At 66.9% G+C, this 57322-nt stretch carries 52 protein-coding genes (1 of these 52 running past the window's edge); 27 read left to right on the plus strand and 25 right to left on the minus strand.

What is annotated here, in order from left to right:
- From N1F91_RS10205 to N1F91_RS10225, 5 genes are all read left to right on the plus strand, one after another.
- Positions 1-371, plus strand: the 3' portion of a protein-coding gene (locus N1F91_RS10205; protein WP_289991868.1) for a hypothetical protein. It extends 151 nt beyond the left edge of the window; the window shows 371 of its 522 coding nt (coding positions 152-522); its start codon lies off the left edge, out of view; its stop codon occupies positions 369-371.
- Positions 372-401: 30 nt separating this feature from the next.
- Positions 402-752 (plus strand): hypothetical protein, encoded by a 351-nt coding sequence (locus N1F91_RS10210; protein WP_289991869.1) that lies wholly within the window; start codon positions 402-404, stop codon positions 750-752.
- A gap of 256 nt (positions 753-1008) precedes the next feature.
- Complete coding sequence (locus N1F91_RS10215; RefSeq protein WP_289991870.1) at positions 1009-1953, plus strand: AraC family transcriptional regulator; 945 nt, start codon at positions 1009-1011, stop codon at positions 1951-1953.
- A gap of 154 nt (positions 1954-2107) precedes the next feature.
- Positions 2108-3340, plus strand: coding sequence for a hypothetical protein (locus N1F91_RS10220; protein WP_289991871.1), 1233 nt, complete (start codon positions 2108-2110; stop codon positions 3338-3340).
- A gap of 72 nt (positions 3341-3412) precedes the next feature.
- Positions 3413-3862, plus strand: coding sequence for a hypothetical protein (locus N1F91_RS10225; RefSeq protein ID WP_289991872.1), 450 nt, complete (start codon positions 3413-3415; stop codon positions 3860-3862).
- Positions 3863-4017: 155 nt separating this feature from the next.
- Here N1F91_RS10225 and N1F91_RS10230 read toward each other — a convergent pair whose 3' ends face one another.
- From N1F91_RS10230 to N1F91_RS10240, 3 genes are all read right to left on the minus strand, one after another.
- The gene (locus tag N1F91_RS10230; protein ID WP_289991873.1) at positions 4018-4929 is read right to left on the minus strand and encodes an AraC family transcriptional regulator; all 912 of its coding nucleotides are present in this window, start codon (positions 4927-4929) and stop codon (positions 4018-4020) included.
- 284 nt (positions 4930-5213) lie between these two features.
- Positions 5214-7256 carry a VWA domain-containing protein gene (locus tag N1F91_RS10235; RefSeq protein ID WP_289991875.1) on the minus strand — a complete coding sequence of 681 codons (2043 nt, stop codon included), beginning with the start codon at positions 7254-7256 and terminating at the stop codon, positions 5214-5216.
- A gap of 2 nt (positions 7257-7258) precedes the next feature.
- Positions 7259-7822, minus strand: a complete 564-nt coding sequence (locus N1F91_RS10240; protein WP_289991876.1) for an RNA polymerase sigma factor — start codon at positions 7820-7822, stop codon at positions 7259-7261.
- A gap of 1094 nt (positions 7823-8916) precedes the next feature.
- On the opposite strand from N1F91_RS10240, the gene N1F91_RS10245 reads away from it, so the two are divergent.
- Positions 8917-10710 (plus strand): adenylate/guanylate cyclase domain-containing protein, encoded by a 1794-nt coding sequence (locus N1F91_RS10245; RefSeq protein ID WP_289991878.1) that lies wholly within the window; start codon positions 8917-8919, stop codon positions 10708-10710.
- 66 nt (positions 10711-10776) lie between these two features.
- Here N1F91_RS10245 and N1F91_RS10250 read toward each other — a convergent pair whose 3' ends face one another.
- Together N1F91_RS10250 and N1F91_RS10255 are read right to left on the minus strand one after the other, a co-directional pair.
- The gene (locus tag N1F91_RS10250) at positions 10777-11184 is read right to left on the minus strand and encodes a PIN domain-containing protein (protein WP_354670538.1); all 408 of its coding nucleotides are present in this window, start codon (positions 11182-11184) and stop codon (positions 10777-10779) included.
- A gap of 41 nt (positions 11185-11225) precedes the next feature.
- Entirely contained in the window at positions 11226-11471 is a 246-nt protein-coding gene (locus tag N1F91_RS10255) for a type II toxin-antitoxin system prevent-host-death family antitoxin (RefSeq protein WP_289991880.1), read from the minus strand.
- Positions 11472-11717: 246 nt separating this feature from the next.
- Here N1F91_RS10255 and N1F91_RS10260 point away from each other — a divergent pair, with 246 nt between their 5' ends.
- The gene (locus N1F91_RS10260) at positions 11718-12914 is read left to right on the plus strand and encodes a glycosyltransferase family A protein (protein ID WP_289991881.1); all 1197 of its coding nucleotides are present in this window, start codon (positions 11718-11720) and stop codon (positions 12912-12914) included.
- Positions 12915-13005: 91 nt separating this feature from the next.
- Here N1F91_RS10260 and N1F91_RS10265 read toward each other — a convergent pair whose 3' ends face one another.
- From N1F91_RS10265 to N1F91_RS10285, 5 genes are all read right to left on the minus strand, one after another.
- Complete coding sequence (locus N1F91_RS10265) at positions 13006-13188, minus strand: hypothetical protein (RefSeq protein ID WP_289991882.1); 183 nt, start codon at positions 13186-13188, stop codon at positions 13006-13008.
- A gap of 254 nt (positions 13189-13442) precedes the next feature.
- Entirely contained in the window at positions 13443-14135 is a 693-nt protein-coding gene (locus N1F91_RS10270; protein WP_289991883.1) for a hypothetical protein, read from the minus strand.
- A 44-nt stretch (positions 14136-14179) separates the two neighbouring features.
- Positions 14180-14914, minus strand: a complete 735-nt coding sequence (locus tag N1F91_RS10275) for a dienelactone hydrolase family protein (protein ID WP_289991884.1) — start codon at positions 14912-14914, stop codon at positions 14180-14182.
- A gap of 93 nt (positions 14915-15007) precedes the next feature.
- Positions 15008-15541, minus strand: coding sequence for a cytochrome b/b6 domain-containing protein (locus N1F91_RS10280; protein ID WP_289991885.1), 534 nt, complete (start codon positions 15539-15541; stop codon positions 15008-15010).
- Positions 15542-15830: 289 nt separating this feature from the next.
- Positions 15831-17405 carry a trimethylamine methyltransferase family protein gene (locus N1F91_RS10285; protein ID WP_289991886.1) on the minus strand — a complete coding sequence of 525 codons (1575 nt, stop codon included), beginning with the start codon at positions 17403-17405 and terminating at the stop codon, positions 15831-15833.
- A gap of 252 nt (positions 17406-17657) precedes the next feature.
- On the opposite strand from N1F91_RS10285, the gene N1F91_RS10290 reads away from it, so the two are divergent.
- Positions 17658-18356 (plus strand): B12-binding domain-containing protein, encoded by a 699-nt coding sequence (locus tag N1F91_RS10290; RefSeq protein ID WP_289991887.1) that lies wholly within the window; start codon positions 17658-17660, stop codon positions 18354-18356.
- A gap of 20 nt (positions 18357-18376) precedes the next feature.
- Here N1F91_RS10290 and N1F91_RS10295 read toward each other — a convergent pair whose 3' ends face one another.
- Positions 18377-18535, minus strand: a complete 159-nt coding sequence (locus tag N1F91_RS10295) for an entericidin (protein WP_289991888.1) — start codon at positions 18533-18535, stop codon at positions 18377-18379.
- Here N1F91_RS10295 and N1F91_RS10300 point away from each other — a divergent pair.
- The 7 genes from N1F91_RS10300 to N1F91_RS10330 all read left to right on the plus strand — a co-directional run bounded on the left by N1F91_RS10300 (position 18534) and on the right by N1F91_RS10330 (position 25963).
- Entirely contained in the window at positions 18534-19199 is a 666-nt protein-coding gene (locus N1F91_RS10300; protein WP_289991889.1) for a DUF1638 domain-containing protein, read from the plus strand. The two genes, N1F91_RS10295 and N1F91_RS10300, sit on opposite strands and share 2 nt — an antisense overlap.
- A 206-nt stretch (positions 19200-19405) precedes the next feature.
- On the plus strand, positions 19406-20068 hold the full coding sequence (locus N1F91_RS10305) for an exopolysaccharide biosynthesis protein (protein WP_289991890.1): 663 nt from the start codon (positions 19406-19408) through the stop codon (positions 20066-20068).
- 135 nt (positions 20069-20203) lie between these two features.
- Positions 20204-20506 carry a virulence factor gene (locus N1F91_RS10310; protein ID WP_289991891.1) on the plus strand — a complete coding sequence of 101 codons (303 nt, stop codon included), beginning with the start codon at positions 20204-20206 and terminating at the stop codon, positions 20504-20506.
- A gap of 97 nt (positions 20507-20603) precedes the next feature.
- A complete protein-coding gene (locus tag N1F91_RS10315; protein ID WP_289991892.1) occupies positions 20604-21572 on the plus strand; it encodes a methyltetrahydrofolate cobalamin methyltransferase in 969 nt (322 codons plus the stop codon).
- A gap of 230 nt (positions 21573-21802) precedes the next feature.
- Complete coding sequence (locus tag N1F91_RS10320) at positions 21803-23860, plus strand: ASKHA domain-containing protein (RefSeq protein ID WP_289991895.1); 2058 nt, start codon at positions 21803-21805, stop codon at positions 23858-23860.
- 114 nt (positions 23861-23974) lie between these two features.
- A complete protein-coding gene (locus tag N1F91_RS10325; protein WP_289991896.1) occupies positions 23975-24949 on the plus strand; it encodes an alpha/beta hydrolase in 975 nt (324 codons plus the stop codon).
- 72 nt (positions 24950-25021) lie between these two features.
- On the plus strand, positions 25022-25963 hold the full coding sequence (locus N1F91_RS10330) for an alpha/beta hydrolase (RefSeq protein WP_289991898.1): 942 nt from the start codon (positions 25022-25024) through the stop codon (positions 25961-25963).
- Positions 25964-25978: 15 nt separating this feature from the next.
- Here N1F91_RS10330 and N1F91_RS10335 read toward each other — a convergent pair whose 3' ends face one another.
- Positions 25979-26878 (minus strand): LysR family transcriptional regulator, encoded by a 900-nt coding sequence (locus N1F91_RS10335; protein ID WP_289991899.1) that lies wholly within the window; start codon positions 26876-26878, stop codon positions 25979-25981.
- Between the two features lie 118 nt (positions 26879-26996).
- Here N1F91_RS10335 and N1F91_RS10340 point away from each other — a divergent pair, with 118 nt between their 5' ends.
- The 4 genes from N1F91_RS10340 (at position 26997) to N1F91_RS10355 (ending at position 29465) form a co-directional block, all read left to right on the plus strand.
- Positions 26997-27176, plus strand: a complete 180-nt coding sequence (locus tag N1F91_RS10340) for a hypothetical protein (protein ID WP_289991900.1) — start codon at positions 26997-26999, stop codon at positions 27174-27176.
- 302 nt (positions 27177-27478) lie between these two features.
- On the plus strand, positions 27479-27616 hold the full coding sequence (locus N1F91_RS10345) for a hypothetical protein (protein WP_289991902.1): 138 nt from the start codon (positions 27479-27481) through the stop codon (positions 27614-27616).
- Between the two features lie 218 nt (positions 27617-27834).
- Complete coding sequence (locus tag N1F91_RS10350; RefSeq protein WP_289991903.1) at positions 27835-28833, plus strand: GlxA family transcriptional regulator; 999 nt, start codon at positions 27835-27837, stop codon at positions 28831-28833.
- Positions 28834-28961: 128 nt separating this feature from the next.
- Entirely contained in the window at positions 28962-29465 is a 504-nt protein-coding gene (locus N1F91_RS10355) for a DUF4405 domain-containing protein (protein ID WP_289991906.1), read from the plus strand.
- A gap of 33 nt (positions 29466-29498) precedes the next feature.
- Here N1F91_RS10355 and N1F91_RS10360 read toward each other — a convergent pair whose 3' ends face one another.
- Complete coding sequence (locus tag N1F91_RS10360; RefSeq protein ID WP_289991966.1) at positions 29499-30296, minus strand: DUF1194 domain-containing protein; 798 nt, start codon at positions 30294-30296, stop codon at positions 29499-29501.
- Between the two features lie 275 nt (positions 30297-30571).
- On the opposite strand from N1F91_RS10360, the gene N1F91_RS10365 reads away from it, so the two are divergent.
- The gene (locus tag N1F91_RS10365; RefSeq protein WP_289991908.1) at positions 30572-31648 is read left to right on the plus strand and encodes a hypothetical protein; all 1077 of its coding nucleotides are present in this window, start codon (positions 30572-30574) and stop codon (positions 31646-31648) included.
- 60 nt (positions 31649-31708) lie between these two features.
- Here the strand turns inward: N1F91_RS10365 and N1F91_RS10370 are convergent, their stop codons facing one another.
- The 12 genes from N1F91_RS10370 to N1F91_RS10425 all read right to left on the minus strand — a co-directional run bounded on the left by N1F91_RS10370 (position 31709) and on the right by N1F91_RS10425 (position 46854).
- A complete protein-coding gene (locus N1F91_RS10370; RefSeq protein ID WP_289991910.1) occupies positions 31709-34270 on the minus strand; it encodes an FAD-dependent oxidoreductase in 2562 nt (853 codons plus the stop codon).
- 144 nt (positions 34271-34414) lie between these two features.
- Entirely contained in the window at positions 34415-35182 is a 768-nt protein-coding gene (locus N1F91_RS10375) for an FkbM family methyltransferase (protein WP_289991911.1), read from the minus strand.
- Positions 35179-36378 (minus strand): glycosyltransferase family 87 protein, encoded by a 1200-nt coding sequence (locus N1F91_RS10380; protein WP_289991913.1) that lies wholly within the window; start codon positions 36376-36378, stop codon positions 35179-35181. The genes N1F91_RS10375 and N1F91_RS10380 overlap by 4 nt, the downstream gene beginning before the upstream one ends.
- 37 nt (positions 36379-36415) lie before the next feature.
- Entirely contained in the window at positions 36416-37888 is a 1473-nt protein-coding gene (locus tag N1F91_RS10385; RefSeq protein ID WP_289991914.1) for an aspartate aminotransferase family protein, read from the minus strand.
- 13 nt (positions 37889-37901) lie between these two features.
- Positions 37902-38912 carry an NAD(P)-dependent oxidoreductase gene (locus N1F91_RS10390; RefSeq protein ID WP_289991916.1) on the minus strand — a complete coding sequence of 337 codons (1011 nt, stop codon included), beginning with the start codon at positions 38910-38912 and terminating at the stop codon, positions 37902-37904.
- Positions 38909-39343 (minus strand): EamA family transporter, encoded by a 435-nt coding sequence (locus N1F91_RS10395; protein ID WP_289991917.1) that lies wholly within the window; start codon positions 39341-39343, stop codon positions 38909-38911. Before N1F91_RS10395 ends, N1F91_RS10390 begins: the two co-directional genes overlap by 4 nt.
- Positions 39344-39459: 116 nt before the next feature.
- On the minus strand, positions 39460-40809 hold the full coding sequence (locus N1F91_RS10400) for an FAD-binding oxidoreductase (RefSeq protein ID WP_289991918.1): 1350 nt from the start codon (positions 40807-40809) through the stop codon (positions 39460-39462).
- Positions 40806-42248 carry a UbiA family prenyltransferase gene (locus N1F91_RS10405; protein WP_289991920.1) on the minus strand — a complete coding sequence of 481 codons (1443 nt, stop codon included), beginning with the start codon at positions 42246-42248 and terminating at the stop codon, positions 40806-40808. The genes N1F91_RS10400 and N1F91_RS10405 overlap by 4 nt, the downstream gene beginning before the upstream one ends.
- Before the next feature lie 377 nt (positions 42249-42625).
- The gene (locus N1F91_RS10410; protein WP_289991922.1) at positions 42626-43300 is read right to left on the minus strand and encodes a PIN domain-containing protein; all 675 of its coding nucleotides are present in this window, start codon (positions 43298-43300) and stop codon (positions 42626-42628) included.
- A complete protein-coding gene (locus N1F91_RS10415; protein WP_289991923.1) occupies positions 43278-43712 on the minus strand; it encodes a DNA-binding protein in 435 nt (144 codons plus the stop codon). Before N1F91_RS10415 ends, N1F91_RS10410 begins: the two co-directional genes overlap by 23 nt.
- Positions 43713-43878: 166 nt before the next feature.
- Positions 43879-44142 carry a hypothetical protein gene (locus tag N1F91_RS10420; protein ID WP_289991924.1) on the minus strand — a complete coding sequence of 88 codons (264 nt, stop codon included), beginning with the start codon at positions 44140-44142 and terminating at the stop codon, positions 43879-43881.
- A 108-nt stretch (positions 44143-44250) separates the two neighbouring features.
- Positions 44251-46854, minus strand: coding sequence for a mechanosensitive ion channel domain-containing protein (locus tag N1F91_RS10425; protein WP_289991926.1), 2604 nt, complete (start codon positions 46852-46854; stop codon positions 44251-44253).
- A gap of 156 nt (positions 46855-47010) precedes the next feature.
- Between N1F91_RS10425 and N1F91_RS10430 the strand changes: the two genes are divergently transcribed.
- The 7 genes from N1F91_RS10430 to N1F91_RS10460 all read left to right on the plus strand — a co-directional run bounded on the left by N1F91_RS10430 (position 47011) and on the right by N1F91_RS10460 (position 57051).
- Entirely contained in the window at positions 47011-48270 is a 1260-nt protein-coding gene (locus tag N1F91_RS10430) for a sarcosine oxidase subunit beta family protein (protein WP_289991928.1), read from the plus strand.
- 10 nt (positions 48271-48280) lie between these two features.
- Positions 48281-48574, plus strand: a complete 294-nt coding sequence (locus N1F91_RS10435) for a sarcosine oxidase subunit delta (protein ID WP_289991929.1) — start codon at positions 48281-48283, stop codon at positions 48572-48574.
- On the plus strand, positions 48571-51573 hold the full coding sequence (locus N1F91_RS10440; RefSeq protein WP_289991930.1) for a sarcosine oxidase subunit alpha family protein: 3003 nt from the start codon (positions 48571-48573) through the stop codon (positions 51571-51573). The genes N1F91_RS10435 and N1F91_RS10440 overlap by 4 nt, the downstream gene beginning before the upstream one ends.
- On the plus strand, positions 51566-52153 hold the full coding sequence (soxG, locus tag N1F91_RS10445; protein ID WP_289991932.1) for a sarcosine oxidase subunit gamma family protein: 588 nt from the start codon (positions 51566-51568) through the stop codon (positions 52151-52153). The genes N1F91_RS10440 and soxG overlap by 8 nt, the downstream gene beginning before the upstream one ends.
- A gap of 304 nt (positions 52154-52457) precedes the next feature.
- Positions 52458-53216: a TIGR02391 family protein gene (locus N1F91_RS10450; protein WP_289991934.1), complete on the plus strand. Its 759-nt coding sequence runs from the start codon at positions 52458-52460 to the stop codon at positions 53214-53216.
- 358 nt (positions 53217-53574) lie between these two features.
- Entirely contained in the window at positions 53575-54576 is a 1002-nt protein-coding gene (locus tag N1F91_RS10455; RefSeq protein WP_289991937.1) for an ATP-binding protein, read from the plus strand.
- 3 nt (positions 54577-54579) lie between these two features.
- Positions 54580-57051, plus strand: coding sequence for a S8 family peptidase (locus N1F91_RS10460; protein ID WP_289991939.1), 2472 nt, complete (start codon positions 54580-54582; stop codon positions 57049-57051).
- Positions 57052-57322 lie beyond the last annotated feature (271 nt).

Below are 57322 nucleotides of genomic sequence, written 5' to 3' on the forward strand. Positions count from 1 at the left end.
CGCTCTTGAAGTTCGCCGCGACGACGCAGAACTTCCTGTGGGCTATCGACGCGGCGGGTAACGTTCTGGTGGCGGTTGAAGAGATCGGCGAGTTCGGCGACACGCCGAGCATGCGCGGCTACCCCAGACGTCGCGGGCTTCGCCATCCTGCGGAAGACCGGAAGCTGGGACATCCCACCCTTGTGAAGGGCGGGAGAGTCCGGATTGCCGGCGAACTGGCGCTGGACGAAGACGGCGACGGCGTGCACTGGGTCCTGAACGCCAATTCCGGACGTTACTGCAAGCAGAAGCCTCCCCAAAAGGCACAAGTCGATGCGGTTGCCAGGCTCTTCAGCGAGATCGGACTTGACGTGTCCGTGGACTATCTGTGATCAACATGCCGGACAAGATGGAGCAGAGCCGTGTCGAAAGGCCAGTCGCTCGAGAAAGAGCTTCAGCAGAGGCTAGCAAACTTCCGCCCGAGTGACCGCGATCGACTGAAACGGGCGCTCACCGGCGAGACCGATGCCACTGTGGCCGAGTCAGCCATCCGCGCTTTCGTCATAGGCTGGGAAGACAAGTCATGGGTCGAAGCCTATTCGATCGAAAGAATGGGCAAATGGCTTGCGGTGAACGCACCTGAAGCAACCGTGGGTCGTTTCGACCAATGGGCCCGCGAGCGTCAGACGATTGCGAGGAAGGCATTACGCGCCGGACTGAGGAAAGGCCGTGGCCTCTCGCTGGAAGACAGACAGTTGCTGATCTCGTCCTGACACGGTCCATCATCGCCTTGGCCGAGGGGTCAACCTTGTATTGCCGCTGACCGGCTCCGCAGGCGAGACTTTTGCTCCGGATCGTCGGATCGCGCGTTTCCCGTTCGTGCGCCAGCCCGTCCGCCTGCCGTCGATAGCGACCTGGGTCGCAAGATCGTGGAAGCGATCCTCGCCTCCGCCACGCCATCCTGCCAGCGCTGAAACCCGCCCCGCCGCAAGCGGGAACCGGGTTCGCGCAAAGGCGGAGAGGAGAGCCGTGCACCAGGAGCGAACGGGTTTCCGGCCGACAACGGGCCTGCAAAGCTACGACACCGCCATCTGGTATGCCGACCGTCCGAGGAACCTCTGGACGGTTCCCGAGCGCAACGGCGTCTCGGCGGTGCACAAGGTCAACGACAACGTCACCGAGATCGAGGGCCCCGACACCTTCCACGACATCCTGCTGTTTGCGACCGACGTGGCGCCCGACGTCCGCTTCCACACCTTCCGGCTCAGCGGCACCGACAGGCGCCAGGCGCCGCGCCCGCGCCAGGTCATGCTCCTGCCGCAGGGCATCTCCACCAACGTGCAGGCGCAGGGGCGCTATGAACTGCTTCAGGTGCATTTCCGGCGCGCCCGCCTTTGCGAACTGGTCGAGGACGCGGCCGGCGGGGCCTTTTCGCTCGACCAGGTCGACTGGTCGAACGATCCGGCGCTGGCGACACTGGCCGAACATCTCTGCCGCGAGCAGGCCGAACCAGGCCTCGCCAACCGCAGCCTCGTCGACGCGCTGCTGATCGAGATCGGCGTCGGCCTGGTCCGGCGCCATTCCAACCTCTCGCGATCGCCCAAATACGGTGCTGCGGTGCTGTCGGAAGAGCGCTACCGGCGCGTCGCCGATTTCGTCGAGGCCGAGCTCGCGACCGACCTGTCGATCGACGACATGGCCGCGGTCGCCTGCCTGTCGCCCTTCCACTTCACCCGCGCCTTCCGGACGCGGGTCGGGGAGACGCCGCACCGCTGGCTGATGCGCCGCCGCGCGGCCCGCGCGCGCGACATGCTTCTCAACGGCACCCTGCCCATCGCGCAAGTCGCAACCGGCTGCGGCTTCTCATCGCAGAGCCACATGAACGACGTGTTCCGCCGGCTCGACCTCGCCACGCCCGGCAGCCTGCGCACGAACCGCGCCGCGACGACGGACCAGGCGGCCGGGGACGCCTGAGGCATCGCGCTATCCCGAACGGACGCCGTCGCCGCAAGAGCGCAGGAATCACGAAAACCAGCGCAGGGCAGCGGAAGAAGGCCGGGCGCCCTCCGGCGAAGAATGGTCCTGCGAGCCGATGACGCGTTCGCATCATTCCGACGGAGACCGACCCATGCTTTCGACGTCCCATACTGTCCGGCGCGCCACTTCTGCGCTGCTTGCCCTCTCCACCAGCCTGCTGGCGCTCGCCCTGTCTGCTCCGGCCTCGGCCGAGGTGATCGTGCGCGGCACCGAGGGCGCCCCGCTGCACGAGGCGCGCCCGGCGCCCGGCGCCATCTTCCCGGACGAGCATATCGTCGTTGCCCAGCCCTCCCCGTCAGAGGTCGACCCGAGCTTCCTCGGCCCGGTCCTGCTCATGAAGTCTGCCCATATCGACCTCGAGAAAGGCACGATGACGGTGCCGCTGCGCAAGGGCAGGCTGGAATCGGGCGAGCTGGTCTGGTCGGTGCTGACCGACGTGACCGACGAGAACCTCGCCAACCTGCACGGCATCAACTATTCCGCCAAGCTGGCCTACGGCCTGATCGGCAAGGCCACCCGCAGCGCCCGGATCGAGAAGGACGGTACCTTCGTCTTCGCCTCCGGCAAGGTGGATTTCAAGCCGGAGCACGCGGTGACGCCGGGCGACGCGCCGAACTTCTTCCCGCCGAAATCCGCGCAGCCCGGCGCGATCGGCGACGCCGACTACTCGCCGCTCGTCCAGTTCGAGAACGGCAAGAACGCCGTCTTCAACATGCCCATGGTCGCCTTCGACGCCTCCGAGGAGACGCTGAACGCCATGTGCGACGGCGCCGTCGACAAGACGGTCGTGCACGACAAGGTCACCGCGATCTGTCCGCGCGACGGCACGGTGACACTGCAGATGACGCTCGGCTACACCTTCGGCAAGCCGATCTTCTACCTCTCGACCGAGGCGAACGACCCGGTGGTGGCGACGCTCGAAGGCGCGATCCTGACGCCGGCGCTCAACGACACGCCGTTTGCGCTGGAAGACGCCGCTCCCGGCGAATCCGCCGAACGCATCTACGTCTTCGTCAACGGTCCGACCGGCATCGACCATCCGTTCCGCCAGGGCGTGAACTCGGCGCTGTCGGACGGCGGACACGGACCGCTCAACGTTTTGGGCGGCATCCCGACCATCAACCTCGACTACAGCCCGATCTGGCGCCTCTTCCCGGTCCTGTGGACCGAGGAGGCGATCGAGAAGGGATGGCGCACGAAGCTCACCAACGCCATCGACATCGAGAATGCCGGCGCCAAGGGCATCGTCGTGTCGATCGCGGGCGGCCCGCCCCAGGCCGTCGGCTTCCTCGTCAACTGCCCGGTTGTCTACCGCATCAACTGAGGCAGCGGGATCCGGGTCCCCCGGCCCGGATCCCTCCCCCGTTTCTCCAAGGTTCGACGAAAGGAATTCCGGATGCACCCTCTCCATCTGGCCGTCTGCGCCCTGAGCCTCGCCGCGGTGGCCGCCAGCCCGGTCGGCGCGACCGCCCAGCCCGTCACCGTCGAGATCGGCGAGGCCGGCATGCGCCATGTCGTCTCCTCCTTCGAGCGCGGCACGGCCGGCACGACCGTCACCCTGCGCACCGAAATGACCGGCGTCGCCGGCTCGAGGCTCACCGTGCGCATCGACCGCGCGCCGGTGCTCGCGCTCGACCATGTCTTTGCCGACGGCGAATGCCGCTTCCCGGACGGCAAGGCCAGTATGTGCGAAGTGGTGATCGGTCCCGACGACCCCGCGGCGGAACGGCTGCTCGTTGGCTTCAAGCGCGGGCTCGAGGCGCATGTGACGATCGAGGACGCCGGCATCATGCGGATGGACCAGTCGGTCTCGCTCAGGGGTTTCACCCGCCGCTACGGCGCCTGACGATGGCACAGTCCCTCGGGGACCCCTGTCCGCCGGGCATCCCCTTTCTCGTCGACGACAAGGGCCACGCCTCGCTGCGCGCGCTGCTCGACGAGGGACGTTAGATCGTCACGTTCTGATCGGCAGGAAGCCCGCCGCGCCCCGCCGGGGCCGGATCAGTCTCCCGCGATCCGGCGCCGCCACTGCGACGGCGTCGCGCCGGTCTCGCGGCGGAAGACGGTGGTGAAATGCTGGTGGGACGCGAAGCCGCAGGCCAGCGCGATGCTGGTGATCGGTTCGTCGCCCGCCAGCGCCGCCTTGGCGCGCTCGACGCGGCGCAGCATGACGAAGCGGTGCGGCGTCAGCCCCGTCGCCTGGCGGAAGGCGGTGACGAAATGATACTTGCCGAGGCCGGCGACTGCGGCCAGCCGGTCGAGCGACACGTCCTGGTCGAGCCAGGCCTCGACGGCGTCGGCCACCATGCGCAGCCGCCGCGGCGACAGCGCACCGATCCGGGGGGCGGCGACGGAACCCGACCCTGCGGCATGGAAGCCGACCAGCCGCATGCCGATCAGGAGGGCGCGCAGGTCCATTTCGATCGGCTGCGGCGGCGACACCGGGTCGACGCCGCGCCGGACATACTGGTCGAGCATCTGGCGCAGTTCGGCATCATGCGCGAAGACGCGATCCTCGCGCAGTACCGGTTCCTCGCTGCGGCCGAGTTCCCGCGCCGCCGCCGCGACGAGGCCAGGCTTCAGGTAGTAATGGCGGCCCGTCGTGTCGCCCGGCGCGATCCAGCGGCGGTCGTAGCCGCCCGGATAGAGCAGGAATGCGTCGGTGCCCTGCCCCCCGGACCGCCCGCGCCAGCGTCCGTCCATGCGCATGAAGGGCGGGCCGTCGTCGAGGATGCTGAGGGTGACGTGGTCCAGCGCCGGGATCGAGACGTCGAAGCCAACCGGCGCGCGCCACAGGCAGAAGGCTATGTCCCAGGCCTCCTCCACGCCGACGACGCCACTGGACTGCGAGCGCTCGACGGCCGGCAGCATGATGCGCGCCTGCGGCGGTGTCTCCTGAAACGCGTATCGCATCGAACCTCTGGCCGGCGCGCTCGGACGCGCCTCGTTCAACCCTGGGCGGCATTCGTCGCCCTGCGCGGAGGCTAATGGCGCCGCCGCCGCAGCGTCAACGCGCGCCAGCACACGCCGCGGACACGATTGTGTGTGGCGAGGCCGCGCCGTTCGGCGTCACGGAAAAGGCCGGCGGAGCTGCTGCTCCGCCGGCCTGCCTCACCCGCCCGAAGGTGGACACCGCGGCAGGCTCGGGCACCCGGGCGCCCCCGCCCTGCCCTGCCGCCGCGGTGTCCTGACCGCCACTACCGCCTGGCGTCGAGCGCCGAGGCGAGGCGCACGAGCTGGAGGAACTCCGCGCGGTAGCCGAACGGGTCGGCGCCGCGGGCGGCGGTGGCGATGTCGATGATCCTGTCGTAGCCGAGGCCGGCCGTCTGGTCCGCGCCCCTCAGCTTCTGCCCGAAGGCGGCGACGGCGACCGAGAAGCGCTGGTCGTCGCTCGCCGCGTCGAAGCCGGCGATCTCGCTTGCGGCCGTCACCGGCGTCTCGATCAGGGTGGAGACGTCCTCCTGCGGCAGCTTGTAGCGGATCTTCACGAAGGCATATTCGTCGCCATGGGCGATGCCGGTCGCATTGTCGGTCTTCGCCTCGCCGTAGCGCAGGTCGTCGATCATCTGCGCCGGGCTGCCCTTCGGCGTGATCTCGTAGATGGCGGTGACCGAATGGCCCGAACCGATGTCGCCGGCGTCGACGCGGTCGTTGTTGAAGTCCTCGCGGGCGAGCGCCCGGGTCTCGTAGCCGATCAGCCGGTATTCCGCGACGGTGGCCGGGTTGAACTCGACCTGGATCTTCACGTCCCCGGCGATCGTGAACAGCGTTGACGAGGCCTCCTGCACCAGCGTCTTCTCGGCCTCGGCCAGCGTGTCGATATAGGCGGCCGTGCCGTTGCCGTTCTGGGCGATGGTCTGCATCATCTGGTCGTTGTAGTTGCCGCGGCCGAAGCCGAAGACCGACAGGAAGACGCCGCTTGCGCGCTTCGCCTCGATCAGCCGCTTCAGCTCCTCGTCCGAGCTCTGGCCGACGTTGAAGTCGCCGTCGGTGGCCAGCATCACCCGGTTGACGCCGCCCTCGATGAAGCTCTCCTGCGCCAGCCGGTAGGCCTGCCGCAGGCCCTCCTCGCCCGCCGTCGAGCCGCCGGCGTCGAGCCGGTCGAGCGCGGCCAGGATCTTTTCCTTCTCCGAGCCCGGCGTCGGCTCCAGCACGGTGCCGGCGCTGCCGGCATAGGCGACGATGGCCACACTGTCCTTCTCCGACAGCCGGTCGACCAGCAGGCGGAAGGCGTTCTTCAGGAGCGGCAGCTTGTCGGGCTGGTTCATCGAGCCCGAGGTGTCGATCAGGAAGACGAGGTTGGACGCCGGCCTTTCGGCCGGCTGCAGATCATAGCCCTTGATGGCGACGTGCATCAGCTTCGTCTGCCCGTTCCACGGCGTCGGCATCACGCTCACCGTGGTGTTGAACGGCGTGGCGGCGTCCTGCGGACCCGGCCAGTCGTAGGGGAAGTAGTTGATCATCTCCTCGACGCGAACCGTGTCGGCCTGTGGCAGCACGCCGCTCTTCAGCGATGAGCGCACGAAGGCGTAGGAGGCGGTATCGACGTCGATCGAGAAGGTCGAGACCGGGTTCTCGAGCGCCGAGCGCACCGGATTGGTGTCGAAGGCCTCGATGCGGTCGCGGTTCTCCTCCGCCAGCGGCAGCGCATCGACCGGCGCCGGCAGCACGGCCGGCGGAAATGGCTGGCTGGCCGCGCGGGCGCCGGGTGCCGCCTCCCGCGTCATCAGCCGCGCCGGCGCCTCGGGCGGCGGTGCAGCCGTCATCGGCGCCGCGGCCAGGGGTGCCGCGTCGAAGGAGCGGTCGGCTTCCGCCGCCTCGCCGCCGAGAGCGAGGTCGCGGGCGGCCTCCTCGCGTTCGGCGGCAGGCGCCGCTGCCGGCGCCGGCTCGGCGGGCGCGGCCGTCTTCTGCGCCGGACCCTGCTCGACGCGACTGTCGACGAACGGACCCTGCCGGCCGAACGGGTTCTCGTTCACCAGCACGTAGGCGGCAAAGCCGGCCGCCGGTAGCGCCAGGATGCTGGCGATGGCGGGGGTGGAAAGAAGTCTGCGGTCCATGATCCTGCTCCAGAACGACGTTGTCCTGGTGCTGGGACGCTGCGGCCGCGCCGATCCTTGGGGCGCCTGCGAAGAATTTTCGTCGAAGGCCTGCATGGCCGCCGACAGCGCGCGGCGCTTCGCCGCCTCGTCGGGGCGCGGCGCGCGCTGATCGCGCAGGATGTCGAGTTCGTCCCTAGCCATGGTCATCGTTCCCGGGCCGGGCGCATCAGCGCCTTCAGCCGTTTCCTGGCCTCGTGGATGTGCCACGACACCGTCGCCTCGGCGCATCCCATCACGTCGGACGCGGCGTCGTGGCTGAGCCCTTCGCCATAGACGAGCAGCACCGCCTCGCACTGCTTGGGCGGCAGCTGCCGCACCGCCTCCCACAGCGCATCGGCCGGATCGTCCGGCTCCGGTTCGACGACGGCCGCGGCCGACAGGGCATGAACGCCGTATGCCGCCACCCTGGTCGCCTCGCGGGCGACGCGGCGGCCCTGGTCGCGCGCCGCGTTCAGCGTCAGCTGGTACAGCCAGGTGGTGAAGCGCCCCTCGCCGCGGAAGCCGGCGATCGCCCTGCCGAGCCGGATGCAGACCTCCTGGGCGATGTCCTCGGCATCCGCGCGGCGGCCGCACCAGCGCCAGGCGACGCGGAAGACGAAGTCGTAGTGGCGCTCGACCAGCGCCGCGAACGCATCGCGGTCGCCGGCCCGTGCCCGCGCCACGAGATCGTCATCGGTTGCTTCAGCCTGTGCCGTCATCGCCATCATTCGTCAGTGAGACGCAGCCAGTCTGCCATTCCTTGGGGACGCGGCACGGATTTCTTTCGACCACTCGTTTTAAGTCCGCCCATGCCGTGCAACAATATCGACGTCACATGGAAAAGGCGCGGCTGGCGGTCGGCACAACGAAGTCGACTTCAGCAGCCGACAGCTTTTTCGCGCCTTCACGAGGACCAGACCATAACTCAACTCACTCAACGGACTGCACCCTTTATTCATAGTGCAGCCTTACATGCGGTAGCCCGATCAAGAATAATATGAAAGCGATAATGAAATATTTGAATTTCGCTTTCTTATTTATAATATTTGTTTCTACGATTATTTATTTTGCCTTTTCGTTTTTTACACTATCTTTTATACCTTCGCTTTTCATTTTGAATAATATTTATCCTACAACATTCATTTTTGTTTTCTCTTTTGCAATATCTCTCTGGTTGAGGACTCGTGTATTCGAAGAGATTACAAAGTCTCACTTCCATTTTCTGTCCGGAAAGATGTTGCTGTTCTATTTTTTTATCTTCTTTATAGTGAAATCGGCTCTCACGTACCCATTGCCGTGGCTCTATACGTCTGTCTTCGGCCATCCCTACCAGGGACAATACCGCGTCACCGGGATCATCGGGAATGATCGAAAGTTCTGTCTCAATGTCACACTCTCCGGCGTAGATGAAGCCAGAATCTGCGCTCAGAATGTTTTCGCCAATGCATATCCGCGGAAACATGATCGAGTAATTCTTATGGGGAAACAGAGCATATTCGGAATTTCAATATCAAATGGTATTCATATTGGTCGGTGATTTCGCCGACGAAGGCTTCTGCAATACCATGCGCCCTCTGTACTTTTCGGGCTTTCGAACGGATTTTGTCGATGTGCCTGCGCCACCACATCACGATCTCTGTAGCGTGCAGGTCACAGCGGCGTGAGCCAGACGTGCCGTGGCGACCCTTGTTCTTTGCAGGTGCGAAGGCCACATAGGGGCGGACCGAGGAGAATGCCGGGGGGCTGAGTCGCCTTCCGACCGTTCTTGCTCGAACAGAGTTGGCCGGGACCGCCGGCAAGGCACGCAAGCGACCCGCAGCCCATGGACAACACCGCCACTCCCACCTCCCCTGTCCGCGGATCGCCGATCCGGGTCCAGCGGCGGCTGGCCGCGATCCTCGTGACCGACGTCGTCGGCTATTCCCGGCTGATGCATTCCGACGAGGCGATGACGCTCGAGCGCCTGCGCCGGCTGCGGTCGGAGCTGCTCGATCCCAAGCTCGCCGAGTACAGCGGCCGGCTGGTCAAGTCGACGGGCGACGGCATGATCGCGGAGTTCCACAGCGCGGTCGACGCCGTGCAGTACGCCGTCGACGTCCAGCGCGCCATCAAGGACAGCAACGCGCTTTCCCAGTCGCCGGGCCACCTGACGCTGCGGGTCGGCATCAATGTCGGCGACGTGGTGGTGGAAGGGGACGACCTGTTCGGCGACGGCGTCAACGTCGCGGCGCGCATCGAGGGCATCGCCCAGGACGGCGGCATCTGCATTTCGGGAACGGTCCACGACCAGGTGAAGGACAAGCTCGACCTCGTCTTCGAGGATCGCGGCCTGCGCAACGTCAAGAACATCTCGGAGCCTGTCCGCACCTTCTCGATCCGGATCGACGGCCAGTCCGCCTCCTGGCCCCTGCCGCCCACGGTTCCGGCCGAGTCCGCCTCGATCGCCGTCCTGCCCTTCGACAACATGAGCGGTGACGCCGAGCAGGACTATTTTTCCGACGGCATCACCGAAGACATCATCACCGACCTGTCGAAGATCTCGTCGCTGCTGGTCATCGCCCGCAACTCGTCCTTCACCTACAAGGGCCGCGCGGTCGACGTGAAGCAGGTGGCGCGCGAACTCGGCGTCCGCCACGTGCTGGAAGGCAGCGTGCGGCGCGCCGGCAACCGCGTGCGCATCACCGCCCAGCTGATCGACGGGACGACGGGCGGCCATGTCTGGGCCGAGCGCTACGACCGCGTGCTGGAGGACATCTTCGCCATCCAGGACGAGATCACGCTCACCATCGTCAACGAGCTGAAGGTCCATCTCAAGCTCGGCGAGAAGGATCGCCTCTCGCAGCGCTACCAGCCCAACATCGAGGCCTACGACCTCGCGCTGCGCGGCCGCGAACTGATCTTCGGCGCGACGCAGGAACGCGTGGCCGAGGGTATCAAGCTGTTCGAGCGCGCCATCGCGCTCGATCCGCACCTGACCTTCCCGCATTCGGGCCTCGCCTTCGCGCACATCCTCGACTACGTCAACAACTGGACGAGTGACCCGCAGGGCACGCTCGATCTCGCCCACCGCACCGCCGAGAAGGCGCTCGAACTCGGTCCGGACGATGCGCTCGCCCACCGGGCGCTGGCGGTCTGCCTGCTGTGGGAGAGGCGGATGGAGGAAGCCTGCGCGGTGCTCGCCCGGGCCGTCGAGCTCGCGCCCGGCGACGCCGAAACGCACGTCACGCGCGGCAACATGCTCGTCTACATGCACGAGCCCGACCTTGCGATCGAATCGCTTGAAAAGGCCGTCCGCCTCAACCCGCGCTATCCCGACATGTGGCTCTATTTCCTCGCTCATGCCCATTACATGAAGGGCGAGTACGAGCTGGCGGAGCCGCTGCTGCGCGAGCGAATCGCGAAGTCCCCCAACACCGACGTCGCCCGCGTCCTGCTCGCCTCCACGCTGGGGCATCTCGGACAGAAGGACGAGGCGAAACGGGTCTGGGACGAGGTCTTCGTGGTCAACCCGCGCTACTCGCTCGAACATCGCTCCCGCATCCTGCCCTACAAGGACCCGTCGGACTGGGAGCGCGTGCTGGAAGGCCTGGCGAAGGCCGACCTGCCGACGCGGTAGCCGGCAGGCCTGCTCGGGACGCCGTCGACCACGCGGCCGCGCCACGATCTCGAACGGGCTTCTTCGTTACGGTCTTTCGCCGAGCAGGATCGCGAGGAGTTCATGCTTCTCGTCGGCGAACGGATTGACGACCGTCAGGCCTCCCCAGGTGAACCCTTCCTGCATGTCTTCCGACAGCAGCAGACGGCAGCCGGCGCTCGAGGCGACGCTCAGCACGACAGCGTCGCGGATTGCGAGCCCATGGTCTGCGGCAAGGTCCATCGCCTTCACCATCGCGTCGGCGGTCGTGGGAACGACCGTGAACGCATCGCCCCAGCCGAGCATCGCCGCGCGCGCATCGCCACGGCTCCTGCCAGCCTTGCGCACGAGGACGTTGAACAACTCGCCCAGGACCTGGACGGGAAGGATGGCCGATCGTCGTGGAATGCGCCCAAGCAGATCGAGCGCCACGGAGCGTCGACGGAGATCGTTCAGGCCCTAGGCATAGGCGAGAACGTTGGTGTCGAAGGCAGCCTTCACCCCCGATCCTCGTAGAGTTCTTCCCGCGTCCAGGGTCCGACGTCGACCAGCGGCTGACCGGACAGCCGCGCCAGGAGCGCCGCTCGGGCTGCCGAGCCCGCGCGTTCGTCGGGTTCGGCGGGCAGAATCCGGGCGACCGCCTTGCCGTGGCTGGTGACGATGTAGGTTTTCCCCTCCTTCACGCCCTGCAGGATGCGGGAGAAACGACGATTGGCATCCGCGGCGGAAATGGCGTCGTCCATGAGCGACCTCCAGAGTAGTGATATTCACTATATCATAGCTCACATAGCCATCGCTGTCATGGCCGTCCGGCTGCTTCGGGTCCGCTATCGGAAAAAGCGCATCGGCTTGAACGGCAAGATTGTGCACCTCGGGTCCGTATGGCAGAGAAATCCCGGCCGATCGTGCGACAAGACATGGAACGGATGCTGGAGCGATCTCGACGGAAGGCATCTGACAACGGGCTGGAGAGAAATGGGACCGAGAAGTTGAAGCTCACCCTGTCCGGCTCGACCGTCTCGAGCGTCTCCGCTCCTCTGGTCAGCTTCATTCTCGTCAACTGGAACTACGGCCGCTATGTCGGCGCGACCATCGATTCCATCATTCGCCAGACCTATTCCCATTTCGAATGCCTTGTCGTCGACAATGGCTCGACCGACGAGAGCGTCGAGATCATCCGCCGCCACATCGGCGACGATGCCCGCTTCCGAGTTCTCCGGCTGGACGAAAACATCGGCCAACTGGGAGCCGCGCTGATCGCCCTCGACGAGATCAATGGCCAGTTCGTGACGATCGTCGACGCGGACGACGAGCTCTTTCCGGACTTCGCGTCGATACACGTCCAAGTCCACCTGGCATCAAAGCGAAGCGTCGGGATAACGTCCAGCAACGTGTGCGAGGTCGATGGCGCGGGAACGGCCCTGACATCGTCCTACCACATGATCGACATCCATCAGGAGCATGCGCGGAAGGGTTTGCGGGCCGGCTCGACGGTCCTGCGCCTCGCGACCGTCAGCGACGAGGCCTTCGCCGAACTGGACCGTCTGACGGCGTTCGTTCCGAGCCGCATCAAAGGCTGGCTCTGGTCTCCAGGCACCGGCAACATGATGCGCAGATCGATTGCCGAACTGATGAAGTTCAAGCCGGAACAGCGCAAGGTAATGCGGGCGGCCGATGCGCATTTCCTGCCGCTCTGCCACGCATTCGCCGGAACGGCGCTCATCGACATCCCGCTGTCCACCTACCGGATCCACGGCCAGAACTATTTTGCGAGTCGGGAGTCGATAACCGGCATCAGGAGCGGGACGGCCGAATTCGTCGAGAAGAGCAAGCTCGACATGTACCAGAGCATCGACCACCTGCTGAAGAATGCCGGCCACAACAGCTGGCTCCTTGCCGATGATTTCTGGCGCGTCATCGATCAGGCGACATGGCGAAATTCGAGCGAGCTGCAGGATTTCTATCGAACCCCGCTGGGCATCGACATCTTCCTGCGAAACGCGCCCGCCCTTCGACAGGCGGTCGGCGACCGCGTTTTCGTCCGCAATGTCTTCGCGCGATTCGGCTTCCGCCTGGGACGCCGGATCGTCGCGACGGGTTTCGGTGGTCAGATACCCCTCCAGGCATGGCTCCAGGGCCTGAGAATCGCCATGAGCAGGAGACGGTCCAGGGCCCTCCTGCACTGATCTATCGGGGTCGTCGCAGACCTGCACGCGCGCGCCAGCACCGGGCGGCGTCTCGATGGCACTGTCCGAAAGGGACGGACCGACCCGCCGGTCAAAGCTCGAGCAGTTTTCTCAGCTCACCGGTATCGAAAACAAGATCCTCGCCAAGCTGCCGCGCAAACCCGTCGAACCCGGCTGTCCTGATCGCTTCGAAGGTGTATGCAGTGTACAGCACCTTCTGATCGTCGCCGTGATGGCGGTAGACGGACATGCGCCCGCTTTCCTCCTCGATCATGATCGTATGGCTCCGTCTCGTCATTTCCCATGCTCCAGGCGGCCTTGCTTGCAAAGCCGCGCTTGATCGCCTCGGGCGGCAGGCGCCCTTCATCCCGCGCAGGCACCTGTTCTGGGCTTTCGTCCAGCCCCGCAAGCGCACCGCCCCCTCCATCATCGGTTGCCATGCCTTCATCCGCAACCCGCAGTTCGCGCGGACATTGCCTCTCTTGGCGCCGCCGGGGTTCGCCGAAACCGCACGGCGCAGACGGCCCTTCAGGACCGGCCCGCAAACGCCGCCATGTGAAAAGCCTGCTGCTCGGGCGCGTAGCGATATGCGTGCCCCACGGGGCAGGCCCTGCGGTCGAGGCAGCCGCCGGAGGCGCAGGACTTTCCCACTGGCGAGCGGACATGGCCGAGGCAGGCCTCATAGGCGAATCCGGCTTCCCCATGGGCGCCGACCGGACAGGCCTTCAGGCAGGGTTTTCCGATACATGCGTCGCAGGGATGATGCTTCGATTGAGGTTCGACCTGGCCGAGCCCCAGCGGGGCGTCGAACAGCAGCGCTCCCCTGTAGGCGTGCCAGGGTCCGAAGACCGGATGCATGAGGATGCCGAGCGGCGACGGCCGTAGCCCTTCGGCGCGCATCGCCCAGGCCTGGAAGGGCAGCCAGGGCCTGTCCGAGGGCGAGACGGCGCGGGCGCCGAAGCGCGCCGCCACGCCGCCGATCACCACGCGCGACCAGGCGTCGAGCGGATCGGGCAAGCCCGCCGGCTGCGTCGCCCGCCAGGCGGCGAAGGCCGGCCAGATCGAGGAGCCGGCATGGCCGACGAGCAGCACGGCGCGGGCCGGCGCTCCGGACGGACCGGGCGGCACGGCTTCATCCTTGCCGAAGTCGATGCCGCCGCGCGCGATCAGCCCGTGAAAGGCGAGCGCGGCCGCGATTCCGTGGTGATCGATCGCATCCATCCGGCTGGCCTCCTGCCCTCGCGCCAAGGCCTCCCGACCCCGCCTCAGGCCGCCAGCGTCTCGGAAAACAGCGTGACCAGCCGCTTCCAGTGGCGCTCGGCGCCGGCTGCGTCGAAGACGGAGTGGTCGGGCACGCACCAGCCATGCTTGGTGCCGGCATAGTTCTCGATGACGTGGTCGACCTCGGCGGTGCGCAACGCCTCGGCTAGCTTGCCCGCCTGCTCCGGCGGGAAGGACCCGTCGACGCCCGCCGCACCGACGTAGATCCGCGCCTTCATCTTCGCCGCGTGCCGGTGCGGACTGTCTTCGGCATCGGCGGCGAGGTTGCCGCCATGGAAGCTCGCCGCGGCGGCGATGCGGTCGGGCCAGGCCGCAGCGACATTGAGCGCGCGGGCGCCGCCCATGCAGTAGCCGGTGACGCCGACCGGACCGGAAAATCCTTCCGCCGACAGCGCGTCGAGAAAGGCGCCGGTGTCGGCGATCGTCAGGGCCTGCGTGGTCGCGCGCAGCATGCCGAAAAGCCGCTCCTTGGTCGCCTCGTCGGAAAAGGCGGTCTTCGGCTCGAACACCGGCCTGTCGCCGAAGCGATGGAACAGGTCCGGCACGAGCACCGCGTAACCGGCCGCGACCAGCCTTTCGGCCATGGCGTCGAGCGCCGGGCGCGGGCCGAAGATGTCCATGAACAGGATGACGGCGGCCTTCGCCCCGCCGTCGGGAATGAACAGGCCGGCGCGGCAGGGGCCGTCGGCGGTGGCGATGTCGATCATGCGCTTGGTCAAGGCAACGGCTCCGGGCGTTCGTGCTCGCACATCTTGTCGCATTGCCGTGCCGCCGGTCGCAAGCCTCCGTCGGCCGCTTCGCCGACGGCAGCGTCAGGCCGCGCTGCGTTCCGGCCGCAGCATGCGCGTCAGCACGTCGGTCTTCTTGACGAAATGCTGCACCAGCGCGCCGGCCACGTGCAGCGCCACCGCGATGACGATCACCGGCTTGGCGAAGTGGTGTATGGTGCCCGCGAGTTCGACCCCTCCGAACCAGGCGGCGCCGCCACTGACCGGCATGGCAAGGATGACGAGGTAGAGCACCCCGTGCACGGCATGGGCGATCGCGGTCTGGAGCCTGCTCTGGCCGGAGGGAAGCGGCGGCGCGCCGTGGGTGACGCGCAGGAACAGCCGGATCACGGCCAGCGCGAACACGCCCATGCCGATCGCGACATGAACATTGGCGGCGAAGAGATCGGCCTCGGCGGGCGTCGTTCCCTCGCGGAACGCCTTCCAGGCGGGTCCGATGTTCTCGCCCATCACCACTTGGAACAGCACCATGGCGGCCATGATCCAGTGCAGGGCGATCTGGGCGGCGGAATAGCCGGCGGGACGGACGGATGAGACGGGAGCAACGATGGCTGGCATGGTCGGGACCTTTCGAACCCTCTCGCAGGAGGCGCTTCACGATGTCCCGGAGGCTAGGCCGCACGGTTGATCCAGGACAAGCCGCGCAACGTTTCGCAAGGTAAAGTTCTGTAAAGTTCGCCGACCGGAGGCAGTCGCCCGCCCGTCTGGTCCGGCCGGCAGCGGACGCGGGCCGGCATCGCCGGCACGCGGCCGCTCAGCGCGGCTTCTTCGGTCCGGAGAAGGCGGTTCTCCAGACTTCCTTGTGGATCAGATCGGCCACTTTAGCCCGGCCTGTATCGGGCTCGCTTCAAGTGAAGGCGTCGGGCATGGACTGCTTCTTGGTCGCGATGAAGTCGCGCAGGCCCTCGGCGATGCCCTCGTCGAGGGCCGGCGCCTCGTAGGTCTCGAGCCAGCGGCGGGCGAGGTCGTTGGCGCGCTGCTCCGCCCGCTTCTCGCCCTCGGCCTGCCACTGCTCGTAGGAATTGTTGTCGGCGATCGACGAGCGGTAGAAGGCCGACTGGAAATTGGCCTGTGTGTGCGAGCAGCCGAGATAGTGGCTGCCGGGGCCGACCTCGCGGATGGCGTCCATCGCCTGGCCGTTCTCGGACAGGTCGACGCCGGCGGCGAGCTTCTGCTGCATGCCGAGCTGATCGATGTCCATCATGAACTTCTCGTAGCAGGAGGCGAGCCCGCCCTCGAGCCAGCCTGCCGCGTGCAGCACGAAGTTGGTACCGGCGAGCAGCGTCGAGGTCAGCGTGTTGGCGCTCTCGTAGGCGGCCTGCGCGTCGGGGATCTTGGAGGCGCAGAGCGAGCCGCCGGTGCGGAAGGGCAGGCCCAGACGCCGCGCCAGCTGGCCGGCGCCGTAGGAGACCAGCGTCGGCTCCGGCGTGCCAAAGGTCGGCGCGCCCGATTGCATCGAGATCGAGGAGGCGAAGGTGCCGAACAGCACCGGCGCACCCGGCCGCACGAGCTGGGTGAAGGCAGCCCCCGCCAGCACCTCGGCCAGCACCTGCGTCAGCGTGCCGGCGACGGTGACCGGGCTCATCGCTCCCGCCAGGATGAAGGGCGTGATGATGGTGGCCTGGTTGTTGCGGGCATAGACCTTGGCCGCGCCCAGCATGGTCTCGTCGAAGACCATCGGCGAATTGGCGTTGATCAGGTTGATGATGACGGTGTTGTTCTCGACGAAATCGGCGCCGAACAGGATCTTGGCCATCGCCACCGTATCCTCGGCCCGCTCCGGCGCCGTCACCGAGCCCATGAAGGGCTTGTCCGACAGCGTCATGTGGGCGTGGATCATGTCGAGATGGCGCTTGTTGACCGGCACGTCGACCGGCTCGCACACCGTGCCGCCCGAATGGTGCAGCGACGGCGCCATGTAGGTGAGCTTCACGAAGTTGCGGAAATCCTCGATCGTGGCATAGCGCCGGTTGCCGTCGAGGTCGCGCACGAAGGGCGGGCCGTAGACCGGCGCGAAGACGGTGGCGTCGCCGCCGATCTGGACGGAGCGCTCGGGATTGCGGGCGTGCTGGGTGAAGACCGACGGCGCGCTCTTCAGCAGCGAGCGCGGCAGGCCCCTGGGGAAGTGGACACGCTCGCCCTTCACGTCGGCGCCCGCGTCGCGCCACATCTGCAGCGCCTCGGCATCGTCGCGGAACTCGATGCCGATCTCTTCCAGCACCGTGTCGGCATTGGCCTCGATCAGCGACAGGCCCTCCTCGTCGAGGACCTCGTAGACCTTGATCCGCCGCAGGATGTAGGGCTGCTGCAGGCCGGGCCCGCCACCGGACCGTGCGGCACGCCGTGCCGATGCTCCGCCGCGGTCGCCGCGCGCGCGCCGCGCCGTGCCGGCGGCTTGCTCCACTGCCAGATTCTCGTCCATGGGTTCGCTTCCCGACATGAGTTCAGGCCCTTTCCGGCCATTGGCCCGGATCGTAGTGATGGACCATCGCCGAACCGTCCCGGCAACGCCAGGGACTGTCGCAAAATCGACACCGTCGCATGATGATTTCCAGTCGCTTTCGTCGCGTCTCAAGTCGCAAATCGACTATGAATGCCCTGCCCTTGCCGAATACACATTGGCCACTGTCCGGGAGCGTGACCGAACGCCCCGAAGCATCCTCTGGAGCCCACGATGTCCGACGACGAAATCATCCTTGCCGACCTGTCTGACGACGAACTCGTCCAGCAGATGCACGACGACCTCTACGACGGCCTCAAGGAGGAGATCGAGGAGGGAACCAACATCCTGCTGGAGCGCGGCTGGGCGCCTTACAAGGTGCTGACCGAGGCCCTGGTGGAGGGCATGCGGATCGTCGGCGAGGATTTCCGCGACGGCATCCTCTTCGTGCCCGAGGTGCTTTTGTCGGCCAACGCCATGAAGGCCGGCATGTTCATCCTGCGTCCGCTCCTGGCCGCCACCGGCGCGCCGAAGCAGGGCAAGATGGTGATCGGCACCGTCAAGGGCGACATCCATGACATCGGCAAGAACCTGGTCGGCATGATGATGGAAGGCGCCGGCTTCGACGTCATCGACCTCGGCATCAACAATCCCGTCGAGAAGTATCTCGACGCCATCGAGCGCGAGAAGCCGGACATCCTCGGCATGTCGGCGCTGCTGACCACGACCATGCCCTACATGAAGGTCGTGATCGACACGATGAAGGAAAAGGGCATCCGCGACGACTATGTCGTCCTCGTCGGCGGCGCGCCGCTCAACGAGGAATTCGGCAAGGCCGTCGGCGCGGACGCCTATTGCCGCGACGCGGCCGTGGCGGTCGAGACCGCCAAGGAATACATGCGCCGCAAGCACAACCAGCGCGCCAACGCCTGAGGCGACGCCTGGCCGCCGGCCTAGTCGGCGGCTTCGGCGACGTTCGCGCCGGCATTCTGGGTGGCGTCGACCGTGTTGGCGGTGTCCCGGCCGATGCCGCGGATGGTGTTGGCACAGCCCGTCGAGGCGAGCGCCATCACCGTGAGAACGGTCAGACGCGTGAGCAGGGAGGCAGTCATGGGAAGTCTCCTTGAAGAGGTTGGCTCGGGTCCGAGCCGATACCAACGCGCGGAGCCCGATAAGGTTCTCGTCATGGCCTGCGGCATGCTCGCCCGCGAAGTGCTCGCGGTGAAGGAGCGCCTTGGCCTCGACCATCTCGAACTCACCTGCCTGCCGGCCGAATTCCACTTCCACCCCGACCGCATCGCCCCGGCCATCGACGCCGCCATCGTCAAGGCGAAGGCACAGGGCCATGCCAACATCTTCGTCGGCTATGCCGACTGCGGCACGGGCGGCCTGCTCGACCGCGTCTGCGAGAAGCACGGCGTGGCGCGGATGGAAGGCCCGCACTGCTTCGCCTTCTACCAGGGCATGGTCGCCTTCGAGGCGATCGCCGACGACGACATGACGTCGTTCTACATGACCGACTTCCTCTGCCGCCAGTTCGACGCCTTCTTCATGAAGCCGCTGGGACTCGACCGCCATCCCGAGCTGATCGCCGACTTCTTCGGCAATTACGAGAAGCTCGTCTACCTCGCCCAGACCGAGGACCCGGCGCTGGAGGCCGTGGCGCGGGATGCGGCGCGGCTGCTCGGCCTCGCCTACGAAAAGCGAATCACCGGCTATGGCGACCTGGTGCCGGCGCTTGCGGCTGCCGCAGGCCGATCCGGGTCGGCTTCCTGACCGTCATTGCGCGCTTCATCAATACGCCCGATTCGAGGTTCTAGCTGATCCATGTCCGGCGCGCGTCGGTCGCGTGCCGATGACCCGGCCGCGGCGGCGACAAATCCGCTGGCGCAAGCTGTCATCAAGGATTAACGGCCATTGTCGCATAAGCGGACGGGGCAAGGCGCAAGCGCATGACGTCAGTGCCGGCGCGGGGACGAGACATGGACGGAGACGACGACACGCTCGTGCCTGGGAAGGCACGCCGGCCGAGGCCGCGACGGCTCTCGGACGTGTTTCTCACGCTCGCGGCCGAAGCGACCGGACCGATCACCGTCGGATCCATCCGCGATGCCCTGGGCGACCGTTCCTTCGCCACGCTGCTCGTCTTCTTCTCCTCGCTCAATCTGCTGCCCCTGCCGCCCGGCGCCTCGGTCGTGCTCGGCATCCCCATCGTCATCGTCGCGGCGCAGATGGTGCTCGGCCGCCGCACCGCCTGGCTTCCGGCATCGCTCCTGTCGAAATCGATCCCGCTCGACCGGTTCCGCACCGGTTCGGCGCGGATCGTCCCGCTGCTGCAGCGGCTCGAGCGGCTGGTGCGGCCGCGCTACTGGCCGTTCTGGCGTCGCCAGGGCGACCGGGTCATCGGCGTCATCGCCCTCATTCTCGGCATTGCCGTGGTGCTGCCGGTGCCGCTCGGCAACTGGCTGCCGGCCTTCGCCTCGACGCTCGTCGGGCTCGCCCTGTCGGAGCGCGACGGCATCCTGTTCGGCATCGCGGTGGCGATCGGCATCACGTCCATCGCCATCATCGTCGCCGTCGTGGTCTCCGCAGGGGCCGTTCTGAACCTCCTGTGGAAGACGGCCGGCATGCACCACTGGTTCTGAGCCGGCGCGCCGCCGCCGTCGCAATCTCCTGTCCGCATTGCGACGTCGCTTTTGAAGGCGCTCACGTCGCCACATGAGAAGCGGCGACCGGCGCGTTCCGGCACATCTCGTGACAGATCCTCTGGAGCAAGGCCGATGGCCGAACTGATCGTCGTCTACTGGCGGGACATTCCCGCGCAGGTCATCGTCAAGAAGGGCCGCGCCAACGCCAAGCGCGAACTGCCGCTGCGCTTCACCGAGGCCATCGACATGGCGGCGATGCGGTCCGGCGCGGCCGAGAGCGGCGCCTATCTGGAAGAGTGGCGCAAGGCTGCCCCGGTGCCGGTCGGCGACGATCTCGAAGCCGAGGCAGACAGGGCCATGAGCGCCATCGACGCCGACTACGGCCGCGAGCGGCTGGTCGCGCTGGCCAAGGCCGGGGGCCGCGAAAGCGGCTGACCGCCAGCCCGCCGATCGCCCTCGCCTGCCGGTCGAACAGACCGACCACCACTTCAACGATCTTTCACCGCGTCGCGGACGCCCGGAGAAGACAGACATGACCCGCACCATCGTCGCCTCGGCGTCCCGGGAAATCATCATCGGTTTCGACCAGCCTTTCTGCGTCATCGGCGAGCGCATCAACCCGACCGGCCGCAAGAAGCTGGCGGCCGAGATGGTGGCCGGCAATTTCGAGACCGTCATCAGGGACGCCCTCGAACAGGCCGCCGCCGGCGCCACGATGCTCGACGTCAATGCGGGCGTCACCGCCGTCGACCCGAACGCCACCGAGCCCGACCTGCTCGTCCAGACGCTCCAGATCGTCCAGGGACTTGTCGACCTGCCGCTGTCGATCGACAGTTCCGTGACGGCCGCCATCGAAGCCGGGCTGCGCGTCGCCAAGGGCCGGCCGCTGGTCAATTCGGTCACCGGCGAGGAGGAGAAGCTCGAGGCGATCCTGCCGCTCTGCCGCAAGTACGACGTGCCGGTGGTGGCGATCTCCAACGACGAGACCGGCATCTCGATGGACCCCGACGTGCGCTTCGCGGTCGCCAAGAAGATCGTCGAGCGCGCCATGGACCACGGCATCAAGCCGCACGACGTCGTCGTCGACCCGCTGGTCATGCCGATCGGCGCGCTGGGCGATGCCGGCCGCCAGGTCTTCGCGCTGCTGCGCCGCCTGCGCGAGGAACTCAAGGTCAACACCACCTGCGGCCTGTCCAACGTCTCCTTCGGCCTGCCGCACCGCCACGGCATCAACGCCGCCTTCATCCCCATGGTCATCGGCGCCGGCATGACCAGCGCCATCATGAACCCCTGCCGCCCGCAGGAGATGGAGGCGGTGCGCGGCGCAAACGTGCTCAACGGCACCGACAAGGACTGCATGAACTGGATCCGCACCTACAAGGACTACAAGCCCGGCGAGGTCCACGCTCCCGCCCCGGTCCAGGTCAACGCGCCGGGCGACGGCGCAGCATCCGGCGGCCGCCGCCGCGGCGGCCGCGAGGCACGGATGGGCCGGGGGTGAACGGGTTGGTGGTGCGTTGAGATGGCAGCGTCCCGTCACGCCCCCCTCTGGCCTGCCGGCCATCTCCCCCACGAGGGGGGAGATCGGCAATTGCCGCTTCGACGCTCGTTCTGCGGACGATCGGCGCAGACGGCGGAGAGACTGATCTCCCCCCTCGTGGGGGAGATGGCCGGCAGGCCAGAGGGGGGCGCGACGAAGCGCCATCGCCTCCATCCAGGGACTATCCAGTCATGACCTCCTCCACCGATCCCCTCGTCCTCTTCATGCCGTCCGGCAAGCGCGGGCGGTTTCCCGTCGGCACGCCGGTGCTCGATGCGGCGCGCTCGCTCGGCGTCTATGTCGAGAGCGTCTGCGGCGGGCGCGCCACCTGCGGGCGCTGTCAGGTGGAGGTGCAGGAGGGCAGCTTCGCCAAGCACAAGATCGTCTCCTCCAACGCCCACATCTCGGCCCGCGGCGCCAAGGAGGAGCGCTACGACCGGGTGCGCGGCCTGCCGGAGAACCGGCGCCTGTCGTGCTCGGCCACCATCCAGGGCGACCTCGTCATCGACGTGCCGCAGGACACGGTGGTCAATGCCCAGGTGGTGCGCAAGTCGGCGATCGACCGCATCATCGAGCGCAACCCCGCCGTCCAGCTCTGCTATGTCGAGGTCGACGAGCCCGACATGCACAAGCCGCTCGGCGATCTCGACCGCCTGAAGGTGATGCTGGACAAGGACTGGGGTTGGGACAACCTGCTGGTCTCGCAATACCTCATCCCGCAGGTGCAGGGCATCCTGCGCAAGGGCAACTGGGGCGTCACCGCCGCCATCCACCGCGACCTGGAAGCCTCGCGGCCCAACATCATCGCGCTCTGGCCGGGTCTGCACAACGAGGCCTACGGCATCGCCTGCGACATCGGGTCCACCACCATCGCCATGCATCTGGTGTCGCTCTTGTCGGGCCGCATCGTCGCGTCGTCGGGCATGCAGAACCCGCAGATCCGCTTCGGCGAAGACCTGATGAGCCGCGTCTCCTACGTGATGATGAACCCCGACGGCCGCGCACAGCTCACGAAAGCCGTCCGCGACGCGGTCACGGAGCTGACGCGCAAGGTCTGCGCCGAGGGCGGCGTCGATCCGAACAACGTGCTCGACGCGGTCATCGTCGGCAACCCGATCATGCACCACCTGTTCCTCGGCATCGACCCGACCGAGCTCGGCCAGGCCCCTTTCGCGCTCGCCGTTTCCGGCTCCGTCCACACCTGGGCGAGCGATCTGGGGCTCGGCATCAACACCGGCGCGCGCATCTACATGCTGCCTTGCATCGCCGGCCATGTCGGCGCGGACGCCGCCGGCGCGACGCTGTCGGAAGGGCCGCACCGGCAGGACCGCATGATGCTGCTCGTCGACGTCGGCACCAATGCCGAGATCGTGCTCGGCAACCGCGAGCGCATCGTGGCCGCCTCCTCGCCCACCGGCCCCGCCTTCGAGGGCGCGGAGATCTCGGCCGGCCAGCGCGCCGCGCCCGGCGCCATCGAGCGCGTCCGCATCGATCCGGCCACGCTCGAGCCGCGCTTCAAGATCATCGGCTCGGACCTGTGGTCGAACGAGCCCGGGTTCGACGCCGATGCCGAACGCCTCGGCATCACCGGCATCTGCGGCTCGGCCATCATCGAGGTCGTGGCGGAGATGTACCTCGCCGGCATCATCTCGGAGGACGGCGTGATCGACGGCGCGCTCGCCGCGCGCAGCCCGCGCATCCGCCAGACCGGGCGGACCCATTCCTACCTGCTGCACCACGGCAAACAGGAGATTTCCGTCACGCAGAACGACGTCCGCGCCATCCAGCTCGCCAAGTCGGCGCTCTATGCCGGCGTCAAGCTGCTGATGGAAAAACTCGGCGTCGACCATGTCGACACGATCGCGCTCGCCGGCGCCTTCGGCTCCTTCATCGATCCCAAATACGCCATGGTGCTCGGCCTGATCCCCGATTGCGACCTTGCCGAGGTCAAGGCGGTCGGCAACGCCGCCGGCACCGGCGCGCTGATGGCGCTGCTCAACCGCGACTACCGGCGCGAGATCGAGCAGACGGTGCAGCGCATCGAGAAGATCGAGACGGCGCTCGAGCCGCGTTTCCAGCAGCATTTCGTCAACGCCATGGCGCTGCCCAACAAGGTCGACGCCTTCCCGCATCTGGCGCAGGCTGTCACCCTGCCCGTCCGCTCGACCACGGTCGATGCGACGACCGGCGACTCCACCCCGCGCCGCCGCTCCCGCGAGGAACGCGACGCGCGGCGGAACCGAAGCTGACGGGAGACGTTGGCCGGGCGCCGTCCCGGTCTCGCGATACGAGGGTTCCATGTTCGGGACCCTTGACCATCCCGCCGGACGGTCCTTCACTATGACCCCGGAGGGATCGCCCCCATGCCGAGCTTGAAAAGCAGACTTGTCGGCCTCTACCTGAAGCTCACGCGCAAGAAGGCGTTTTCGAGCGCGGAGGAACTGCACCGCTGGATCGCCCGCGACCGGCAGCGGCAGGACCACCGGCCACCCTCGGCCCTTACCCTTGCGCTCGGCATCACGCAGCGCAGCATCGACGGCTTTCCGGTCTACGACATCCCCGCAGCGAACAAGGGCGCCGGGCACGTGGTCTATTTCCACGGCGGTGCCTTCTGCTTCGAGATCACGCGCTACCACTGGCAGCTGATCGCCGACGTCGCCCGCCGAACCGGCGCGCGCGTCACCGTCCCGATCTATCCCCTCGCGCCCGAGCACGATTTCCACGCCATGTTCCGCATGGCGATGGAAACCTACCGCGCGGTGCTCGGCGAAAGCCCGGCAAGCGAGGTCGTGTTCATGGGCGATTCGGCCGGCGGCAACATGGCGGTGGTGCTGACGATGCTCGCGGCCGAGCGGCGCCTGCCCCTGCCCGGCCGCCACGTGCTGATCTCGCCCGGCCTCGACATGACGGCCGGCGAGGCGATGGTGGAGGCAGCGCTCGACGATCCCTGGCTCGACGTGCCGGGCGGCATGGAAGCGATCCGGCTCTATTGCGCAGGCCTAGACGTCGCCGACTGGCGCATCAGCCCGCGCCATGGCGACCTGTCGGTGCTGCCGAAGACGCTGGTGTTCTCGTCGACGCGCGACCTCCTGCATTCGGGCACGCTCGGCTTCGTCGAGGGTGCCCGCGCTGCGGGCGTCGACGTCGAACTCTTCGTCGAGGAAGGCATGTACCATGTCTGGCCCCTCATCGAGACCATCGAGGCGCGCCGCGCCCGCGACCACATCGTCGCCTTCCTGCGCCGGCAGGCACCCGCCGCAAAGCCGCCGCGCGGCCGCAAGGCGGGGCTGCTTGGCGCTGCGGCCGGCCGGAGCGCGGGGCCGACGCTTCCGGGTTGACCGCAAGGAGCCGTCGCTGCAAGTCTCCCCGCCCCGGCCTGCCTCCGGGGCCGAACGTGCAGGGGATCCGACATGCCGAGCTTCAAGAGCCATCTCTTCGCCTTCGTGCTGAAGCACACGCGCAAGAAATCCTTCGCCTCCGTGGACGGCATGCACGCCCGGCTGAAGGCAGCGCGCGCAACGGAGGACTTCCGCCCGCCGCGGACGATCGCGCAGCGCATGGACATCGCCGAGCGCGCCGTCGACGGCATGCGGGTCTACGAGGTGCGGCCGAAAGCCGGCGTCTCCGGCCGGCGGATCGTTTACCTGCATGGCGGCGCCTATCTGTTCGAGATCACCGCACATCACTGGAAGCTGATCGCCGAGATGGCCGAGCGGCTGTCGGCGCAGGTCACCGTGCCGATCTACCCGCTGGCGCCGGAGGCGAAGGCCGAGCGCGTCATCGGCGCCTGCATGGCGTTGCACCGCGACGTGCTGGCGACCACCGCTCCTCGCGACCTCGTCCTGATGGGCGATTCGGCCGGCGGCAACATGGCCCTGGTCCTGTCGATGACGGCGGCGCGGGAAGGCCTGCCCGGGCCTGCCGGCCTCGTCCTGATCTCGCCTCCGGTCGACCTGTCTCTCGCCAATCCGGCCATCCATGAGGTGGAAAGGCGCGATCCCTGGCTCGGCGTGCCGGGTGCCGAGGAGGCCACGCGGCTCTATGCCGGCGGCATCGACCATGCCGACTGGCGCATAAGCCCGCTCTACGGCGACCTCTCGGTGCTGGCGCCGGTGCTGGTACTGACGGGGACGCGCGACCTGCTCAATCCCGACACGCATGTCTTCGCCGCAAGGGCGCGGGCGGCCGGCGTGGCGGTGGAGGTGCTGGAAGAGCCCGGGCTCTTCCACGTCTGGCCGTTGCTCGACATGCCCGAAGCCGTCCGCGCACGCGACCGGATGGTGTCCTTCGTGAAGGATCTCGCGGCGACTGCGTCCGTCGCTTCGCGATCCGGATCGGCCGTCGCCGGCTGATCGGCGACGCCGCCGTCAGAACCGGCCGGTCTCGCGGAAGCTCTCGAAGGTCGCGCGGATGTGGTCGGCCGCGGCCAGCACCGGGGCCGGCGCATCGGGCGCCACCAGCATGGCGATCTCGTAGGTGCCGATCTCCGGCAGGCCGCTGTCGGGGCCGAGCACGACGACGTCGCCGCCGACGAAGGAGCGCGGCAGCGGCGCCACCGCAAGGTCGGCGATGATCGCGGAGCGCTGGCCCGCGGTATGGGCGCTCATGTAGGCGACGCGGTAGTCGCGGCCGACTCGGCCGAGCGCCTCCAGTGCGCTGGAGCGCCAGGCGCAGCCCTCCTCCCACAGCGACACCGGCAGCGGCTCGCGCAGATGCGCGCAGCCGCCCTTGGCGCCGCCCCAGACGATCGGCTCCGACAGCAGCACCTCGGCATCCGGCACGCGCGATTTCTGCGAGCAGGTCATCAGCGTGATGTCCAGCCGGCGGTCCTCCATCCGGCGCCGCAGGTTCGAGCTCTGGTCGATCACCACGTCGACGGCGATGGAAGGATGCGACTGGGCGAAACGCTTGAGCACGATCGGCAGCACGCGCTCGCCGAAATCGTCGGGCGAGCCCAGCCGCACGACGCCGGTGATGTCGGGGACGATGAACTTCGCCACCGCCTCACGATTGATCGACAGGAGCCGTCGCGCATAGCCGAGCAGCACTTCGCCGTCGGTGGTCAGCGAGACGGAGCGGGCGTCGCGGTTGAACAGCGAGCGGCCGAGCTGCTCCTCCAGCTTCTTGATCTGCATCGACACCGCCGATGGCGTCCGGAACACCGCGTTCGCCGCCAGCGTGAAGGAGCCCGTATCGGCGATCGCCACGAAGGTGCGCAGCACGTCCAGCTCCAGCAGCGGCAGCGGGTGGTTCAGAGGAGCGTTCACGACCGTCTCCGTTCAATTTCTCTGACTGTAAGGCTCATTTCATTTCGATTGATTGAACCTAACACCGAGGCGATAGTCAAGACGTGGTCAATCGAGAGCAGCAGAAAAGGAGACTGACATGTCGATCATCACCGATGTCGGCGCCATCGCGCGCCACTGGCGCCAATGGCGGCGCGCCGCCCGCACGGAACGGGCCGTCGCCGCACTGCCGTCCGACATCCGCAAGGACATCGGGTGGCCCGACCGCTACACCGCCGAGATCGGCCATCATCCCGCCCGCGACCATTTCGGGCCCTGATCCATGGCGGCCGCGACCCGTGGCCGGCGGCCCCGTGCCGCCGGTCCTGTCGCTTCTGCGATAAGGCGTTTTCGCATGACGCATTTGAGCGGCAAGCATATCGACAGGATTTCTATTATGAAACCGTTGATTTCACGACGTTTTCTGCAGTTCCGGCTTACTTGGGCCATGTCGCATTTTGTGCTTTGCGCTTCGCATTTCCTGCCTCAGAAGCAGGCAGCGAAGCCTATATGAACGGCAACACGCGCCGCCCCACTCCAATGCGCGAAGGCCGAGCCGTCCAACAGCATGGAGATACCCCGATGAAGTTCCTCGCCCGCATGTTCGCCCGCCGCCCCTCCAACCTGACCACCGCGCTCGAGCGCCAGCGTCTGCAGCGCACCATGCCCGGCCAGACCGGCGCGCTCGCCGCGGCCCGTCTCGGCCATTCGCTCGGCTGAAGCCCTTCCGCACGGGCTCCCGCCCCTCGCGCGAACCGAACCCCGCCCGCATGGCCCCGGCCTGCGGGCGTCGTTGCGTCGAGGGGGTGTCAGCCGGTCAAAATCGCTTGTCCGCGCCCGTCCGCCCGTTGACAGCAGCCATCCATCCGGATGACACTTTCACCATGACGACGTGGCGGTCGTACAAGAATAAAAACAGCCATTAGCGTGGGGCGCACGTGAACGCGAAGTCAGCCGTGAAGCGATCGATCGTCTTCTTCCTCGTGCCCGATTTCACGATGGTGGCCTTTGCCACCGCCATCGAGCCGCTGCGCATCGCCAACCGGATGCTCGGCTTCGAGGCCTATCGCTGGCGGCTGGCCAGCGCCGACGGCCGGCCCGTCAAGGCCTCCAACAGCGTCGAATGCGCCGTCGACACCTCGCTCGACGACGAGCGTCGCAAGCTCGGCGGTCCCGACCGCCCGTCCATGGTCGTCGTCTGCTCGGGCATCAATGTCGAGAGCTACGCCAACAAGTCGGTCTTTGCCTGGCTGCGCGAGGAGTACAACCGCGGCGTGGCGGTCGGCGGGCTGTGCACCGGAGCCCACGTCCTCGCCTCGGCCGGCCTTCTCTCCAACAAGCGCTGCGCCATCCACTGGGAGAACCTGCCGGGCTTCTCCGAAAAATACCCGAAGGCCAATGTCTTCGCCGACCTCTTCGAGGTCGATCAGAACATCTACACCTGCGCCGGCGGCACCGCCTCGCTCGACATGATGCTGAAGCTGATCGGCGACGATTTCGACGAGACCGTCGTCAACCGCGTCTGCGAGCAGATGCTGACCGACCGCGTCCGCAGTCCGACCGACCGGCAGCGCCTGCCGCTGCGCGCCCGCCTCGGCGTCCAGAACGCCAAGGTGCTCGCCATCATCGAGCTGATGGAGGCCAATCTGGCCGAGCCGCTGTCGCTGGTCGAGATCGCCGACGGCGTCGGCCTGTCGCGCCGCCAGATCGAGCGGCTGTTCCGCCAGGAGATGGGTCGCTCGCCGGCGCGCTACTACCTCGAGATCCGCCTCGACCGCGCCCGCCACCTGCTCGTCCAGTCGTCGCTGCCGGTGGTGGAAGTGGCCGTGGCCTGCGGCTTCGTCTCGGCCTCGCATTTCTCGAAATGCTACCGCGAGCTCTACGCCCGTTCGCCGCAGCAGGAACGCGCCGACCGCAAGCACATGCTGGCGGCCTGACGCTCCGTCCTCCGGACATTGAGCCGATCGCCCACGATGCCCCGGGAGATCGGCCGGTTGATGCAGATCAACGTCGAACGGTCGGCGCGGGTGCTTGTTTCCCCGCACAACCGAACCCGGAGTCCCTCATGTCCGCATTCGCCTCACGCTGGGCCACGCCGCTCGTCACCGGCCTGTTCGTCGTCTCGCTGGTCTCCGGAATAGCGATCTTCTTCGGCGTCGGGCGCGCGGCCTTCACCGGCATGCACGAATGGCTGTCGATGGTGCTGGTCGTCCCCTTCGTCCTGCACCTGCAGAAGAACTGGCGGCCGTTCCTCGCCTATTTCAAGCGCGCGCCGATGCGGGTTGCAATGGCGCTGTCGTTCGCGGGCGCGCTCGCCTTCGCGGCGCCGTCGATGATCGGCGGCGGCAACGGCGCGCCTCCCGAACGCCAGCTGATCCAGCTCCTGCCCAGCCGCACCGTGGCGCAGCTCGCCCCGCTCCTCGGCATGGCGGCGACCGACCTTGAAGCCGCGCTCGTGGGCGCCGGCCTGAAGGTCACGTCGCCGGACGAGCCGATCGGACAGATCTCGACGGATTCATCCGTCACCACCTCCCAGCTCCTGGCAATCGCCCTCGCGGCGAAGCCCTGACCAGCGAAACGCGGGCATAGCGAGGCAGGCGGATCAGTTTTCCCAGTAGCGCTGGCGGTTCTGCCAGATCTTCTCGCCGATCTGGCAGTCGAAACCGGGCGTCGCCTGCGCCAGCACGACGGGCAGGTCCTGCCCGTCGTGCGCGGCAGCCGGGGGCCAGGCGGGCGGCGCATCGGCGAGTTCCAGCACCAGCTTGCGCCGGATCGCCTCTGGAAACTGCGCCCAGTCGTTGACCGGGATGACGAAGGCGCCCGGCCCGCCGATCACGCAGTTCTGGTAGTAGAGGTCGAGATCGTCGACGTCGAAGCTCGACGCGAAGCCGCCGCGGGTCATCAGCGGCAGGCCGTTGATGGTGATGCCCTTGGCGGTGATGTCGTCCCGCGTCAGGTCCACCGGCTCACCCTGGTTGTTGGGCCCGTCGCCCGACACGTCGATGACGCGCTTAAGCCCGCGGAAGCCGTTGTCGTCGAAGAGCTTGTCGGCATAAAGCAGCGCGCCCGAGATCGAGGTCCGCCGGGCGCTGCGCGGCGGGTTTGCCGTCATCTGGGCCACGAAGGCCTGCGCTTCCGCCTCGCTGGAAATCCGCGTCCAGGGCACCACGACGTGCTGCGTATAGTCGCCCGCCCATTCGAAATAGGTCACCGCGATCTTGCCGTGCACCCCGTCCTTGATCGCCCGCACCACCTGTTCGTGGACGAGTGCGGCGGCATAGCCGTCGCGCTGGATGTCGAGTTCCGTCGGCGACATCGAGAGCGAAACGTCGACGGCGAGCACGAGCTCGACATCGACCACCTCGTCGTCCTCCGGATGGGTCTGCGCCGACGCGGGCATTCCGGGCGAGAGGCCCAGGAGCCCGGCCAGCAGGAGGGTGCGGCAGCCGCGTGTCGCCGCCGCCAGGGGGAGGATGCGCGAGGACATCGGCAGACGATACGCGAAACGATGCGGAGGAAAAGCCGACAGGCGCGAATCGAATGCGCCTGCCCTTCACAATCCCGCGACCGGCTGTCGGGTGCAGCCGCCGAACCTTGATGTTGAAGCCGGCGGGCCTTGTCGCTATCGTGCGCGCGGGGCAGCAATCGTGTGAAATGAACGGGAAGCGACCCCACATGCCTCTTTGCAACCAAGGCGCGCTGCGCGCCCTCTTCTTCGGCCTGACATTGTTCAGCGCTTCCTCGGCGCCGGCGGGCATTCCGCGCGACGCGATCGGAGCGATCGCAGTCTCTCCCGACGGCGCTACGGTCGTGGCGACCGGCAATCCGCGCACCTTCTACGTGCTGGACGCGGCGACGCTTACCGTGAAGGATCGCGTCTGGCACGGCTACAGCCCGCTGCGGCTGTCCTGGTCGAAGGACGGCAAGACCCTGGCCATGCTCCACACCGACGACGTCGTGACCTTCTTCGACGCCGAAACGCTGAAGGAGACCACCTCCACGGAGAAGTTCGCCGCCCATTGCTTCGCCTCGGAGGCCGGGAAGCTGGTCATCGCCAGCCAGGGCAGCAAGAAGGACGACAGGTACCCGATCACGCTTTCGGTCCATTCCCTCGCCACGGGCGAGAAACTGTCTTCGACGACACTGAGCTACACGGTCGCCGTCAGCGCGCTCGCCTGCAGTCCGGATGCATCGCAGATCGTGCTCGCATCAGCGCAGTACGACACCAAGGCCGAGGAGAAGAAGGACGCGCCCAAGGACATGGCTCCCGAGGCCAAGGCAGAGTTTCGCAAACGCAACGACGCGAAAGCGATGTGGATCGGCTGGTTCGACGGGGAACTGGCGAAGGGACCGGAGTACGAAAGCTGGTTTTCCAACTCCGCGCCGCCGCTGTTCTTCGTGCTCGACGGCAAGGCGTCCTGGTTCGCGAACGGCTCCGACAATGCCGAGTTCTCGCCGGACGGAACCATCGCGATGAAGGCGCTGGCAAATTCAGGCAGCTTCTACGGAGAAATGGTCAGCACCGACCACGCCACGTTCCTCAGCGGAACGCTGGGCAAGGGCTACATCGTCGACACGGCCACCCTGACGGAGACCAAGTTCGACTTCACGGATCGGCTGAAGGGCTGGCCGGAATATCTCTACGGCTTCGCCATCGCGCCCGACGGGACGATCTTCGGCGGAACCTCGGCCTATCGCATGCTCAGGATCGCGCCCGACGGCAAGGTGCTGGAGATGAAGCCGATCCACTGATCGTCAGGCCGGGCACGCAGGCAAAGGCGCCGGCGTGCCCGATCCGGCTCGAGTGTCGCCTCAGCTCCGCGGCTTGAGATTCTCCGGGTCGTACAGCGGCCTGTACCCCACCGCGGCCACCTCCACCGGGAACGTCTCGCCGAAATACTCGACCGTCAGCCTGCGCCCCACCTCGCACCAAGCGTGCGGCAGGTAGGCGAGCGCGATGTTCTTGCCGATGGTCGGACCGTAGGCGACCGAGGTGGTGAAGGAGCGGCGGCCGAGCTCGTCGACCAGCGTCTCCCCGGTCGCAGGGTCCATCACCGGCATCGAACCGACGGGATAGCGGGCGACGCCGTTCGAATCGATATTGTCCGTCATCACCAGCGTGCACAGCATCGCCGGCTGGTGGTCGCGCGCCTTGTATTCGAGGTGCTTCGCCTTGCCGCGGAAATCCGCCTCCTTGACCTTCGGGCGGGCGAGATCCGCCTCGATCAGATTGTATTCGGTCAGAAGGTCGGCGTTCTGGAGCCTGAGGCTCTTCTCCAGGCGGCGCGAATTCGCATAGGTCTCGACGCCGAAGGCCATCACGCCGGTCGCCCGCAGCGCGTCCCAGACGGCGAGCCCGTCCTCGTAGGCCATGTGCAGTTCCCAGCCCTGCTCGCCGACATAGGAGATGCGAAAGGCGGTGACGGACCTTCCGGCGATCTCGACCGGCTTGATGGCCGCGAAGGGGAAGTTCTCGGGATCGAGACCGGCCGGATCGGCGACCGCCTTCTTCAGCGTCGCACGCGCGTTCGGGCCCCAGATGCCGATGGTGATGTATTTTTCCGACATGTCGGTGATGGTGACGTCGAGGCCGCGATCCTCGGCCACGCGCTTCATGTAGTAGAAATCGCGCGGGCCGGCGTCGGCGCCGTTCACGAGGCGGCAGCGGTCCGCCATGCGGAAGACGGTGAAATCGGCCCGCACCATGCCCTCATCATCGAGGAAGTGGGTGTAGATGCCCTTGCCGATGTTGGCGTCGCCGCCGATCTTCGCCGCGCAGAGCCATTCGAGCAGTTCGACATGGTCCGGCCCTTCGATGTCGACCATGTGGAAGTGGCTGAGGTTGACGATGCCGCAATCCTCGCTCATCGCAAGATGCTCGGCGTTCGAGACGCGCCAGAAGTGCCTGTTGTCCCACTCGTTCTGCCGCACAGGCACGCGGTCGCCATACGTCTCCAGGAGATGCGCGTTGGCGGCATAGCCATGCGCGCGCTCCCAGCCGCCGAGTTCCATGAAGTGTCCGCCGAGTTCGACCTCGCGCTCGTACATCGGCGAGCGCTTGACGTTGCGGCCCGTCGCATAGGGTTCGCGCGGATGGACGGCGGGGTTGTAGACCTTCTGCGCCGCCTCGCCGCAGCGGCCCTCGATGAAGCCTTCCTTCAGCTGATGCGGGTAGAAGCGGGCGAAATCGATCGAGGCGTGGTCGATTTCCGTGCGCCCGTCGGTCATCCAGTCGGCCACCAGCTTGCCGTAGCCCGGACCGTCCTTGACCCAGATGCCGACGGCATACCAGAGGCCCCTCACCTTCTGGCTCTCGCCGACCGAGGCGCCGCCGGCGGCCGAGACCTGCAGGAGGCCGTTGAAGGAGCGGCGTTCGTCATAGCCGAGTTCGGCGAGAATCGGCGTCAGCTCGATCGCCTTCTCCAGCGGCGCGATGATCTGCTCCATGTCGAGGTCGCGCTGCGAGGGCGACAGCCGCGCCTGGTGCTTTTCCAGAAGGTCGCGCGGGTGGCAGAGCCGCGGGTTGGTCTCCTCGTAATAGCCCCACTCGATCATGCCGCCTTCGGACGTCGTCGGGTCGCCGGTGTCGCGCATGTAGGCCGAGTTGCCCTGGTCGCGCATCAGCGGATAGCCGATCTCCTTGCCGGTGCCGGCGAACTCCGTGTAGGGGCCGAAGAAGGTCAGCGGGTGGTCCACCGGCATCACCGGCAGGTCCTCTCCCGCCATCTCGGCGATCAGCCGGCCCCACAGGCCCGTGCACACCACCACGTGGTCGGCCTCGATCGTGCCGCGCGCCGTCACCACGCCGCGGATGCGGCCGTTCTCGATCTTCAGCGCCGTGGCCGGCGTGTTGGCGAAGGCTCTGAGCTTGCCGCTCTTCTCGCCCGTGTCCACCAGCTTGCCCGCCACCGTCTGCGAGCGCGGGATGACGAGGCCGGCATCGGGGTCCCACAGCCCGCCCTGCACCACGCTCTCCTCGATCAGCGGGAATCTTTCCTTGATCTCGGCCGGCTCGATCAGCCGCGCGCGCGTGCCGAAGGCCTTGGCGGAGGCAACCTTGCGCCTGATCTCGTCCATGCGGGTGTCGTCGCCGACGCGGGCGACCTCGAGGCCGCCGATGCGCTCGTAATGGCCGAGCTTCTCGTAGAAGTCGATCGAGTAGAGCGTCGTCCAGCACGACAGGAAGTCATGGCTGGTCGTGTAGCAGAAGTCCGACGCATGCGCCGTCGAGCCGATGTCGGTCGGGATGCCGGACTTGTCGATGCCGACGATGTCGTCCCAGCCGCGCTCGATCAGGTGGTGGGCGACGGACGCGCCCACGATGCCGCCGAGACCGATGATGACGACCTTCGCCCGGGTCGGGAACTCTGCCATTGTCCGCTGCTCCGAAATGCAAGTTTCGGGCGGACTATATTGCGCCGCGACCGCGTCGTCGCAGCCTGTTTGCGACATCGGCGACGAGCGGCGCGACCTGCGTCGGCGAGACCGGACGCGCCGGCGGCCACGCGTCCGCGGGCGTCAGGCGAAGGCCCAGACGTCCTCGGCGTAGAGACCGACCGCGTAGCCGGCGGTCTTCAGCTTCACCAGCACCTGGCCGATCTCGTCGGGCCGCAGCGCGCCGATCTCGATCTTGATCATGCCGGGTCGGTAGCGGCCGATGTCGAGCTGGTCGAAGACCGTCCAGTCCGCGCCCTCGCAATCGACCAGAAAGGCGTCGATGTGGTCGATGCCGTTGCGGTCGAGCACCGCCTGGAGCGTCTCCGACGGCACCTCGATGTCCTTCAGATAGGGCCGGAAGCGGTCGAAATTCGCGTCGGCCTCGCCCCAGGCGTTCACGCCCGACATCAGGTTGGTGTCGGTCACCGACGAGCAGCCGATGAATTCGATCGGCAGCTTTCCGGCTTCCAGCGCCGTCGAATCGAAGGTCCTGACCGAGATCGTGCCGCTTTCGCGGGTGATCGCGACCGGCTCGATGACGAAGCGGTCGGTATCGGGATAGTTCGCCCGCAGCCGCGCCTGGTTGTAGGGGATGGGCTCCACCAGCACGGCGCGGGCGCCGGGGATGCGGTGCAGCCAGGGCGTCACGTCGTCGAACAGCGCCCCGTCGCAGGCGCCGACATTGACCATCTGGAAGGGCCTCTGCCCACGCCGGCCGGCCCGGCGGGCGGCGTCGGCGAGGAACTTCGTCCCGCGCAGCGCCGGTGCCCTGTCGAGGATGGCGGACGGCAGTCCGCGCGCGACGGCGCGCCGGGCAGTCGATCCCAAAGTTTCGCGCAGGCTGCTCATGATGTCGTCTCCTTCGCGAATACGCGGTCGAACCTCGGGTTCCAGCGGCTGGCCAGGATGATGGCCATGCCCGCCATGAAGGCGAAATAGAAGCGGTCGTCGGGCAGCGGAAAGCTCGCGAACTTGCCGAGCGTACCGATGGCCAGCGCAAACATCAGCGCGTTCTCGCGTCCCGTTCCCATCCTGCCGGCACGGGCGAGCAGCACCCAGCCCGCCATGAAGAGCGCCAGCAGTGCCGGCCAGTCGTTGTCGAGCAGCGAGACCAGAACGCCGCGGACATAGCCATGGGCGAAATCGAACAGCGAGAAGTCCGGATGGAAGCCGATCATCGAGTTCTGGATCTGCACGCAGGAGAAGTAGAAATGCGCCCACCAGCCGGGATGCCCGCCGAGCTTCGAGACGAGAAGGCAGGCCACGAGCGAGGCGGCGAAGACGACCGCCATCGGCAGCTTGCGCCAGCCGAAGGCAATAGCCGCGATGAGCAGCGCGAAGACGAGAATGATGTTGTCGGGGCGGACCAGGACCGACAGCAGAAGCGCCGCACCGGCAGCCCAGTCGCGCCCCTTCAGGAGCCAGTGGATCGCCAGCAGCGAGATCAGGGCCATCAGGATGTCCGGCGTGATCGCCGTCGACATGTGCGTCAGGTCGGCGATCACCAGCACCGGCGCGAGCACGAAGGCCGACTGCAGCGCCCGTTCCTCCCCGAGCCAGCGCAGCGCCAGCGCGCCGATGCCGACGAGCGAGGCGATCGACACGAACAATGCGCCCCCGACCAGCCCGAACACCGGCTCCAGCGCGCGCAGGGCGGCGACGTATGCGACCTTGACGCGATACATCGACAGCTGCGACTCGAAGTCGACGGGGTTGTTCCACTGGTGGACGTTGTAGGGATTGCCCTGCTGGATCTCGTAGAGCTGCGCCGGCCTCGCGCCGGGCGAAATCTGCGCCCAGGTCTCGCGGTGCAGTTCGGCGGGATCCTCGATCCGGTTTTCCAGCGCGGTCGCGACATAGGCGACCATGTCCCAGTTATAGTCCGGACGCACCCAGGTGTAGAGCGCGATGACCAGGATCGTCGCGGCGAAGAAGGCCGCGGCGGCGCGGTCGAGCAGCGTCCGGCCGGTCAGGACCGAGGCTGCCCGTGCCGCGACGGGAGCGCTCAGCGCCCAGTCCATCGGCGTTCGACTCACTGTTTGCATGTGCCCATTCCCTCTCTGTCCGGTGCAGGCGTTCCGCTCAGCTCACCTGGCTCTTCACGAAATCCTTGACGATGCCGACGATGCCGCGTGACAAGAGGCCGTCGAGGGCGTCGCAGAACTGGTCGACATGCTCGCGCCCGCAGATCAGCGGCGGCTCCAGCCGGATGACGTTGCGGTTGTATTCGGTGAAGGCCACGAGCACGCCGTAGTCGCGCAGGAGCAGCGCGCCGATGAAGCCCGACAGCGAGCCCTTCAGCTTGTCGTCCAGCATCGCCACCACCGGTCGCAGCACCATCGGCAGGGTCTGCGAGAAGTCGTGGAACTCGAGGCCGACCATGAAGCCCTTGCCGCGCACCTCCTTGACGATGGACGGATGCTTGCGGGCGATCGTCTGCAGCCGCTCCAGCAGGTAGTCGCCGGTGTCGGCGGCGTTGTCGATCAGGCCCTCGTCGTAGAGCACGTTGAGCGCCTCGATCGAGGTGATGCAGGCCTCGCCGATGCCGCCGAAGGTGGCGGCGGCATGGATCATCGCGGTCTTCGGCGTGCCGTAGGCCTTCATGTAGACCTCGCGGCGGGCGATCATGGCGCCCATGGCCGTCTTGCCGCCGCCGAGCGACTTGGCCAGCGCGGTCACGTCCGGCACCACGCCGTAATGCTCGAAGGCATAGAAGCGGCCGGTGCGGCCGAGCCCGCACTGCACCTCGTCGGCGACCCACAGGACGCCGTAGAGATCGCAGAGCTTGCGCAGCTTCTGCCAGAACTCGGTCTGCGCCTGGATGATGCCGCCGCCGCCCTGCACCGTCTCCAGCACGATGACGCCGATCTCCGGATCCGCCTTGAAGGCGCGCTCGATCGCCTCGATGTCGCCGAAGGGCACCCGCACCGTGTTGTCGACGAGCCTGAACTCGCCGCGGTAGAGCGCACCGTCGGTGATCGACAGCACGCCCTTGGTCTTGCCGTGGAAGGAATTCTCCGCATAGACCACCTTCGGCCGCTTCGGTCCGGCGGCACGCTCGGCCACCTTGATGGCGGCTTCCATCGCCTCGGATCCCGACGAGCCCAGGAACACCATGTCGAGGTCGCCCGGCGAGCAGGCGGCGATGTTGTGGGCCAGCGCCGAGGCATATTGCGACATGAAGGCGATGGCGATCTCGTGCCGCTTCTCTTCCTGGAAGCGCCTGCGCGCCTCGATGATGCGCGGGTGGTTGTGGCCGAAGGCCAGCGACCCGAAGCCGCCGAAGAAGTCGAGGATCTTCCGGCCGTTCTGGTCGATGTAATACATGCCCTCGGCGCGCTCGATCTTCACCTTGTGGAAGCCGAGCAGCTTCATGAAATGCAGCTGGCCGGGGTTCAGGTGCGCCTTGAACAGGTCGGTCATGCGCGCCACGTCGAGCGACTTGGCGTCCTCCACCGACAGGAGCGGCGGCTTGGGCGTCCTCGTCGGCGCGAGCTCGGGCGTGCCGATCACGGCGCGGGCCTCGGTCAGGTCGGGTCTGGTCATGACGGTCATCTGGGTCTCTCCCTCATTCGGCCGGGGCATGCGCGACGGCGGGCGCAGGCGCGCCGCCGATCCTTGCGCGATACTCGGAATAGGCGGCGATCAGCATGTCCTCGTCGCGGTACTGCGGCACCCAGCCGAGGTCGCGCTTGCCCTTGGACACGTCGAGCAGGCAGTCCTCGTCGGCGATCAGGTACTGCTCGGGGTCCATGATCGGCATGTTCACGAGATCGAGGAGGTCGAGCGTACGCTTGACGGCCCAGCCCGGGGTCGGGATCAGGATCGAGCGCGAGCCGGCATGGGCGATCAGGTCGCCGAGCAGCTTGCGCACCGGGGGCGGGTTGAGGGAGCCGAGATTGTAGGCCTCGTTCGGCACGCCGGCCTTGAAGGCCAACCGTGCTGCTTCGGCGCAGTCGAAGACGGAGATGAACTGGTAGGGGTTCTTCCCCGAGCCGATCATCGGCACCGGCAGGTTCCAGTCGATCAGCTTGAACAGCTTCGCCAGGATGCCCAGACGCCCGGGGCCGATGATCAGGCGGGGGCGGAACAGCGAGATGTTCATGCCCCGCTTGCGCCATTCGGCGGCGAGCTCTTCGGTCTTCAGCTTCGACAGGCCGTATTCGCCGAGCGGCGCGACCGGATGGTCCTCCGTCATCGGATACTGCACGGTGTGGCCGTAGATCATGTCGGTGGTGAAGTGGACGAGGTTTCTCGCCCCCGCCTCGTCCATCGCCTGGATGATGTTTTCCGTGCCGTGGAAATTCACCGGCCAGAAGAAGTCGTGGCGTTTTGCCCGCACCTGGATCGGCGACAGCATCTTGGCCGACAGGTTGTAGACCATGTCGCCGGCCTCGATCCCCACCGCACGGACGGACGCCTTGTCGGTCACGTCGCAATGGGCGAAACGCACCTGGGCATAGTGCGCCAGCTCGCTTCGGGTGACGTCTGCGACCACGACCTCGTGGCCGTCGGCGACCAGTTTCGGGGCAAGATGGCGTCCGACGAAGCCGTCGCCGCCGAAGATGATGTGTCTCATTGGGACATCCCGCTCTTGTGCATGGAAACTCCGGCAAGATCCGTGCCAGCGGCCTCGTGGCCGCGGTCGCTCTGGGCGATCAGGATGGTGCCGAGGCAGATGAAGCCGATCCCGGCGACGCGCCAGGCGTTCAGGTCCTCGCGGAAGACGAAGTAGGCGAAGATCGCGACCGCGACGTAGGCGAGGCTCAGGAACGGATAGGCGAAGGACAGATCCACCTTCGACAGGACGTAGAGGTGTGACGCCATCGAGATGACGAAGACGCACAGTCCAAAGAAGATCCACGGGCTGAACACGATCTGCAGGATCTTCAGCACCGGGTTCACGCCGGCGAAGGACAGCGGCCCCAGCGACATCATCCCGTATTTCAGCATCAGCTGGGCAGCCGCGTTGGTCATCACCGTGAAGAGAATGAAGACGATGTATTTCATGGTGCCGTGTCTCCTTGCGCCTTCATTGGCAGACAGAGAAAAACCTTCGGTGAAGCGCAGCGTCGCAATTCGCGCGGGCCGTGGTCATGTTTCGGAAACCAGGACGGCGCCGGCCTCTACTCGGCCGCGATCGCCCGCGCGCCATGGTCGAGCGTCAGCGCCGTCCGGCGCCAGAAATCCGAGACGAAGGCCGGATCGCGCAGGTCCTCCAGCATCCGCCAGTCGGGGAACGACGCCTCGAAGACATGCGCCGGCATGCGCGCGTCCTTGTAGGGATTGACGGCGCCGCCGGCCTCAATGGCGATCCGGTCGAGATCGGCCAGCATAAGTCGCGTTCCGAGCCCCCGGTTCGGAAAGTCCAGCGTCAGCGTGTAGCCGGCACGCGGAAACGACAAGATGCCGGGCGACGGCCGGTCGCCGAAGCGCTTCAGGACGGTCAGGAAGGAGCCCTGCCCCCGTCTGCGGGCGAGCGCCAGCATCGCCGGAATGGCCTCCCGGGCCGCGGCCGCAGGCACCACCGACTGGTGCTGGAACAGCCCGCCGGGCCCGTAGAGCCGGTTCCAGTGGCCGACGCTGTCGAGCGGAAAGAAAAAGCTCTTCGCCGGCACGCATTCCGGCTCGCGGCGGCTGCCGTTCTTCCAGCGATAGGCGGCGTTGAAGAGCCGCAGGAAGGGCCGGTTCAGCACCGTGAAGGGCGGCTGCACCGGCACCGAAAGCCGTCCCGGCGTCATGTCGATGTCGGCGCCTTCGGATCCGTCGGCATGGTTGCCCATCAGCAGCAGCCCGCGCCCCGCCGCCCGGCCGCCCGCCAGTTGGTCGATCCAGGCGACGGCATATTCGTTGCGCAGGTCGGCCTCCCCGGCGAGGTCGAAATACTCCCGCAGGCTGCCGAACGGGCGCACGGTCTGGACGACGTGCGGCGAGCCCGCCCGCATCAGTCGCAGCGTCGCCTTCAGGATCAGCCCGGTCAGGCCCATGCCGGCGATCGTGGCACGGAAGAGGTCTGGACGGCTGTCGGCGCTGCAGACATACGTGCGCCCGTCGGAGCGCAGCAGGGTCAGCGACAGCACATGCGCGCCGAAGCTGCCGCGGCGATGGTGGTTCTTGCCGTGCACGTCGTTGGCGATGGCGCCGCCCAGCGTCACGTGCTGCGTCCCCGGCAACACCGGCGGAAACCAGCCATGGCGGGCCACCTGCGTGATGATGTCGGACAGGAAGGCGCCGGCCTCCGCCGTCAGGATGCCCGTCTCGGGATCGAAGGACAGGATGCGCCGCGCGCTTCGCATGTCGACCAGCGCGCCGCCGGCATTGAGGCAGCTGTCGCCGTAGCTGCGGCCGTTGCCGTAGCCGAGCAGGCTGCCTGGCGCCGCCCGTCCGCCCTCCAGCAGCGACACGGCCTGGCGGGGTTCGAGCACGCGCGCCTGGCCGGGAAACACCCGGCCGAAACTTTCCAGCCCGCCCGTCATACGGCCACCGCAGCCGTCACGAGGAGGAGGCCGCCGAGTGCGGAGACCAGCTGGCTGCGCCAGTCGGTGGCGATGAAGACGATCGGATCGTCATGCATCTCGCCGCGCCGCGCGAGCACCCAGATCCGCAGCGTCAGGTAGAGCACGATCGGCGCCAGCGGCCAGATCATCCAGGGATGCGGGTAGAGCTCCTTGACGCTCATGCTGTCGATATAGAGCGCCAGCACCAGCGCGGAAGCGAAGGCGGAGGCGACGCCGGCCTGGGCGACGATGTCGATGTCCTCCGGCCGATAGCCGCGGCCGGCGAGCCGAGCGCCGCGCGACAGTTCGGTCCCGTCGAGTTCGACGAAGCGCTTCACCAGCGCCAGCGACAGGAAGAAGAAGAGTGAGAAGGCGAGCAGCCAGAACGACACGTCCGTGCCCGTCGCCATCGCGCCGGCGATGATGCGCATCGTGTAGAGCCCGGCCAGCGTGAAGACGTCGACGAGCAGCATGCGCTTCAGCCCGAAGGAATAGGCGGTGGTGACGACGAGATAGGCGGCGAGCACCAGCCAGAACATCGGCGGCAGGAAGGCCGCGGCGGCGATGCTGACGGCCAGAAGCACCCCGATCGAGCCGATGCCGAAGGGAATGGTGAGGTCGGCGCTGGCGAAGGGACGTCGCCGCTTGGTGGCGTGGCGGCGGTCGGCGGCGAGGTCGGTGAAGTCGTTGACGATGTAGATCGCCGAGGCGGCAGCGCTGAACGACACGAAGGCCAGGGTGCAGGCCACGATCATCGACAGGTTCATGTATTCGTGCGCGAGCACCATGGGCACGGCGATCAGGCTGTTCTTCAGCCACTGGTGGGCGCGCAGCATCCGCAGCACCGATCTCGCCGTCGGCCGCGCGCCGGGTACGAGTTCGCAGCCGTGCTCGGCCTGCCAGCGCGCGGCGTGGCGGTCCGGTGCCACCACGATCGAGGCGCGGGCAGCGTCGAACACCTTCAGGTCGTGCCGGCTGTTGCCGGCATAGTCGAAGCCGCCGTCGCCGAACATGTTCATCAGCCGGGTGCGCTTGCGCTCGGAGGTGAGGTTGTGGCGCGGATCGTCGGTGGCGATCACCGCATCGAAGACGCCGAGATGCGCGGCGATCGCCTCGGCGAACCTGCGCGGCGTGCCTGTGGCCAGGATGATGGTGCGGCCGGCGGCCTTTTCGGCGTGCAGGCGCGAAACCACGGCTTCGCGATAGGGCAGCGACCCGGCGTCTAGCTCGACGCGCGCGGCGATCTCCATCTTCAGCCGCGCCGGCCCCGAAGCCAGCCAGACCGGGACCATGAACAGGTAGAGCGGGTTCCGCTTCAGCAGAAGGAAAAGTCCCTCCCACAGCAGATCCGTCTTGATCAGCGTCCCGTCGAGGTCGACGGCGAGCGGTATAGCCGTTTGTTCCGACCGAGCATCCATGCCAAGTCACCTTCCCGTATGCCCGGGCGCGACTGTCCCCGAGCGCCCATGTCGGACGTTCTAGGGCAAAAGCACCCTACGGAAGGTTGAACAGTGCCGGCACCACGGCGTTTCGGGGCAGCATTTTCGGTGCGAGGCTTAATCGCGCGTTAGCGGAAACGAGAAAAGGCCGGACATCCGCCGCAGCATTCGTCAGGATCCCACACCTTCCCGCGGCTCGTGGGCTACCTGCTGTCGAAATCGTAAGCTGTCGACGAGCTGGGGTTCACGATGACCGCCGTTGCGATCCACAGCCCTGTTGATCACAAGGGTGATGCCACCGATCGCTGGGCAATCGTCCACGCACAAAAAGACGGGGGCCCTCTGCGAGTCCCGACTCAGGGTCGCTCCGGCAAGTCATCACTCGATGCTTCGTCGTCGGAAAGAACGTCCGACAGATCATCCAGGGTCTCATCCCTGTCGTGCCCGGCTAACCGCCCCGCGAACCTGGGGAGCCCGGAACCGGCAATCGTCTCGAGGTACCCGGGCCATGTCGGAGCACGCCCGGCAACGGATCGGGCAAATCCATGAGCTACCCGCGATGCTTCGCAGGTGATGACCGGGCTGCCGTCATAGACATCGCACAGGAAGTCATCAGGAGTGCAAATCACGACTCCATGAGATTTCAGACTCTCCGCGTCGAAGTCCTTCAGGTTCCATGTGAGAAGGTGCGACGGCGCGCAGCCGATTGCTGCTGCTGCCACATGTCGATCCCGGGAATTGGTGCGGCCGGTATCATCTATGAAACGCTGCCAATCGTCAGGTTCGAAATCCGGGATCGCCTTTCGCATCTTCTCGGCGGTACGCAGCGGAGCAGTTGCGTCCTTTCCCGCCTGCAGCAGATGCTTGGCGCGGTTGCGAACCCACTCGCCCTCGATCTCCCTTGTCCAGTGCAGGCGGAAAAGGCCTTCGATGGCCAGCGTCATCAGGAGGTTTCGTTGTTCCTGGGAAAACAGGACGTTGGCATCCGCTAGAACCGTCGGCAAGCCTTCAAGACGACGGTTCTCGGTCAATGTCTCCGATCTCCTCGAAGTCCTGATAGATTTCGGCCATGAGCCGATTCCGATCGTCTTCCCTGGCCTTGAGGCCAAGAACGTCCCCGAGCGTGCATCGCCTGTGCGTGCCGACGTAATGGAACGGCAGCCGGCCGTCTTCCATCCGGCGTACGACGAGCGGACGCGACAGGCCAAGGATCTTGCCGGCTTGGCTAGGCGACAGTTCAGTCCCGAGCGGCCCGTAAGCCACCCCTCCTCTCTCGAGGGCAGTATCGAGAAACCGGGCGAGCGCCGCCGCGATCTGTGGATCCAGTGTCACCGGGACCGGCTTGCTCGTTCCACCGAGTTCCCGCAGCGAACCCAGTGCGTTCTCTGCGGCGCGCCGAAGTCCGCCGTCAAAGCTCTCGAAATTCAGATGTGGGGTATCCATCCGGTCACCTCGCCTCATCTGAAATAAGTGCAACGGATGGGAAGGTCAATCGCCCGGTGCGCCGAGATGCCGACCTGACGAGTTGCAGAGCGCGCTCGGCGACGACGCCAGTTGAGAGGAGGCTGTCTCGCTGGAGCGACGCCCGCCCGGCCGGTCGAAGGCGCGCCTACTTGATGCGCGCGCGGCCGCCCGAGATCTCGATGACCTCGTTGCCGGACAGGGCGAAGCGGTCGCCGTCGGGCATGGTGACGAAGCAGCTCGAGAAGCAGAACTGGACGGTCTGGCCGGGCGCGATCGCCAGTTCCTCCTGCTTGGAGCCTTCGGTCACCACGAGGACGCGGACTTCCGCATCGTTGTTGAGCGCGCTCGCCGCCAGGACCGGGGTCGAGGCCGCCAGCAGGGTCAGGGTCGCGCCGAGAAGGAACTTCATGTCATGAAACCGGTGTCGCCACCGCCTCTGATGTCATAGGGGAACCGACGGCTCCCGTTACGCCCATCCTATAGGCGAAGGCGCATGAACGGCAACTGAACGGCCGCGTCAAAGCACCTCGTCGCCGTCATCGGGGTCCTGCCGCTTGCGGCGGCCGCGGCGCGGGGCGACGGGCAGCGCGACCACGTCGGCCGACGCGCTGCCGGAGGCTGCGCCCGTCGGCGGCAGCGGGGCCGGCCGGGACGCGTCCGCCGCGGGCGCGACCAGGTTGATGTTGGCGCCCTTCAGGTTGAGGTCGCGCTGCGGGAACGGGATCTCGATGCCCTCCCGTTCGAAGGCCTCGACGATGGCGAAGCGGATGTCGTTCTGCACGGTCAGGCCGCTGGTGATGTCGGCCAGGAACAGCCTGATCTCGAAATCGAGCGAGGACTCGCCGAAATTGGCGAAGAAGACGAAGGGTTCCGGGTTCTTCAGCACCATCGGGTGGCCGCGCGCGATCTCGAGCAGCAGCGCATGCACCTTGCGCGGGTCGGTGCCGTAGGCGACGCCGATCTTGATCTCGACGCGGCCGAGCTTGTTCTTGTGGGTCCAGTTGCCGACGGCGGCGTTGATCAGCTCGGAGTTCGGCAGGATCACCGTCTGGCGCTGGAAGGTCTCGATCTCGGTCGCCCGCACGCTGATGCGCTTGACGGTGCCGGTGACGGCGCCGGCCACGATCCAGTCGCCCGCCTTGAACGGCCGCTCGGCGAGCAGGATCAGCCCCGAGACGAAGTTCGAGACGATGTTCTGCAGCCCGAAGCCGATGCCGAGCGACAGCGCGCCGGCCACGAGGGCCAGGTTCGACAGGTCGATGCCGGCGGCCGAGATGCCGACCAGAGCGGCGATGGCGATGCCCGCATAGCCGACCGCCGTGCGGATCGAGTTGCGCAGCCCCGCATCGACCTTGCCGCGCGACAGGACGGATCCGTCGAGCCAGCCCTGGAAGCCGCGCGTGACGAAATAGCCGACGAAGAAGACGACGATGCCGGTGGCGATGCCGACGAGCGAGAACGACACCGTGCCGATGGTGATGTTGGTGGCGAGCCGGTGCGCCCAGGTGGTGATGTCGCCCCACTGGAAGCCCCATTGCAGCAGCACCAGCGGCACGCCGACGCAGACGACGAGGATGTAGGTGGCGATGCTGGCCGCGAGCCCCAGCTGGTCCAGCGCCATCTCCTCCAGCTTGAAGCGCTTGTGCAGCGCCTCGCCCAGCGCGGTGCGCACGAAGGCGCCCTCGCCCGAAATCGCGCCGGCCGAGAGGAAGCCGATATACATCGTCGAGGCGATGGCGCCCGTCACCACGATCTGCTGCGACACGAAGCGCGCGAAGCCGATGTAGCCGAGGAGGGCTGCCGCCATCGTGCCGATGCCGAGCCCGAGGAAAATCCAGTTGATCCAGTGGAATCGTCTCTGCCGGCCGTCGTCCTGTGCCGGGCGAACGAGAGCGATCAGGATCAGCAGGACGCCGACGATCACGGTGGCGACGAAGCTCTTGGCGATGGTCAGCGACAGCGGCGAGCCCATCACGTGATTGACGCGGTTGAGCACGAAGTCGGCGCCGGTGGTCACCGCCGTCAGCCAGGCCAGCCAGTAGAGCCGGCGCGCCGACAGGGTGTCGACCGGCACCAGCCGCCAGTTCGGCCGGTCCGGCCCGAGTGCCGCCCTTGCCAGCCGGTTGACGAAGAAGACGATGGCGATCACCTGGAACAGCGACGACAGCATCTGGCCGATGTCGACGCGCAGGATGTTGAACGCGTCGTAGAGGTACCAGGTGGCCGACAGGAACACGAGCAGCGTGATCGAGGGCATCAGCGTCGACCAGAACGCCACCGACAGCCGCGACAGGTAGGAGGGCGACGCACCCTTCACCGGCTCCATCATGGTGCCGAAGACACGGCGCCCGCCGAAGGACAGCACCGCGGCCGCCGCGAGCGCCAGCAGCGTGGCGAACAGGACCGACTGAAGCTTGAAGGCGATGACGAAGCGCAGCCAGGCCGAGACGGTCCGCTGCAGCGCCACGATCTCGGTCTGCAGGTCGTCGAGCGTGGCGGCATTCATGGCGCTGCCGATGTCGTAGCGTTTCGACAGGGTGCGCGCGAAAAGGTCGCGCCGCAGGGCGCCGATCTCCTCGATCAGGCGGTTGATCTGCACCGACAGCGTCTCGGCGACCCCGATCAGCGCGTTGATCTCGGCCTTCTGGCGCAGAAGGTCCGCCCGCTCGCGGCTGGTGATCTCGGGCTCCGGCGGCAGGCCCTCGCCCGGAGGCGCGCCGATCTGCTCCAGCCGCGCGTTGATCTCCTGCAGCCGCGGCCGGAAGGCGACGCTCGCGGCCAGCACCTGCCGCGCCAGCCCTTCCAGCTCGATGCGCGTCTCGGCGAGCCGCGCGTCGTCCTCGGAGAAGCGGGCGACCCGGCTGCGAAGCCCGTCCAGGGCGGCCGCGACACCGTCGATGAGCGGCTTCTGCTCGTCGTAGATCGACACCGCTGCGCCGATGCGTCCGGCCGAGGCGGTCGGCGCGACGTCGGCAGGCGCGGCCAGGGGCGCCGGCGCCGGATCGGACGCCTGCGCGGCGGCGGGCGGGACCAGGCCCGCCTGCGCCACGGCCAGAAGCACCGCGGCGATCATCCCCCAGAGCCAGCGTCTCGTCATGTCCCCCACGGCCACACGGTTCATCGATGCGCCTGCATCCATAGTGGCGGCTTCGGCGCGCGGCAAGGCGGACGGCGATCGCAGCTGCCGCGTCGGCGGTTCGAAAGGCGGCGGCGCAATCGTTGCATTCGCGCGGGCCGCGGGGCGATACTGTCCGGCGGCTCGAGGACAAAGAGAGACATGAAGGAATATTCGGCTCTTGCGCTGCTGAGGAACGCGTTTTCCGGCAACCGCGACTGGAAGCCCGCCTGGCGCAAGCCCGATCCGAAGCCGCAATACGACGTCGTCATCGTCGGCGGCGGCGGCCACGGGCTGGCGACGGCTCACTATCTCGCCAGCGAGCACGGCATCACCGATGTCGCCGTGGTGGAGAAGGGCTGGCTCGGCGGCGGCAATGTCGGCCGCAACACCACCATCATCCGCTCCAATTACCTGCTGCCTGCCAATACCGGCTTCTACGAGCATTCGATGAAGCTGTGGGAGACCCTGTCGCACGAGCTGAATTACAACGTCATGTTCTCGCAGCGCGGCATCCTCAATCTCGCGCACACGCCCGGCCAGGCAGACGACTACATCCGCCGCGGCAACGCCATGCGCCACGACGGCATCGACGCGGTCTGGATGAATCCGGCCGAGATCGCCCGCAAGGTGCCCGGGCTCGACGTGTCGGCAAAGGCCCGCTTCCCGATCGTCGGCGGGCTGATGCAGCCGCGCGCCGGCACCGCCCGCCACGACGCCGTCGCCTGGGGCTATGCGCGCGCCGCCGACCGGCGCGGCGTCGACATGCTGGAGAACTGCGAGGTCACCGGCTTCCTGCGCGACGGCGACCGCATCGTGGGCGTCACCACCACGCGCGGCGAGATCCGCGCCAAGAAGGTGGCGGTCGCGGTCGCCGGCTCCACCGGCCGCGTCATGAAGCTCGCCGGCATCGACCGGCTGCCGATCGAGAGCCACGTGCTGCAGGCCTTCGTGTCGGAATCGCTGAAGCCGGCCATCGACACGGTCGTCACCTTCGGCGGCGGCCATCTCTACGTCTCGCAGTCCGACAAGGGCGGGCTGGTCTTTGGCGGCGACATCGACGGCTACAATTCCTATGCCCAGCGCGGCAACCTGCCGGTGGTCGAGGAGGTGATGAGCGAGATGGCGGCGCTGTTCCCCGGCTGGGCCGGCGTGCGGCTGCTGCGCTCCTGGGGCGGCATCATGGACATGTCGATGGACGGCTCGCCGATCATCACCGCCGGCCCCCTGCCCGGCCTCTATCTCAACACCGGCTGGTGCTATGGCGGCTTCAAGGCGACGCCGGCCTCCGGCTGGTGCTTCGCCTGGACCATCGCCCGCGACGAGCCGCACCCGCTCAACGCCGCCTTCACGCTGGAGCGTTTCCATCGCGGCGCGGTCATCGACGAGAAGGGCCAGGGCGCCACGCCCCGGCTGCACTGAGGCCGCCCGCATGCTGATCACCTGTCCCTGTTGCGGCCCGCGCGACGTCGCCGAATTCACCTATCAGGGCGACGCCAGCCGCAGCCGCCCGGACCCCGCCTCGACCGACCAGGCGGCGTGGAACGCCTATGTCTACGACCGCGTCAACACGGCCGGCGCGCATCGCGAATACTGGCAGCATTCCGGCGGCTGCCGGTCGCATCTGGTCGTCCTGCGCTCGACGCTGACGCACCGGATCGACAGCGTCCGCTTCGCCCGCGACGAGGCCGACGGCGCCCGTCGCCGCTCCGGGAGCCCCGCATGAGCCCGCGCCGCACCGCCTCCGGCGGCCGGATCGACCGTTCCCGCTCGATCTCCTTCCGCTTCGACGGCAAGCGCTATGCGGGCCACCCAGGCGACACGCTCGCCTCGGCGCTGCTCGCCAACGGCGTCAGCCTGTTTGCGCGCTCCTTCAAGTATCACCGCCCGCGCGGCGTCATCGCCGCAGGTGTCGACGAGCCGAACGCGCTGGTCACGGTCCTGCGCGGCGAGGTGCGCGAGCCCAACCTGCCCGCCACCCAGGTCGAGATCGTCGACGGCCTCGTGGCCGAGAGTCAGAACCGCTTTCCCTCGCTCGAGCGCGACGTCGGCGCACTCAACCAGCTGGGCGGCAGGCTGTTTTCGGCCGGCTTCTACTACAAGACCTTCATGGGTCCGGTCGCCGGCCCGCTGAAGGGCACCCGTTTCTGGATGGCCTGCGAAGCCGTCATCCGCCGCGCCGCCGGCCTCGGCCGCGCCGGCCATGCGCCCGACACGGCCCGCTACGAGAAGATGAACGCGTTTTGCGACGTCCTAGTCGTCGGCGGCGGACCGGCCGGCCTGGCGGCGGCGCTGGCGGCGGCCCGATCGGGTCGGCGCGTGGTGCTCGCCGACCTCGACCCCGCCTTCGGCGGCGCGCTGAAATGGTCGGGCGAATTGCTCGACGGCGAACCCGCGGCCGGCTGGGTGGCCGAAACCATCTCCGCGCTCGCCGCGATGGACAATGTCCGCCTGCTGCCCCGCACCACGGTCTGGGGCTATTACGACGGCAACACGCTGGCCGCGCTGGAGCGCGTCGGCGATCATCTGCGCGATCCGGGCAAGGGCGCGCCGCGGCATCGCCACTGGGTGATCCGCGCCGGCCACGTCGTGCTCGCCACCGGCGCCTTCGAGCGGCCGATGGTGTTTCCGGGCAACGACCGGCCGGGCGTCATGCTCGCCTCCGCGGCAGGGCGCTACGCCGCCGAATACGGCGTCCTGCCTGCCGAGCGCTTCGTCGTCTTCGCCAACAACGACAGCGCCTATGCCGCCGCCGCAAGGCTGCGCGAGGCGGGCGCGACGGTCGCCGCCATCGTCGACGTCCGGCCCGACGTCTCCGCCGGGGCCCGCGCGCTGGCGGCCAGGGCCGGCGGCGAGCTGCTGCTCGGCCATGCCGTGGCCGACACGTCGGGCGGCCGGCGGCTTACCGGCGTTGCCTTGCGCCGCTTCGACGCGGCGACGAAAACGCTGTCGGGCGAACCGCGCCGGATCGAGGCCGACGGCCTCGCCGTCTCCGGCGGCTGGTCTCCGGCCATCCACCTCGCCAGCCAGGCCGGCGCGAAGGCGCGGTGGGACGAGACGCTGCAGGCCTTCCTGCCGCCGCAGCCCGATGCCGGCTGGAGCGGCGCCGGCGCCTTTCTCGGCCATGCCTCGACCACGGCGGCGTTCGCCGACGGGCTTGCCGCCGTCGCCGCGCTCGACGGCAGCCTGTCCGACGCGGTCGACCTGCCCGCCAGCGACGCGCCCGACCTCGACGCCGCGCCCGCGCCGGTCTTCGAGATCCGCGCAGCCGACGGCCGGGGCTCCAAGGCCTTCGTCGACTTCCAGCACGACGTCACCGCCGAGGACGTGCGGCTCGCCCATCGCGAAGGCTTCGTCTCGGTCGAGCACCTGAAGCGTTACACCACGCTCGGCATGGCCACCGACCAGGGCAAGACATCCAACGTGGCCGGGCTCGCCATCATGGCCGACGCGCGCGGCATGGCGATCGACGACGTCGGCACCACCCGCTTCCGCCCGCCCTTCGCGCCCGTCTCCATCGGCGCGCTGGCGGCCGAGCGCTTCGGCGAGCTGAAGCCCGACCGCCTGACGCCGCTGCACGACTGGCACGTCGAGCAGGGCGCGACGATGTATGCCGCCGGCCTCTGGCACCGGCCGATGATCTACGGCCATCCCGGCGAGACCGTCGAGCAGGCCTGTGTCCGCGAGGCAAGAGCGGTGCGCGACAGCGTCGGCATCGTCGACGTCTCGACGCTCGGCAAGATCATGGTGCAGGGTCCGGACGCGGCCGCCTTTCTCGACCGGGTCTACACCAACCTCTTCTCCACGCTCCCCGTCGGCAAGGCCCGCTACGGGCTGATGCTGCGCGAGGACGGCTTCGCCTTCGACGACGGCACCACCTGGCGGCTGGCCGAGACCGAGTTCCTGATGACCACGACGACCGCCAATGCCGGCCGCGTCATGCAGCATCTCGAATACATGCTCGACGTCGTCTGGCCCGACCTGAAGGTGATCCTCACCTCGGTCACCGACGAATGGGCCGGCGCCGCAATCTCCGGCCCGAAGGCGCGCGCGGTGCTTTCCGCCTGCGTCGCCGGGACGGCGGTTGACAACGACGCCTTGCCCTTCATGGGCATCGTCCACGGCGCGATCGGCGGTGCCCCGGTGATGATCTGCCGGCTCTCGTTTTCCGGCGAACTGGCCTATGAAGTCTATTGCGGCGCCGGCCACGGCAGCCAGGTCTGGGACGCGCTGATGGCGGCCGGACAGCCCTTCGGCATCGTCCCCTACGGGCTCGAGGCGCTCGGCACCCTGCGCATCGAGAAGGGCCACGTCACCGGCGCGGAGATCGACGGCCGCACCACCGCGCGCGACCTGCATCTTTCCTGGATGCTGTCGAAGAAAAAGCCCTTCGTCGGCTCGGCCATGATGGACCGCGAGGGCCTGGTCGCCGAAGACCGGCTCCAGCTCGTCGGCCTCGTCTCGCTGGACGGGCAGGCGCTCAATGGCGGCGCGCATGTCGTCGAGCACGGCGACCGGACGCTCTCCGGCTCGATCGGCCACGTCACCTCGGTCTGCTTCTCGCCCGCACTCGGCAAGTACATCGCTCTGGCGCTGGTGAGGGGCGGCAAGACGCGCCACGGCAGCCGCGCCTTCATCTCCGATCCGCTGCGCGGCCGCTTCGGACCGGTCGCGATCGTCAGCCACCACTTCTTCGATCCCGAGGGGAGCCGCATGCATGGTTGAGCAGGTCTCGCCGCTGGGTTCCGCCTGGACGCCCGGCCGGCACGGCAACCTCGCCGGCGAAGCGGGCGTCGTCCTGTCGGAAACCCGTCCCGGCTCCATCGTCCAGGCCGCGGCCTTCCCCGGCAGCGAAAAGGCCGTGATGGCGGCCATCGCGGCCGCGACCGGCCTTGCCCTGCCCGACGGCGCGGGCGGCGGCGTGGCGACCGACACCAAGGCCGTCTTCGGCATCGCGCCGGGCCGCTTCCTCGTCATCGACCAGGTCGAGGGCCTGGCCGATCGGCTGAAGCCCGGCATACCGGTCGAGACCGGCGCGGTGACCGATCTGTCGCACGGCCGCACCGCCATCCGCATCGCCGGCCCGCAGGCCGAATGGGTGCTGTCGAAACTCTTCGCGATCGACTTCGCGCTCGCCGCCTTCCCCCTCGGCGCCGGCCGCGCCACGCAGCACCACGACGTGCTGGCGGCGATCCAGCGCACCGGCCCCGACCGCTTCGACCTCTACGTCTTCCGCTCGCTCGCCCGCTCGTTCTGGACGATGCTCGTCCATGCCGGCGAAGAGGTGGGCTGCGAGGTGCGGTAGTATGAGAATCCCACGCTTGGTAGCCGCTGCAACCGTGCGGTGGTAGACGGGAAAGGGGTGGATTCCTGCCCGACCCCTTTAGGGGGCAGAATTGGTAAAGCGGCCATCCAGATGGCTACCGCACTTCGCCCGCTACGCGCCCCAATCTCGGACGCCAAGGCAGAGTATTCCTGCGCCTAAAAGCGGACATCTCTGCGGGACACTTTTCGCGCTCATTAGAACGTCAGTACTCAAACAAAGCTGCCCAGGTACCTTCGGACCCCACCTTTCATAACATCCTTTATCATATAAAGGGACAGGACCCATGCAGGAATTGATAGAGACGGTCGGCCTCGAACTCATCGTCCAACTCGAGCCCGAGGAACTGGCGGCCCGGTTGTTGTTCCTCATTAGTGAGCGGCTGGCGCGAGGCGATCGCCCCCATGTCCATCTTGGGAACATACTGAACGAGTTCGACCGCTCCACGCCTTCCAGTGTGATGTCGTTGAACATCCCACGGGCGGACGAAATGAAGACCGCCGTTGTTGAGGCGTGGGCGTGGCTGGAGGCGCAGGGCCTTCTGATCCCTGCATCGAACAGCGGCGGTGATGGGTGGCGGGTGCCGAGCAGGCGCGCGCAAAAGATCGCGGATATGACCGCATTCAGGCAGTTCCAGGTTTCGCGTTACTTGGCGAAGGAGATCCTCCACCCTCGCATCGCCGATAAGGTTTGGTCCTCATTCCTGCGCGGCGAGTTCGACGTCGCGGTCTTCCAGGCTATGAAGGGTGTCGAGGTCTATGTTCGCGAGGCCAGCGGGATGGGCGCCGACAAAGTCGGCGTCGTGTTGATGCAGGAAGCCTTCAAGGAAGACGGCGGTCCCCTTGCTGACATGGCAGCCGAGCGCGGCGAGCGCCGCGCCCGCATGCAACTATTCTGCGGTGCGATCGGATCCTACAAGAACGCGGGTTCGCACCGGGAGGTAAATCTCGAAAGCGCTACGGAAGCGACGGAACTCATCCTTCTTGCGAACCATCTGATGCGCATCGTCGATGCTCGAGCGGCGGCGCGCAGCTCCAGCCAATGATAGCCAGACCAAGATCGGCACCATAGGTTCGGTACCCGGGTATCACCGCGCATTTGAAGGAAGGTGGGACCATATAGAAGGCCGCGGCAATGGCGACATAGTTCGACGCGCACCACCCAACTGTACGACCGTCGTTCCGACGAGGGTGATGCTAAACCGCGTCGAGCGAGTGCTCATCTAGGCATGTTGTGCCATGGTCCGCTTTGAAGATTCGCTGCGTTGGGTACGACGGACCGGAACCGGGGCGTATCTTCACGCTTGTGAAGCAATGATGGCCGACAAAAATGAATTGTGGACGTGCAGAGCCGTGGCTTCTAGGCACACGGCCGAACGTCTATACAGGACACAGTGAGGGGACGTGTCGAATACGAAACAGATACTGGCAATGCTGAGAAGTCGAGTCGAAGGCGACGACGAGATGTTTTTTTCCATTGCCTTGCAGGTTGCTGCATCGGAAGCGCGGCAGGGTCACCGTAGCGCTGCTGAGGAACTGCGAGCTGAGGTCGAAAAAGCGCGTGCCGGCAAGGCGCGTGGCGCATCCGTCCCGATTGCGTTCGGCGCACCGCGCGGCAATCTCGAAGGTCTGCTCGAATTGCGCGAACCGCGCCTTAAGCTGAAGGACGTCGTGCTTGATCCGACGCTGGTGAAGCGCGTGAGCGATGTCGTGCGGCAGCAGCGCCGGCGCGACTGGCTGCGGGAACATGGCAAGAAGCCGAGCCGTCGCTTGCTCTTCGTCGGCCCGCCCGGCTCCGGCAAGACGATGTCGGCGGAGGCGGTGGCCGGCGAGCTCGGGCTGCCCCTTTATGTCATCCGTCTCGAGCAGCTGATCTCCCGCTTCATGGGCGATACCGCAGTAAAGTTGCGCCTCGTGTTTGACGAGTCGGCGAAGCGCCGGGGCGTATATCTATTCGACGAGTTCGACGCGGTAGGCGCGCATCGCACCGCGACCAATGACGTGGCGGAGATGCGCCGCGTCCTCAATTCCTTCCTGCAGTTTATGGAAGAGGACGCTTCGACCGACAGCGTCATCATCTGCGCGACGAACCACCCGCGGATGCTCGATCGCGCCTTGCTGCGACGTTATGACCAAGTGCTAGAGTTCGCCTCGCCCACCAAGGAGCAGGTGAAAGAGATCCTGCTTCGCAACATGAAACCCATGAAAACTCCCCGTCTGGCATGGGCGAAGATACTCAGCGCGGCCGCCGAATTGAGCCAGGCCGAGCTGGTCGGTGCTGCCGATGACGCGGTTAAGAACGCTATTCTGGACGAACGCAACTTCATCAGCTCCGAGGATATCCTCACTCGCCTCGACGAACGTCACCGCATGCGGAACGCTTTCCTCGACGCGGCAAAGCTCTGACGCATGGCGACAAGGTTCACGCTCCCTCATATCGATATTTCGGGGCGCTACCAATCGAGCGAGTATTTGGGTGAAGGCAGCGGGCGCGACAATAACGTCCGTGTACGCGAAGAGCATGGAGCACGGCTGCAGCGCGAGTTGGATGCGGCGCTCTGGATGATTGACCAGCAACGGGTAATCGATGCCCGCCTACCAGCGCCAGAAGGCGGCTACATCGAGGTCGAACTAAGCCGAGGCTCTGATCCGGACAAGCTCGAGCGGTCCAAACTGAAGGTCCGCGCGCACGCAGTGAAGGATGAGCCTGCCAGTCGCATAGTCGCCCTTTACGTCCCCGACGCCGCGCGAGGCGCGTATGCGGCAATACTGGCGGACTACCGTACTGGCCGGCTCAAAGAGCGAACAAACAATCCGCCGAATAAGGCGACCGTGGAACCGATCGAGGCGTTCCGGCGTGCTCGTCTGGAGACCCTTTGGACCGATGATCCCGCGGCGCTGCCGACAGATGCGCAACATGAGATGTGGTGGGCGATCTGGATCGATCGCGACCGCGAGGAGGAACTAGAACATATCGTCGCACGCCTCGACCTTCGCGCAGCGGGGCAGGGCCGCAGGCTGAAGTTTCCAGAAGCGGTCGTCGTACCGGTCTATGCGACACGCGCAGCGATCGAGCTGATGATGTTCGCGACGAGCGTCATCGTCGAGCTGCGCCGTGCGACCGACAATCCGGAATTCTTCGTTGACGACGTGCGGCACGAGCAGCATGCTTGGAGCGATGACCTCGCCGCGCGCATTCGGTGGCCCGGCGCCGATGTGCCGGCAGTATGCATCTTTGACACCGGCATAAATCGCGCTCACGTGTTGCTCGAACCAGCAATTGCCGCCGACGATCTGCACGCGATCGATGACGAGTGGGGCGTCAACGACCATGACGATCACGGCACTGCCATGGGCGGCCTCGCCCTTCATGGCGATCTGACCATACCGCTCGGCGATACCGGTGAGCGCGTGCTCACGCATCGACTCGAATCGGTCAAGCTGCTGCCTCCAAACAACGCGGACCCGAACGACCCGAATTCCTACGGGTCAGTCACACAGTCGGCTGTTGCCCTTCCCGAGATCAGGCGGCCCGAGCGCACACGCGTCTTCTGCATGGCGGTCACGAACCACGGCGTGTCCGGTGCCCGGCCCTCGACCTGGAGTTCGGCGATCGACCAAGCGGCAGCGGGCACGATGCCCGGCGACGACGAGAACGCACCTCGGCGGCTGATGGTGCTATCGATCGGCAACACTGACCCCGTGCTCGAGATGCATCGCTGGCTCGGCCATGACGCCTATCCTGCGCAGGACCCCTCGCAGGCGTGGAATGCGCTGAGCATCGGGGGATATACTGACCTCGATCAGATCAAGGGCCTAGGCTACGAAGACTGGACGCAATTCGCTGCTGTCGGTGATATCAGCCCGCATAGCCGTACCAGCGTCGGATGGGTGGGCCGGGCGCCGATCAAGCCCGAGCTTGTGCTCGAGGCGGGCAACCGGGCGGTCAGCCCGAGCCGTAGGGATATCGTCACGCTGGACTCGCTGTCCGTACTCAGCACGGGCCGCGATGTCAGTTTGGCACCGTTGGTGCCGTTCCAAGCAACGAGCGCAGCGACCGCAGAGGCGGCGCGCATGGCCGCACGGCTGACCGCAGCACATCCTGACTACTGGCCGGAGACGATACGGGCGCTGATGGTGCACAGTGCCGAGTACACCGCACCCATGCGTGCGGCCTTCGATGCCGCTCCGAATTTGAAGGACCGCTACCCTATCGTCCGGCGCTTCGGATATGGGGTGCCAGATTTCGACCGGGCGGCAGCATCGGCTCGGGACCATCTGGCACTCATCGCCCAGACGTCGATTCAGCCATACCGGCGAAAGGGCCGGAAGTATAACGAGTGCCATTACTACGCCCTCCCGCTTCCGACGGGCGTCCTCGAGGAGCTCGACAACGAGACCGTCGACCTAAAGGTCACGCTCTCTTACTACGTCGATCCGAATCCGGGTTTTGCCGCCAACGTGGACCCGCTCCGCTACCAATCCTTCGGCCTGCGCTTCGACCTGCGCCGCAACGGCGAAACGATCACCAACTTCAAAAAGCGCGTAAACGTCGCCGAACGCGAGAATCCGAAGGAGAAAGCGCCGCGCCACGCCGACGATAATCGCTGGCTCCTCGGCCCTGACAGTGTGTCCGCTGGATCACTGCATTGCGACACCTGGAGCAGACCGGCGATCGAACTCGTCGGCCGCGACCTGCTTTGCATCAAGCCTGTCGGGGGATGGTGGAGGGATCGTTCCACTCCCGAAATCGTCGATCGGAAAACTCGCTATGCGCTGATCGTCACGCTTAAAGCGCGCCGGACGACGATCGATCTTTATACTCCGATTAAACTCGCTGTGCGGCCGCAGGTTGCGGTAGAAAATCCGGTCAACATCTAGCGCTGACGCAATCCCGTATAGACGGGCACGTTAGGCTTGCTAAGTTCTTGTGTGGGCCATGCCATATCCCACATTCGCTATCGCGGCTCCGTCACCGATGCCGAAATCGCCCTGCACTTGCCTCTGTTGCGGCACATCAATATCTCAGCCCACGGGCAGACCCAGTGTTGGGGTAGCGGATCGCGCTGGATCGCTCGGCCAGGTGTTCCTTTATGCTCTTGAGGACCGCCTATTCGATGTCCTTGGCTAAAATAACCCGGCCTCCGGCGAT

Source organism: Aquibium sp. ELW1220 (genome assembly GCF_030398385.1).
GTDB lineage: Bacteria > Pseudomonadota > Alphaproteobacteria > Rhizobiales > Rhizobiaceae > Aquibium.

What these genes read in the sequence shown, in the direction of transcription:
- N1F91_RS10245 (WP_289991878.1), top strand. Translation starts at nt 8,917, where the DNA reads ATGGACAACACCGCCACTCCCACCTCCCCTGTCCGCGGATCGCCGATC.
- N1F91_RS10430 (WP_289991928.1), top strand. Translation starts at nt 47,011, where the DNA reads ATGAAGGAATATTCGGCTCTTGCGCTGCTGAGGAACGCGTTTTCCGGC.
- N1F91_RS10460 (WP_289991939.1), top strand. Translation starts at nt 54,580, where the DNA reads ATGGCGACAAGGTTCACGCTCCCTCATATCGATATTTCGGGGCGCTAC.
- N1F91_RS10300 (WP_289991889.1), top strand. Translation starts at nt 18,534, where the DNA reads ATGGGAAGTCTCCTTGAAGAGGTTGGCTCGGGTCCGAGCCGATACCAA.
- N1F91_RS10375 (WP_289991911.1), bottom strand. Translation starts at nt 35,182, where the DNA reads ATGAGCAGCCTGCGCGAAACTTTGGGATCGACTGCCCGGCGCGCCGTC.
- soxG (WP_289991932.1), top strand. Translation starts at nt 51,566, where the DNA reads ATGGTTGAGCAGGTCTCGCCGCTGGGTTCCGCCTGGACGCCCGGCCGG.
- N1F91_RS10420 (WP_289991924.1), bottom strand. Translation starts at nt 44,142, where the DNA reads ATGAAGTTCCTTCTCGGCGCGACCCTGACCCTGCTGGCGGCCTCGACC.
- N1F91_RS10315 (WP_289991892.1), top strand. Translation starts at nt 20,604, where the DNA reads ATGACCCGCACCATCGTCGCCTCGGCGTCCCGGGAAATCATCATCGGT.
- N1F91_RS10405 (WP_289991920.1), bottom strand. Translation starts at nt 42,248, where the DNA reads ATGGATGCTCGGTCGGAACAAACGGCTATACCGCTCGCCGTCGACCTC.
- N1F91_RS10440 (WP_289991930.1), top strand. Translation starts at nt 48,571, where the DNA reads ATGAGCCCGCGCCGCACCGCCTCCGGCGGCCGGATCGACCGTTCCCGC.
- N1F91_RS10355 (WP_289991906.1), top strand. Translation starts at nt 28,962, where the DNA reads ATGTCCGCATTCGCCTCACGCTGGGCCACGCCGCTCGTCACCGGCCTG.
- N1F91_RS10340 (WP_289991900.1), top strand. Translation starts at nt 26,997, where the DNA reads ATGTCGATCATCACCGATGTCGGCGCCATCGCGCGCCACTGGCGCCAA.
- N1F91_RS10415 (WP_289991923.1), bottom strand. Translation starts at nt 43,712, where the DNA reads ATGGATACCCCACATCTGAATTTCGAGAGCTTTGACGGCGGACTTCGG.
- N1F91_RS10225 (WP_289991872.1), top strand. Translation starts at nt 3,413, where the DNA reads ATGCACCCTCTCCATCTGGCCGTCTGCGCCCTGAGCCTCGCCGCGGTG.
- N1F91_RS10385 (WP_289991914.1), bottom strand. Translation starts at nt 37,888, where the DNA reads ATGACCGTCATGACCAGACCCGACCTGACCGAGGCCCGCGCCGTGATC.
- N1F91_RS10265 (WP_289991882.1), bottom strand. Translation starts at nt 13,188, where the DNA reads ATGATCGAGGAGGAAAGCGGGCGCATGTCCGTCTACCGCCATCACGGC.
- N1F91_RS10240 (WP_289991876.1), bottom strand. Translation starts at nt 7,822, where the DNA reads ATGATGGCGATGACGGCACAGGCTGAAGCAACCGATGACGATCTCGTG.
- N1F91_RS10285 (WP_289991886.1), bottom strand. Translation starts at nt 17,405, where the DNA reads ATGGACGAGAATCTGGCAGTGGAGCAAGCCGCCGGCACGGCGCGGCGC.
- N1F91_RS10310 (WP_289991891.1), top strand. Translation starts at nt 20,204, where the DNA reads ATGGCCGAACTGATCGTCGTCTACTGGCGGGACATTCCCGCGCAGGTC.
- N1F91_RS10220 (WP_289991871.1), top strand. Translation starts at nt 2,108, where the DNA reads ATGCTTTCGACGTCCCATACTGTCCGGCGCGCCACTTCTGCGCTGCTT.
- N1F91_RS10395 (WP_289991917.1), bottom strand. Translation starts at nt 39,343, where the DNA reads ATGAAATACATCGTCTTCATTCTCTTCACGGTGATGACCAACGCGGCT.
- N1F91_RS10450 (WP_289991934.1), top strand. Translation starts at nt 52,458, where the DNA reads ATGCAGGAATTGATAGAGACGGTCGGCCTCGAACTCATCGTCCAACTC.
- N1F91_RS10400 (WP_289991918.1), bottom strand. Translation starts at nt 40,809, where the DNA reads ATGACGGGCGGGCTGGAAAGTTTCGGCCGGGTGTTTCCCGGCCAGGCG.
- N1F91_RS10435 (WP_289991929.1), top strand. Translation starts at nt 48,281, where the DNA reads ATGCTGATCACCTGTCCCTGTTGCGGCCCGCGCGACGTCGCCGAATTC.
- N1F91_RS10295 (WP_289991888.1), bottom strand. Translation starts at nt 18,535, where the DNA reads ATGACTGCCTCCCTGCTCACGCGTCTGACCGTTCTCACGGTGATGGCG.
- N1F91_RS10230 (WP_289991873.1), bottom strand. Translation starts at nt 4,929, where the DNA reads ATGCGATACGCGTTTCAGGAGACACCGCCGCAGGCGCGCATCATGCTG.
- N1F91_RS10330 (WP_289991898.1), top strand. Translation starts at nt 25,022, where the DNA reads ATGCCGAGCTTCAAGAGCCATCTCTTCGCCTTCGTGCTGAAGCACACG.
- N1F91_RS10380 (WP_289991913.1), bottom strand. Translation starts at nt 36,378, where the DNA reads ATGCAAACAGTGAGTCGAACGCCGATGGACTGGGCGCTGAGCGCTCCC.
- N1F91_RS10365 (WP_289991908.1), top strand. Translation starts at nt 30,572, where the DNA reads ATGCCTCTTTGCAACCAAGGCGCGCTGCGCGCCCTCTTCTTCGGCCTG.
- N1F91_RS10280 (WP_289991885.1), bottom strand. Translation starts at nt 15,541, where the DNA reads ATGCCAGCCATCGTTGCTCCCGTCTCATCCGTCCGTCCCGCCGGCTAT.
- N1F91_RS10425 (WP_289991926.1), bottom strand. Translation starts at nt 46,854, where the DNA reads ATGAACCGTGTGGCCGTGGGGGACATGACGAGACGCTGGCTCTGGGGG.
- N1F91_RS10345 (WP_289991902.1), top strand. Translation starts at nt 27,479, where the DNA reads ATGAAGTTCCTCGCCCGCATGTTCGCCCGCCGCCCCTCCAACCTGACC.
- N1F91_RS10305 (WP_289991890.1), top strand. Translation starts at nt 19,406, where the DNA reads ATGGACGGAGACGACGACACGCTCGTGCCTGGGAAGGCACGCCGGCCG.
- N1F91_RS10255 (WP_289991880.1), bottom strand. Translation starts at nt 11,471, where the DNA reads ATGGACGACGCCATTTCCGCCGCGGATGCCAATCGTCGTTTCTCCCGC.
- N1F91_RS10325 (WP_289991896.1), top strand. Translation starts at nt 23,975, where the DNA reads ATGCCGAGCTTGAAAAGCAGACTTGTCGGCCTCTACCTGAAGCTCACG.
- N1F91_RS10370 (WP_289991910.1), bottom strand. Translation starts at nt 34,270, where the DNA reads ATGGCAGAGTTCCCGACCCGGGCGAAGGTCGTCATCATCGGTCTCGGC.
- N1F91_RS10290 (WP_289991887.1), top strand. Translation starts at nt 17,658, where the DNA reads ATGTCCGACGACGAAATCATCCTTGCCGACCTGTCTGACGACGAACTC.
- N1F91_RS10235 (WP_289991875.1), bottom strand. Translation starts at nt 7,256, where the DNA reads ATGGCTAGGGACGAACTCGACATCCTGCGCGATCAGCGCGCGCCGCGC.
- N1F91_RS10270 (WP_289991883.1), bottom strand. Translation starts at nt 14,135, where the DNA reads ATGGATGCGATCGATCACCACGGAATCGCGGCCGCGCTCGCCTTTCAC.
- N1F91_RS10390 (WP_289991916.1), bottom strand. Translation starts at nt 38,912, where the DNA reads ATGAGACACATCATCTTCGGCGGCGACGGCTTCGTCGGACGCCATCTT.
- N1F91_RS10360 (WP_289991966.1), bottom strand. Translation starts at nt 30,296, where the DNA reads ATGCCCGCGTCGGCGCAGACCCATCCGGAGGACGACGAGGTGGTCGAT.
- N1F91_RS10320 (WP_289991895.1), top strand. Translation starts at nt 21,803, where the DNA reads ATGACCTCCTCCACCGATCCCCTCGTCCTCTTCATGCCGTCCGGCAAG.